The 55,851-nt window shown below is 67.4% G+C and carries 50 protein-coding genes (1 of these 50 only partly in view); 19 read left to right on the forward strand and 31 right to left on the reverse strand.

Translation table 11 applies throughout. The features are described from left to right. Positions 1-48 precede the first annotated feature (48 nt). Both AC3ANU_RS06285 and AC3ANU_RS06290 read left to right on the forward strand, forming a co-directional pair. Positions 49-774, forward strand: a complete 726-nt coding sequence (locus AC3ANU_RS06285) for a tyrosine-protein phosphatase (RefSeq protein ID WP_488315654.1) — start codon at positions 49-51, stop codon at positions 772-774. A 90-nt stretch (positions 775-864) separates the two neighbouring features. Further along, positions 865-3,030 carry a S1 family peptidase gene (locus AC3ANU_RS06290; protein WP_488315655.1) on the forward strand — a complete coding sequence of 722 codons (2,166 nt, stop codon included), beginning with the start codon at positions 865-867 and terminating at the stop codon, positions 3,028-3,030. 69 nt (positions 3,031-3,099) lie between these two features. On the opposite strand, the gene AC3ANU_RS06295 is transcribed toward AC3ANU_RS06290, so the two are convergent. Next, positions 3,100-3,807: a DUF4397 domain-containing protein gene (locus AC3ANU_RS06295; RefSeq protein WP_488315656.1), complete on the reverse strand. Its 708-nt coding sequence runs from the start codon at positions 3,805-3,807 to the stop codon at positions 3,100-3,102. 103 nt (positions 3,808-3,910) lie between these two features. Beyond that, positions 3,911-4,354 carry a PaaI family thioesterase gene (locus AC3ANU_RS06300; RefSeq protein ID WP_488315657.1) on the reverse strand — a complete coding sequence of 148 codons (444 nt, stop codon included), beginning with the start codon at positions 4,352-4,354 and terminating at the stop codon, positions 3,911-3,913. Positions 4,355-4,498: 144 nt separating this feature from the next. Between AC3ANU_RS06300 and paaZ the strand changes: the two genes are divergently transcribed. Both paaZ and AC3ANU_RS06310 read left to right on the forward strand, forming a co-directional pair. Continuing rightward, positions 4,499-6,610 (forward strand): phenylacetic acid degradation bifunctional protein PaaZ, encoded by a 2,112-nt coding sequence (gene paaZ / locus AC3ANU_RS06305; protein ID WP_018768860.1) that lies wholly within the window; start codon positions 4,499-4,501, stop codon positions 6,608-6,610. Positions 6,611-6,778: 168 nt separating this feature from the next. Beyond that, positions 6,779-7,186 carry a VOC family protein gene (locus tag AC3ANU_RS06310; RefSeq protein WP_056392696.1) on the forward strand — a complete coding sequence of 136 codons (408 nt, stop codon included), beginning with the start codon at positions 6,779-6,781 and terminating at the stop codon, positions 7,184-7,186. Between the two features lie 108 nt (positions 7,187-7,294). Here AC3ANU_RS06310 and AC3ANU_RS06315 read toward each other — a convergent pair whose 3' ends face one another. The 5 genes from AC3ANU_RS06315 to AC3ANU_RS06335 all read right to left on the reverse strand — a co-directional run bounded on the left by AC3ANU_RS06315 (position 7,295) and on the right by AC3ANU_RS06335 (position 11,402). After that, the gene (locus AC3ANU_RS06315) at positions 7,295-7,600 is read right to left on the reverse strand and encodes a hypothetical protein (RefSeq protein WP_018768858.1); all 306 of its coding nucleotides are present in this window, start codon (positions 7,598-7,600) and stop codon (positions 7,295-7,297) included. A gap of 13 nt (positions 7,601-7,613) precedes the next feature. Continuing rightward, positions 7,614-8,750: a S1C family serine protease gene (locus AC3ANU_RS06320; protein WP_488315658.1), complete on the reverse strand. Its 1,137-nt coding sequence runs from the start codon at positions 8,748-8,750 to the stop codon at positions 7,614-7,616. 101 nt (positions 8,751-8,851) lie between these two features. Continuing rightward, complete coding sequence (locus tag AC3ANU_RS06325) at positions 8,852-9,457, reverse strand: TetR/AcrR family transcriptional regulator (protein ID WP_134164094.1); 606 nt, start codon at positions 9,455-9,457, stop codon at positions 8,852-8,854. A 115-nt stretch (positions 9,458-9,572) separates the two neighbouring features. Continuing rightward, positions 9,573-10,925 carry a phenylacetate--CoA ligase PaaK gene (paaK, locus tag AC3ANU_RS06330; RefSeq protein ID WP_134164093.1) on the reverse strand — a complete coding sequence of 451 codons (1,353 nt, stop codon included), beginning with the start codon at positions 10,923-10,925 and terminating at the stop codon, positions 9,573-9,575. 6 nt (positions 10,926-10,931) lie between these two features. Further along, positions 10,932-11,402, reverse strand: coding sequence for a hotdog fold thioesterase (locus AC3ANU_RS06335; RefSeq protein ID WP_018768854.1), 471 nt, complete (start codon positions 11,400-11,402; stop codon positions 10,932-10,934). Positions 11,403-11,591: 189 nt separating this feature from the next. Here AC3ANU_RS06335 and pta point away from each other — a divergent pair, with 189 nt between their 5' ends. Then, entirely contained in the window at positions 11,592-13,718 is a 2,127-nt protein-coding gene (pta, locus tag AC3ANU_RS06340) for a phosphate acetyltransferase (protein WP_488315659.1), read from the forward strand. A gap of 78 nt (positions 13,719-13,796) precedes the next feature. Here pta and AC3ANU_RS06345 read toward each other — a convergent pair whose 3' ends face one another. After that, positions 13,797-15,128, reverse strand: coding sequence for an MFS transporter (locus AC3ANU_RS06345; protein WP_488315660.1), 1,332 nt, complete (start codon positions 15,126-15,128; stop codon positions 13,797-13,799). A 270-nt stretch (positions 15,129-15,398) separates the two neighbouring features. Between AC3ANU_RS06345 and AC3ANU_RS06350 the strand changes: the two genes are divergently transcribed. From AC3ANU_RS06350 to AC3ANU_RS06365, 4 genes are all read left to right on the forward strand, one after another. Continuing rightward, entirely contained in the window at positions 15,399-16,124 is a 726-nt protein-coding gene (locus AC3ANU_RS06350) for a GntR family transcriptional regulator (RefSeq protein ID WP_488315661.1), read from the forward strand. Positions 16,125-16,295: 171 nt separating this feature from the next. Further along, a complete protein-coding gene (locus AC3ANU_RS06355; RefSeq protein ID WP_018768850.1) occupies positions 16,296-17,645 on the forward strand; it encodes an L-fuconate dehydratase in 1,350 nt (449 codons plus the stop codon). Continuing rightward, positions 17,642-19,171 (forward strand): aldehyde dehydrogenase (NADP(+)), encoded by a 1,530-nt coding sequence (locus AC3ANU_RS06360; protein ID WP_488315662.1) that lies wholly within the window; start codon positions 17,642-17,644, stop codon positions 19,169-19,171. Before AC3ANU_RS06355 ends, AC3ANU_RS06360 begins: the two co-directional genes overlap by 4 nt. Then, on the forward strand, positions 19,168-20,367 hold the full coding sequence (locus AC3ANU_RS06365) for a fumarylacetoacetate hydrolase family protein (RefSeq protein ID WP_488315663.1): 1,200 nt from the start codon (positions 19,168-19,170) through the stop codon (positions 20,365-20,367). Before AC3ANU_RS06360 ends, AC3ANU_RS06365 begins: the two co-directional genes overlap by 4 nt. An 86-nt stretch (positions 20,368-20,453) precedes the next feature. Here the strand turns inward: AC3ANU_RS06365 and AC3ANU_RS06370 are convergent, their stop codons facing one another. After that, on the reverse strand, positions 20,454-20,744 hold the full coding sequence (locus AC3ANU_RS06370) for a hypothetical protein (RefSeq protein WP_018768847.1): 291 nt from the start codon (positions 20,742-20,744) through the stop codon (positions 20,454-20,456). Between the two features lie 111 nt (positions 20,745-20,855). On the opposite strand from AC3ANU_RS06370, the gene AC3ANU_RS06375 reads away from it, so the two are divergent. Then, positions 20,856-21,212: a VOC family protein gene (locus AC3ANU_RS06375; protein ID WP_488315664.1), complete on the forward strand. Its 357-nt coding sequence runs from the start codon at positions 20,856-20,858 to the stop codon at positions 21,210-21,212. Positions 21,213-21,267: 55 nt separating this feature from the next. Continuing rightward, entirely contained in the window at positions 21,268-22,431 is a 1,164-nt protein-coding gene (locus AC3ANU_RS06380) for an acetate kinase (RefSeq protein ID WP_488315665.1), read from the forward strand. Between the two features lie 40 nt (positions 22,432-22,471). On the opposite strand, the gene AC3ANU_RS06385 is transcribed toward AC3ANU_RS06380, so the two are convergent. Next, positions 22,472-23,587 (reverse strand): TRAP transporter substrate-binding protein, encoded by a 1,116-nt coding sequence (locus AC3ANU_RS06385; RefSeq protein ID WP_488315666.1) that lies wholly within the window; start codon positions 23,585-23,587, stop codon positions 22,472-22,474. Between the two features lie 160 nt (positions 23,588-23,747). Between AC3ANU_RS06385 and AC3ANU_RS06390 the strand changes: the two genes are divergently transcribed. Then, complete coding sequence (locus AC3ANU_RS06390; RefSeq protein WP_056392717.1) at positions 23,748-24,314, forward strand: GNAT family N-acetyltransferase; 567 nt, start codon at positions 23,748-23,750, stop codon at positions 24,312-24,314. Here AC3ANU_RS06390 and AC3ANU_RS06395 read toward each other — a convergent pair. Then, on the reverse strand, positions 24,311-25,507 hold the full coding sequence (locus AC3ANU_RS06395; RefSeq protein WP_488315667.1) for an NAD(P)/FAD-dependent oxidoreductase: 1,197 nt from the start codon (positions 25,505-25,507) through the stop codon (positions 24,311-24,313). The two genes, AC3ANU_RS06390 and AC3ANU_RS06395, sit on opposite strands and share 4 nt — an antisense overlap. 4 nt (positions 25,508-25,511) lie before the next feature. Then, positions 25,512-25,718 (reverse strand): hypervirulence associated TUDOR domain-containing protein, encoded by a 207-nt coding sequence (locus tag AC3ANU_RS06400; RefSeq protein WP_488315668.1) that lies wholly within the window; start codon positions 25,716-25,718, stop codon positions 25,512-25,514. A 162-nt stretch (positions 25,719-25,880) separates the two neighbouring features. On the opposite strand from AC3ANU_RS06400, the gene AC3ANU_RS06405 reads away from it, so the two are divergent. Further along, a complete protein-coding gene (locus AC3ANU_RS06405; protein WP_056392722.1) occupies positions 25,881-26,333 on the forward strand; it encodes an SRPBCC family protein in 453 nt (150 codons plus the stop codon). A 67-nt stretch (positions 26,334-26,400) separates the two neighbouring features. On the opposite strand, the gene AC3ANU_RS06410 is transcribed toward AC3ANU_RS06405, so the two are convergent. Beyond that, the gene (locus AC3ANU_RS06410) at positions 26,401-28,635 is read right to left on the reverse strand and encodes a S9 family peptidase (RefSeq protein ID WP_488315669.1); all 2,235 of its coding nucleotides are present in this window, start codon (positions 28,633-28,635) and stop codon (positions 26,401-26,403) included. Positions 28,636-28,782: 147 nt separating this feature from the next. Here AC3ANU_RS06410 and AC3ANU_RS06415 point away from each other — a divergent pair, with 147 nt between their 5' ends. The 3 genes from AC3ANU_RS06415 (at position 28,783) to AC3ANU_RS06425 (ending at position 31,955) form a co-directional block, all read left to right on the forward strand. Further along, complete coding sequence (locus AC3ANU_RS06415) at positions 28,783-29,349, forward strand: hypothetical protein (RefSeq protein ID WP_223992588.1); 567 nt, start codon at positions 28,783-28,785, stop codon at positions 29,347-29,349. Positions 29,350-29,362: 13 nt separating this feature from the next. After that, the gene (locus AC3ANU_RS06420; RefSeq protein ID WP_488315670.1) at positions 29,363-31,003 is read left to right on the forward strand and encodes an FAD-dependent monooxygenase; all 1,641 of its coding nucleotides are present in this window, start codon (positions 29,363-29,365) and stop codon (positions 31,001-31,003) included. Positions 31,004-31,532: 529 nt separating this feature from the next. Next, positions 31,533-31,955, forward strand: coding sequence for an Hsp20 family protein (locus AC3ANU_RS06425; protein WP_142071277.1), 423 nt, complete (start codon positions 31,533-31,535; stop codon positions 31,953-31,955). A gap of 177 nt (positions 31,956-32,132) precedes the next feature. Here AC3ANU_RS06425 and AC3ANU_RS06430 read toward each other — a convergent pair whose 3' ends face one another. From AC3ANU_RS06430 to AC3ANU_RS06465, 8 genes are all read right to left on the reverse strand, one after another. Beyond that, positions 32,133-33,080, reverse strand: a complete 948-nt coding sequence (locus AC3ANU_RS06430) for an NAD(P)H-hydrate dehydratase (RefSeq protein ID WP_488315949.1) — start codon at positions 33,078-33,080, stop codon at positions 32,133-32,135. Continuing rightward, positions 33,064-33,855 carry a histidine phosphatase family protein gene (locus AC3ANU_RS06435; RefSeq protein ID WP_223992584.1) on the reverse strand — a complete coding sequence of 264 codons (792 nt, stop codon included), beginning with the start codon at positions 33,853-33,855 and terminating at the stop codon, positions 33,064-33,066. The genes AC3ANU_RS06430 and AC3ANU_RS06435 overlap by 17 nt, the downstream gene beginning before the upstream one ends. Before the next feature lie 161 nt (positions 33,856-34,016). Beyond that, the gene (locus AC3ANU_RS06440; RefSeq protein WP_488315671.1) at positions 34,017-35,702 is read right to left on the reverse strand and encodes an alkaline phosphatase D family protein; all 1,686 of its coding nucleotides are present in this window, start codon (positions 35,700-35,702) and stop codon (positions 34,017-34,019) included. 219 nt (positions 35,703-35,921) lie between these two features. Then, positions 35,922-37,076: an LCP family protein gene (locus AC3ANU_RS06445; RefSeq protein ID WP_488315672.1), complete on the reverse strand. Its 1,155-nt coding sequence runs from the start codon at positions 37,074-37,076 to the stop codon at positions 35,922-35,924. Between the two features lie 133 nt (positions 37,077-37,209). Further along, complete coding sequence (locus tag AC3ANU_RS06450; RefSeq protein ID WP_488315673.1) at positions 37,210-37,902, reverse strand: arsenate reductase/protein-tyrosine-phosphatase family protein; 693 nt, start codon at positions 37,900-37,902, stop codon at positions 37,210-37,212. 141 nt (positions 37,903-38,043) lie between these two features. Beyond that, a complete protein-coding gene (locus tag AC3ANU_RS06455; RefSeq protein ID WP_488315674.1) occupies positions 38,044-38,676 on the reverse strand; it encodes a DUF305 domain-containing protein in 633 nt (210 codons plus the stop codon). Positions 38,677-38,729: 53 nt separating this feature from the next. Next, positions 38,730-39,209, reverse strand: a complete 480-nt coding sequence (locus AC3ANU_RS06460) for a hypothetical protein (protein WP_488315675.1) — start codon at positions 39,207-39,209, stop codon at positions 38,730-38,732. A gap of 32 nt (positions 39,210-39,241) precedes the next feature. Beyond that, positions 39,242-41,377, reverse strand: a complete 2,136-nt coding sequence (locus AC3ANU_RS06465) for a heavy metal translocating P-type ATPase (RefSeq protein ID WP_488315950.1) — start codon at positions 41,375-41,377, stop codon at positions 39,242-39,244. Between the two features lie 451 nt (positions 41,378-41,828). On the opposite strand from AC3ANU_RS06465, the gene AC3ANU_RS06470 reads away from it, so the two are divergent. Next, entirely contained in the window at positions 41,829-42,527 is a 699-nt protein-coding gene (locus AC3ANU_RS06470; protein ID WP_488315951.1) for a PAS and ANTAR domain-containing protein, read from the forward strand. Positions 42,528-42,610: 83 nt separating this feature from the next. Continuing rightward, complete coding sequence (nhaA, locus tag AC3ANU_RS06475; protein WP_478222958.1) at positions 42,611-43,963, forward strand: Na+/H+ antiporter NhaA; 1,353 nt, start codon at positions 42,611-42,613, stop codon at positions 43,961-43,963. A 14-nt stretch (positions 43,964-43,977) separates the two neighbouring features. Here the strand turns inward: nhaA and AC3ANU_RS06480 are convergent, their stop codons facing one another. From AC3ANU_RS06480 to AC3ANU_RS06515, 8 genes are all read right to left on the reverse strand, one after another. Continuing rightward, positions 43,978-44,238, reverse strand: a complete 261-nt coding sequence (locus tag AC3ANU_RS06480; RefSeq protein ID WP_018768825.1) for a hypothetical protein — start codon at positions 44,236-44,238, stop codon at positions 43,978-43,980. A 197-nt stretch (positions 44,239-44,435) separates the two neighbouring features. Then, on the reverse strand, positions 44,436-45,593 hold the full coding sequence (locus AC3ANU_RS06485; RefSeq protein WP_186447816.1) for an ABC transporter ATP-binding protein: 1,158 nt from the start codon (positions 45,591-45,593) through the stop codon (positions 44,436-44,438). Next, positions 45,590-47,179 carry an ABC transporter permease gene (locus AC3ANU_RS06490; protein ID WP_488315676.1) on the reverse strand — a complete coding sequence of 530 codons (1,590 nt, stop codon included), beginning with the start codon at positions 47,177-47,179 and terminating at the stop codon, positions 45,590-45,592. Before AC3ANU_RS06490 ends, AC3ANU_RS06485 begins: the two co-directional genes overlap by 4 nt. Positions 47,180-47,183: 4 nt before the next feature. Further along, a complete protein-coding gene (locus AC3ANU_RS06495) occupies positions 47,184-48,239 on the reverse strand; it encodes an iron ABC transporter substrate-binding protein (protein WP_018768822.1) in 1,056 nt (351 codons plus the stop codon). Between the two features lie 182 nt (positions 48,240-48,421). Next, positions 48,422-50,176, reverse strand: coding sequence for an aa3-type cytochrome oxidase subunit I (ctaD, locus tag AC3ANU_RS06500; RefSeq protein WP_186447817.1), 1,755 nt, complete (start codon positions 50,174-50,176; stop codon positions 48,422-48,424). A gap of 15 nt (positions 50,177-50,191) precedes the next feature. Then, positions 50,192-51,049 carry an aa3-type cytochrome oxidase subunit II gene (gene ctaC / locus AC3ANU_RS06505; RefSeq protein ID WP_018768820.1) on the reverse strand — a complete coding sequence of 286 codons (858 nt, stop codon included), beginning with the start codon at positions 51,047-51,049 and terminating at the stop codon, positions 50,192-50,194. Between the two features lie 159 nt (positions 51,050-51,208). Then, a complete protein-coding gene (locus AC3ANU_RS06510; protein WP_488315677.1) occupies positions 51,209-51,697 on the reverse strand; it encodes a hypothetical protein in 489 nt (162 codons plus the stop codon). A gap of 60 nt (positions 51,698-51,757) precedes the next feature. Continuing rightward, the gene (locus AC3ANU_RS06515; protein ID WP_134164075.1) at positions 51,758-52,480 is read right to left on the reverse strand and encodes a VIT1/CCC1 transporter family protein; all 723 of its coding nucleotides are present in this window, start codon (positions 52,478-52,480) and stop codon (positions 51,758-51,760) included. 199 nt (positions 52,481-52,679) lie between these two features. Between AC3ANU_RS06515 and AC3ANU_RS06520 the strand changes: the two genes are divergently transcribed. Further along, the gene (locus tag AC3ANU_RS06520; protein WP_488315678.1) at positions 52,680-53,825 is read left to right on the forward strand and encodes a carboxylate-amine ligase; all 1,146 of its coding nucleotides are present in this window, start codon (positions 52,680-52,682) and stop codon (positions 53,823-53,825) included. A gap of 23 nt (positions 53,826-53,848) precedes the next feature. On the opposite strand, the gene AC3ANU_RS06525 is transcribed toward AC3ANU_RS06520, so the two are convergent. Further along, positions 53,849-55,483, reverse strand: coding sequence for a phospholipase C (locus tag AC3ANU_RS06525; protein WP_056392752.1), 1,635 nt, complete (start codon positions 55,481-55,483; stop codon positions 53,849-53,851). A gap of 1 nt (position 55,484) precedes the next feature. After that, positions 55,485-55,851, reverse strand: the 3' portion of a protein-coding gene (locus tag AC3ANU_RS06530) for an alkaline phosphatase family protein (protein ID WP_488315679.1). 836 nt of this gene lie beyond the right edge of the window; only the last 367 of its 1,203 coding nucleotides appear in the window; its start codon lies off the right edge, out of view; the stop codon is at positions 55,485-55,487.

The raw sequence follows: 55,851 nt of genomic DNA on the forward strand, positions 1-55,851 counted from the left end.
GTGACCTTTTGTGCTGCAGCATTCAGGAGCTTGTGGTTAGCTGTGCGGATGAGTGAGCGTGGCAGGCCCATGGACTGGGACGGAGCTGTCATCGCGTGGCACGTTTCCGGGGGCATCTACCGGATGGGCCGGCGTGAATGGCTGACCGGGGCGGGATGGAAGCAGGTGTTCGACGACGGCGTCCGCACGGTGGTGGATCTCCGTAACACCGCGGAGGGGCGGCGCCGGGACAACGACCCGGTGGTGCCGGAGGAGGCGTGGACGGGGATCGACATGGTGCAGGCACCCACGGAGGATCCGGATGACCCGCGCTTCACCGCGATTACCGGACCCTACCTGAATGATCCCGCGCATTACGCCGCGAACGCCCGTTTTTTCCCCGAGAAGCTGGTGGGCGTCTTCCGGAGCATCGCCCTGGCCGCGCCCAAGGGGAACGTCCTGCTGCATTGTGCCGCAGGCCGGGACCGCAGCGGGCTGGTGGCCGCCATGGTCCAGGACCTCGCGGGGGACTCCGACGACGCGATCGCCGAACGGTACCGGCGGGCTGCCCGCGGCATCAACGAGCGCTACCGCACGCACGGTCCGCCGCACAGCCGGGAACGCTGCCTGCCCGAATCGGAACTGGCTCCGCTGCTGGAGCAACGCGGGCTGGCGGTGGTCGCGTTTGTCCGCGGCCTGGACACCCGGAGCTATTTGCTGGCGAACGGATTGAGCCCTGCGGAATTGGATGCCGCTTCCGGCCTTGCACGCCAAAAGGATACTCTTGTGACTTGAGTGACAGGTGTGGTTGCTGTGACCTGTGCGACCGCGCCGTCATCCCAGCGCGTGTATACGCAGATGCGGACGAGCGGAACGGCGATCCCAATGAAAAGAATTACTGCCACAGGAACGGTAGCCGGCGTGGCACTGGCCTTGGGCCTCGCTGCCGGGCCCGCTGCGGCCTTCCCGGCACCCGCCGGCTCCGAAAACCCGTCGCCGGCTCCGGGAACCTCCGCAGGGACGTTCACGTCTTCCGGTACAACACCAGGCGCGGGCACAACCACCCTGTCAGAGGCAGCGCTGGACGATGCGGTGCAGCGGGACCTCAAGCTGACTCCCCAGCAGTTCGAGGCCGCGGGCGAGTTGGGTGCGCAGGCGGCTGCCGCGGCTGTTCAGTTGCGCCAGGTCCCGGGCTACGCAGGAATCCGGATCGACGGCCGCACCATCATCGTGACCGGATCCGGCGATGCGCTTGGGAGGGCGGTTGCCGCCCTTGCCGGCAATACATTCCCCATGTTGCTCGAAGCACCCGCGGCGGAGCCGCCCACGGCGGCGCCGGCTCCCTCACACTCGACGGCTGCGGACGGCTCCAGGGCACAACTGGCAGTGAACACGGAGCAGCTGTTCCAGGCATACCTCCGCGACGTCGGCCCGCAGGGTTTGCAGGCCGTCATGTCCGCGGGGGGAAAATTCGTGATCCGAACCGGCGGAATCAACACGCCGGAGGCGCTTTCCGCCGTTTCCCCCGCAGCCGGGGCAGACGCAGCCGGCAAGAGCACCGGCAAGGTTTCCCCTGAACAGTTCGTGTCCCGTTACGCCAACGTGGAGCTCGACGGCGGGACTCCGCTGAAGCCCGAGGCGGACGTTCCCGGCGGCATTGGATACCAGACGGACATCGGCTTCGTCTGTTCCACAGGCTTCTCGGCATTCGACCCCGCCGGGCTTCCCACCGTCCTGACTGCCGGCCACTGCGCATCGGATGGTGCCGCCAAGACAGCAACCCTGGAATTCCAGGGGGTACCGGCCGGGCCCCTGGGAAAGTTCGGCTTCAGCCAGTTCGGTGGCCCGGGCAACTCACCGGTTCTTGATCCCAGTACGCCTTCAGGCCCTGATTACAACGCCATCACAGACCCCGGGAATGTCGGAACGGACATATCTGTCATCCAGTCACTAAGACAGGACATCGATCCGCTTCCTGCTGCCAGTACCTGGGGCGACCCTTCAGCGCCCGGGCCGGACGTGAAGATCGTTGGTTCGGCGGACCCGGTGGTTGGGATGCCTGTTTGCCGGTCCGGCAGATCCTCAGGCTGGTCCTGCGGAACCGTCGACGCAGTGGGGATCTTCCTGGTGCCAGGACCTGACTATAAGAAGAACGCCAACGACATCCGGGCCTTTGATGGCTTTCTGTCCTACGGAGTACAGTCCAGCGGCGGCGACTCCGGCGGACCATACCTCAGTGGGAACTACGCCCTGGGCACTCACTCCGCGGGGGATACGCCGGATGCGAATGGCAATGTGGTGCAGAATTTTGCTGTCGCAGCAACCCTGCGGGACAGCCTGGCTGTGCTGCCCGGCTACCAGCTGGAAGTGTTCCTCAACAAGCCTGCCATCACGGCACCAGCGCCCGGCGAAACCTACAAGCCCGGCCAGGTCCTTTCCGGCCAGGTTCCTGCCGCGCCCGCTTCGGCCGTCGCTGCCGGGTCCAGCGTCAGGATCACAATCCAAGGGAAGGACCCGTTCGACGTGCCCGTGGACGCGGCCGGAAAGTGGAGTTTCCCGGCTCCGCAGGGTGCGGACACGCTACGGTTCACCGCTGAGACGGTCAATGGGTTCAGCCGGTCCGGGGTCAGCAGTTTCGAGTTCGTGGCCGCCACAACGGGACCGCCGACTCCAACGCCAAGCCCGACGCCGACTGCGCCGACAGCAACGCCGACGCCCACTGCGCCGACAGCGAGCAATCCAGCGCCAAACAGCCCTGCCCCTGCTCCAACCACACCTGCTCCCATCGCCCCTGCCCCCGCCGACCCGTCGCCTGCCCTGCCGACTGAAACTCCCGCCGTCGTACCTCCGCCGGCGGCCAGCCCGACTCCCAGCGCACCACCTGCGGACCTTGCCAACACCGGTGGACACGATGATCGTGGCGCCGGCGGCCTGGCCAGCACCGGAGCGTCCGGATTGATTACCGCAGCGGCCTGGGCGGCGGGAGCCCTCGCCGTCGGAATCCTGCTCATGGTCCTTGTCCGCCGGCGGAACAGGCGTGCATCACGGTAACCGGACCCGGGCAGGGCCCCGCCAGGGGGCCTGCCCGCAGCCATAGCGCTGTGGATGGTAACTGCGTGGTTAGTCGTGCTCGTCGCACTTCTCCTTGCCGCCAACCACCTGGACGGCCAGTTTCAAGGTGTTGTCGGCCAGGCTTCCCCACGCGTAGACGATGGTGTTCTTCCCGGCTTCGACGGTGATGTCCGCTGGGCCGATCACGGGATCGGTTGTTCCGGCCGCGGCTACCGCTGCTGAAATGGTCCCGGCCTTCAGCTTCAGGGTGGCCTCGTCCGGGTTGCGGAGGTCCTCGATCACTGCCGATCCGCCGGCCAGCACATCCACGGCGGGGGCTGCGGCCACGTGCCGGACCGTCAGCTTGCCCTTCTCGTCGTTGCGGGGCGCCTTGGTGTCGTTCGTGAACAGCGATGCGGTGGGTGCCCCATCAGCGCTGAGGTGCGCCACGGCAGTGTAGTTGCGGCCCTCGTCGAGTTCCACGTCGACCGGCCCGATCACCGGGTTCTCCGCACTGGTGGCATCCGATGCCGTGATGGCGATCCGGTAGTCACCGGCAGCCAATTCCAGCGGGCCGGCCAGGGTCCCTGGTGTGAAGTCATCGAGGGTGAGCTCGCCGTTCACCCACACGTCGACGGTCAGGCCGGGAACTCCGTGCAGGACGGACAGCAGGGCGGGATCGTCATGGTGGTGCCGGCCGCCTGCCTGGGCGGGGGCGGCGAAGGCCAGCGAAGCGGCAAGGGAAAGCGCTCCAGCGGCGTAGGTCATTTTGCGCATGTCGAACTCCTTGAGGGAAGCCCGGTAGCCGGGCAGAGGATGCTTACGCGCTTACTACCGCCGCAACACCGTCCCTGGATGCACGGCCCGGCATCTTTTTAAGTCAGCTTTTTCTTTTCATCAGCAGGTTGGTGATGCGCAGGGTGCACAGCCGCTGGCCCGCCTCGTTGGTGATCAGCACCTCGTGCGTGGCCAGGGTGCCGCCCAGGTGGATGGGGGTGGCGGTGATGGTGATCTGGCCTTCGCGTGCGGAGCGGTGGTGGGTGGCGGAAACGTCCACGCCCACCGCCGTCTTGCCCATGGTGCTGGCGTGGATGACGGCAGCCCAGGATCCCACGGCCTCGCCCACGGCAAGGGAGGCGCCGCCGTGCAGCAGTCCGAAGGATTGCCTGTTGCCCTCCACCGGCATGGTGGCCACCACGCGTTCAACGGACTCCTCCAGGATCTTCACGCCCATCTTTTCGTCCAGCTCGCCGAGCGTGATCTTCCACAGCTCTTGCGCATCGGGCTGGTTCCCGGCAGCATCCATGGGGGTTGGGGCGCTCATACGTTCTCCTTTGGGTGGCCGAATTCAGTCCCGGCCTTCTAGTGTGCAGCACGGCACTTCATGTATGGTGAATATATTACCGAACGGACGGTCAGTAATGACCCGTCCTGTTTGCCTGCCCCCTTGTTGGAAGGACCGTCAACGATGACCACCACCGCCACAGCTCCCCAGGCCACGGTCGACACCGTGGAGACAGTGCCCAGCTTCATCATGGATGCATGGTGGACGCCCGACGCCGGGTCGTCGGCTTCGGCAGTCCCCGTCCGTGATGCGAGCACCGGGGAGATCCTGGCGAAGGTGAGCACGGAGGGCCTGGACCTGGCCGCCGTCGTGGACTACGGCCGCACCACCGGCCAGGCCGAACTGGGCAAGCTGACCTTCCACCAGCGGGCGCTCAAGCTCAAGGAGCTGGCGCAGTACCTGCACGCCCGGCGCGAACACTTCTACACCTTCTCGGCACAGACCGGTGCCACCAAGGTGGACTCCATGATCGACATCGACGGCGGCATCGGCGTCCTCTTCACGTTCGGGTCCAAGGGCCGGCGCGAGCTCCCCAATTCCCAGGTGGTGGTGGACGGGCCCATGGAGGTGCTGTCCAAGGACGGGTCCTTCGCCGGCGAGCACATCTACACCCGGATCCCCGGCGTGGCCGTGCAGATCAACGCGTTCAACTTCCCGGTCTGGGGCATGCTGGAGAAGTTCGCGCCCGCCTTCATCGCCGGCGTGCCCACCATCGTCAAGCCCGCCACGCCTACCGGCTACGTGGCCGCCGCCGTGGTCAAGGCCATCGTCGAGTCGAACATCCTGCCCAAGGGCTCGCTGCAGCTGGTCTCCGGTTCGGTCCGCGGGCTGCTGGACGTCCTGGACTACCGCGACCTGGTGGCCTTCACCGGCTCCGCGTCCACCGCACTGTCCCTGAAGTCCCACCCCAACGTGGTCCAGGGCGGCGTCCGCTTCACCTCGGAAACCGACTCCCTCAATGCCGCCATCCTTGGCCCCGACGCGGTGGAGGGCACGCCGGAATTCGACGCCTTCGTCAAGTCCGTGGTCACCGAGATGACGGCCAAGGCCGGGCAGAAGTGCACGGCCATCCGGCGCGCCATCGTGCCCCAGGAACTCGTTCCGGCCGTCTCCGCCGCCATCGGCAAGCGCATCGCCGAGCGCGTCGTCCTCGGTGACCCCCGCGCTGACGGCGTCACCATGGGCGCCCTCGCCTCCGTGGAGCAGCTGAACGATGTGCGTGCGGCCGTGCAGTCCATGCTCGACGCCGGCGGTGAGCTTGCGTACGGAACGCTGGATTCGCCGTCGGTCACCTCAGCCGACGGAACCACCGGTGTGGTGGAGGGCGGGGCATTCATGGCGCCCGTCCTGTTGAACTGGCAGGACCCGGAAGCGGAGGAAGTCCACTCGCTGGAGGCCTTCGGTCCCGTTTCGTCCGTGATCGGGTACAAGGACATTGCCGACGCCGTCCGCCTGGCCGCCCGCGGCAGCGGCTCCCTGGTTGCATCGGTATGCACCAATGATCCTGACGTGGCTCGGGAACTGGTCACGGGAATCGCAGCGCACCACGGACGTGTCCTGATGCTCAACCGCGAGGACGCCCGCAGCTCCACCGGGCACGGTTCGCCCGTGCCGCACCTGGTGCACGGCGGTCCCGGCCGCGCCGGCGGCGGCGAGGAACTGGGCGGCATCCGCTCGGTGATGCACCACATGCAGCGCACCGCCATCCAGGGTTCGCCGAACATGCTCACCGCCGTCACCGGTGTGTGGCACACGGGCGCGGACCGCAACTTCACGGTGGAAACCGAGGGGACGCACCCGTTCCGGAAGTCCCTGGAGACGCTGCGGATCGGTGATGCCGTCCGCTCGGACCTGCGGCAGGTCACCCTCGAGGACATCACTGCTTTCGCCAACTCCACGGGCGACACGTTCTACGCGCACACCAACCGGGAAGCCGCCGAAGCCAACCCGTTCTTCCCGGGCATCGTGGCCCACGGCTACCTGCTCCTCGCCTGGGGAGCCGGACTGTTCGTCGAGCCCGCCCCGGGCCCGGTCCTGGCCAACTACGGGCTGGAAAACTGCCGCTTCACCACCCCCGTGGCCGCAGGTGATTCGATCCGGGTGACCCTGACCGCCAAGAAGATCACTCCCCGTGAAACGGACGAATACGGCGAGGTGGCCTGGGACGCCGTGCTCACCAACCAGAACGACGAGATCGTGGCCACTTACGACGTCCTCACCCTCGTGGAGAAGTAACCTCCAACGCCCCATCACCTGCTGCGGGTTTTTCCCCAACGCCCCATCACCTTCCGTCAGGGGGTGGTGGGGCGTTTTGGGTTTTGGTGCGGGAGGTGGTGGGGCGTTTGGGGGAGGGTCTTTTCCGGCATCCCGGGCGTAAGATTCTTCCCGTAGGAGGTGGCCCACATGAACCTTAAACTGAGCACAGCCACAACCATCCTGCCCGTCGATGATGCAGCCCGCGCCCGCAGTTTCTACACAGAAAAGCTCGGGCTCCCGCACCGCGGCAAGGCGGACGACGGAAGCGAATTACTCGGCACCGACGGCGGCCCCCTGCTGCAGCTGATGCCGGTCGCGGACGGCAAGCACTCCGATCACACTGCGCTGAGCTTTGAGGTCCCGGACATCGAGGCAACTGTCAGGGACATGGAAGCCAAGGGTGTGGTGTTCCAGGACTATGACCTGCCTACGCTGCGGACGGAGAACCACATCTGCACCACGGACTCGGAGAAGTGCGCCTGGTTCATGGACACGGAGCACAACATCCTGTGCGTCCACCAGAACCTCGGCAGCGCCCTCGAGTACCAGGTCTAGGCGAGTACCAGGTCCAGGCGCGGCAGCTGCAGGCAAGCCCAAACTGAAGCAGCAGAGGTGTCCCGGTCGGATCGGGGCACCCCTGCTGCTTGTCTTGGTTCGCCGGCGTCAGCTTTCGGCGCCGCCGTGCAGGCTGTCGTCGCTGCTGTCATCCTCGCGGCCGGTGCCGTGGCCGTCCTCGCTGCGGTCGGAGAGGTCCATGTTGCCGCGGGCCTCGTCCATGGTGGGGCCGCCGGAGGGAATGCTGTAGGTGTCCGGGCGGACGCCGTGCGACTGTTCCTCGATCAGGGCCTGCTCCTCGCTGAAGCGGATCACGTTGGCCTCGTCGCCGGCGTCGCCGGGAACGTCCTCGCGCATTTTTGAGGGGTCCGGGATGATGAATCCTGCGTCGGGCTCTTCCTTGGGGTGGCTCATATTCTTTTCCTTCCTATCGGGTGGTTGTGCTGGCAGGCCGGTCGCTCAGGTCCACCTTGATATCCAAACTTTGATCGCCGCGCTTGACCTTGAAGCCTACGGTGTCCCCTGGGTTGCGCTTGCGCAGCTCCGCCAGGAGCTTCTCCGGGGTGGTCAGCTCCACGCCCTCCATGGACTGCAGGACGTCGCCCGGCCGGATCCCCGCGCGCCCGGCAGGACCGTCACCGTCGGCAGCGAGCACCACGACGCCGGCCCCTTCCTGGATTCCCAGCTGGTCCGCAATCTGGGCCGTCAGCTCGCCGGGCGTCAGCCCCAGGTAGGCGTGTTTTGCGGTGCCGTTGGCCAGCAGTTCTTCGGCGACGTCCACGGCGGTGGCGGCGGGAATCGCGAAGCCCAGTGACACCGCGCCGGCTGACGGCGGGATGTAGGCCTCGCTGATCCCGATCACCTCGCCGCGCATGTTGATCACGGCGCCGCCGGAGTTGCCGGGGCTGATGGGCGCGTCCGTCTGGATGAGGTCCACCAGGGAGAGGCTGTTGGACGCGGAGCCCGGGATGGAGCGGTGGAGTCCGGAGATGATGCCGGCGGTGGCCGTGTTTTCAAAGCCGAGGGGTGAGCCCAGGACCAGGGCGCCTTCGCCCACCTTGGGCAGGTTGCTTTGATAGGTGGGCTTCGGCAGGCCGGTGCGTTTGGCCTGCACCAGCGCAAGGTCCGTCACCGCGTCGCTGGCTTTCACTGTTCCTTCCACCCGCTGACCGTCCGCGAACCCCACCTCAACCTTGGTGGCGCCGCGGATCACGTGCTCGTTGGTCAGGATTAGGCCGTCGGGCGAGTACACCACCCCGCTGCCCAGGCCGCCCTCCGTGAAGATGGTGACAACCGACGGCGACAGGTTTTCCACGAGTTGCGGCAGGTTTCCGGCCGCTGTCCCGGAGTTGCCGCCGTCCGTCCCGGCCGAACCGGAGGTGGAGGGAGCGGGCGTGGAGTTGGCGGAGGCCGACGGCGACGCCTGGCTTGGGGAGGTGCCGCTGGGGGCCGGGGGGCTTGGCGTACCGGTGCAGCCGCTGAGTGCCAAGGCGGCCGCCAGGGCGCCGCCGGCAAGCACTGTCCGGGGGCGCCGCGAACGCCGTGGATCTGTGGCCTGGCCCATCGGTACCTCCCTGCGGATGCTGGTTTTCTACCACCGTAGCCGGGGAGCAGGAAAATACCAAGCACACTTATTATTGATGTCTGGGCCGGCCCGGCTGCTGCCTATGCGTCAGCATGCAGGCCGTCGAACGCCATGGTGATGACGTCGTCAGCCAGCCGCTGCGGGGACAGGGAGCCGCCGGGCTTGTACCACTCGACGATGGAGTTGATCATGCCGAACAGGAGCCGTGAGACGGTCCGCGGGTCGATGTCCTGGCGGAGCGAGCCTTCGTCGCGCGCGGCGGAGATCAGGGCCGCCACCTTGTGGTCGAAGGTGCGCCGGCGTTCCAGCGCATCCCGTTCGATGTCCGTATTCCCGCGGAGGCGCAGGAGCAGCGTGACGAAGGGCAGGCGGTCCACCAGCACCGCCACGGTCTGCCGCAGCACAAACTCCAGCCGCGCGTCTGCTGCCCCGGAGGTAGCCTGGGGCTGCTCCAGGATGGCCTCGAGGCCTCCCAGGGCGTGGTCCAGGGCAAGCTTGAGGAGGTCGCCCTTGGACGGTACGTGGTGGTAGATCGCAGACTTGGAGATGCCCAGGTTCTCGGCCAGGATGCCCATGGAGGTGGCATCGTACCCGTGGCGGTTGAATACGTCGACGGCAATCAGCAGCACCGACTGCTGGTCATACCCGGGCCGGCCGCGCTTTGCAGGAGCATCTGTGGAAGACATACCCGCCATTTTCTCATGAACGTTCGGTAATCGGCCGGAGCCTGGCCGCCGGGTCCAGCAGCGCTGGACCCGGCGGCCGTCTAAGCGGCCCCGGCCGACCGTGGAGAACTGACTCCTAGCCCTTTGGGCGCAGGTCGTAGATCCGGCGCAGCTTGCCGTTGGACCGCTCCAGCGACCCCGGCTCCACCACGTCCACCGTGCACGAAGAACCCACGTGGATCTTGATCTGCTCCTTCAAGGTGCGTGCCGCCGTCGTGCCCTGTTCAATGCTCACCGCGTCGCGGCGCTCGATGCGCACGGTCAGCTGGTCCATCCGCTGGCCTTCGGGGCGGGTGAGTTCGAGCTGGAAGTGCGGGCTGAGCTCAGGGATCCGCAGGGCGATTTCCTCGATCTGGGACGGGAAGAGGTTCACGCCGCGCAGGATGATCATGTCGTCGCTGCGGCCGGTGATGCGGCCCATCCGGCGGTGCGCTGGGCGGGCCGTGCCGGGCAGCAGGCGGGTGAGGTCCTTGGTCCGGTAGCGGATGATGGGCAGCGCTTCCTTGGTGAGGGACGTGAACACCAGCTCGCCGTGTTCGCCGTCGCGCAGGACGTTCTCCTTGCCCGCCACCGGGTTGAAGGGGTCGATGATTTCGGGGCGGAAGTGGTCCTCCCAGATGTGGCTGCCGTCCTGGGTCTCCACGGCCTCGCCGGCCACGCCCGGGCCCATGACCTCGGACAGCCCGTAGATGTCGCATGCCTTGAGGTTCATGGTGACCTCAAGTTCATGCCGCATCTCCTCGGTCCACGGCTCGGCGCCCAGCACCGCATACTTCAGCGATGTGGAGGCGGGATCGATGCCCATGTGGGCCATGGCGTCGGCGATGGTGAGCAGGTACGTGGGCGTGGCCAGGATGGCGTCCGGCTTGAAGTCCTGGATCAGCTGGATCTGGCGTTCGGTCTGGCCGCCGGAGATGGGGATGACGGTGCAGCCCAGGGCTTCGGCCCCGGCGTGGGCGCCCAGGCCGCCGGTGAACAGGCCGTAGCCGTAGGCGTTGTGGACCTTCATGCCCGGGCGGATGCCGGAGGCGCGGAAGCTGCGGGCCACGAGCTTCGCCCAGTCTGCCAGGTCCTGCTTGGTGTAGCCCACCACGGTGGGGCGGCCCGTGGTGCCCGAGCTCGCGTGGACGCGGGCCACTTCGTGCTGCGGTACCGCGAACATGCCGAACGGGTACTCCTCGCGCAGGTCGTCCTTGGTGGTGAACGGGAAGTTGCCCAGGTCGCTCAGTTCACGCAGGTCGTTGGGGTGGATGCCGGCGTCGTCGAACTTGCGCTTGTACAGCGGCACGCGCTCGTAGGCGTAGGCCACCGTGTGCTGCAGGCGGCTGAGCTGGAGGGCCTCGAGCTCATCGCGGGAGATGGTTTCCTCGCGGTCCAGGCCGGGGTCGATGCCGGCAGCGGCGGGGGTTTCGGGGGCATGCAGGGTCATGGTTTCCTACTTCTTGGGAATGGTGCGGCTGCGTCCGCGGAACTCGGCGATGAGCTCGCCCGGGGAACTGGGTTGGGTTTCGGAAGCCGGCGCGGCGGCGTCGGCCGCGAAGATCTGGATGTCGTACAGTCCGCTTCGCCCGGCACTGGAGCGGCGGTCTGCGACGGCGGTCAACACCTGGCCGCGGAAGGCGGGCTTGAGGAAGTTGATGTCGACGCCGGAGGCCACGGTGATGGTGCCTTCCTCGCCGGGTGCAGGGTGGATGGGGTTGCACGCGAGGGCGAAGGCGGTGTCCCCGAACGCGAAGATCATTCCGCCGTGGGCCATCCCGAAACCGTTGAGCATTTCCTGCCGGAGGGTCATCCGGATGGTCGCATGGCCGTCGCTGAGGGCGAGGACCTGGATTCCCATCCATTCGGAGGCGTAGTCGTTTTCCAGGATGGGGTGGGTGGCCCCGGAAAGTGTTGCTTCAGCCATGCGTCATTGCCTCCAGCTTTATTTACCGAATGTTCATTAGGTAATCCCATGAGGGGGTCCGGTGTCAAGGGCAGCGTGCGTTGGCCGGGAGGGCATCCGGGGTGGAATGCCCGACGGCGGCGCGCGCCACGGGGCTTGAAGTGCAAGGATGGGAGGACCTGCACCAGCAAGAACAGCAAAGGGCGGACCATGGCCAAAGGCATCTACGTCAGCGCAACCACCCCCGGCTCGGGCAAGTCCCTGGTAGCCCTGGGCCTGGCGGACACCCTGCACCGGCACGCGGACCGGATCGGCTTCTTCAAGCCCGTGGTCCACGGCCCCTCGGCAGCCGAGGACCCCATGGTGGCGCTGATGAAGTCCCGGTTCGCCCTGGACGATGACCGGTGCCGCGGCGGCCTGACCTACGGGGAGGTCCGCACGCTGCTCGCGGAGGGAAACCGGGCCGAGATCGACGCCAGGTGCGTGGAGATCTTCGCCGACATCGCCCGCCTCTGCGACGTGGTGATCGTCGAAGGCACAGACCTGGTGGGCCAGGACTCCGCCGTCGAGTTCGACCTCAATGCCCGGCTTGCCAACAACCTGGCCACGCCCGTGGTGGCTGTTGTGGGCGCCAAGGGGCGGACCGTTCCGGAGACCGCTGCCGCCGTCGAAGTGGCGCGCAAGGAACTTGCCGCGGAAAAGTGCTCGCTCCTGGCCATCATGGTCAACCGGGCAAACGCCGATGACCTGGATGCCATTGCGGCAGCCCTGAAGCCCGGTGCCTCCGGCCGGCCCGTGTACATCCTGCCGGAACTGGAGGAGATCGCCCGGCCCACCACCGGGGAGGTGGCCATGGCGCTGGGCGTGCGGCAGATCGCCGGCACGCCGGACATGGAACGCGACGTCAGGGACATCAAGGTGGCTGCCATGAATGTGGGCAACTTCCTGAACGTGCTGGATGAAGGCGCCCTGGTGATCGTGCCGGGGGACCGGGCGGACGTGATGGTGGCCTGCCTGGCATCCTCCTTCTCACCCGAGTTCCCTGTGGCGTCGGCGCTCATCCTCACCGGCGGCCTGGCCCCGGATGCCAACATCTACCCGCTCCTGGCGCAGGCACCGTTCCCGGTGTTCGCCACCGGAGATGACACCTACCAGACCGCCCGCCGGGTCTCCGAGGTCCGCAGCGAGATCTGGTCCGGGCACCGGCGCAAGGTGGCCTCCGCCCTGGGGCTCTGGTCCCGGCGGGTGGATGAAGCCGAACTGGTGGAACGCCTCCACCTGCCCAGGCCCGAGCGGATGACCCCGCTGCGGTTCCTGCACGACCTCATCGAGCGGGCCCGGTCGCAGCGCCGCCACGTGGTCCTGCCGGAGGGAACCGATGTCAGGATCCTGCGCGCAGCCGAAATCCTGCACCGCCGTGACGTCTGCGACCTGACGCTGCTGGGCCCCGAATCTGCCGTCCGGGAACTGGCCGCCGCGAACGGCATCGACCTCACCGGGATCAACGTCACTGACCCTGCCACCTCCGAGCTTCGGCTCACGTTCGCGGAGAAGTACGCCGAACTGCGGGCGCACAAGGGCGTGGACCTGCCCAAGGCGCTGGAGATCATGCAGGACGTGAGCTACTTCGGCACCATGATGGTCCAGCTGGGCGTGGTGGACGGGATGGTCTCCGGCGCGGCGCACACCACGGCGCACACCATCCGCCCGGCCCTGGAGTTCGTGAAGACCCGGCCGGGCGTGAAGATCGTGTCCTCGGTGTTCCTGATGCTCATGCCGGACCGCGTGCTGGTCTACGGCGACTGCGCGGTGAACCCGGACCCCAACGTGGAGCAGCTGGCGGACATTGCCCTGGCCTCGGCCGAGACCGCCGCCCAGTTCGGCGTGGAGCCGCGGGTTGCCATGCTCTCCTACTCCACCGGAGGCTCAGGGTCGGGTGAGGCGGTGGACGAGGTGCGGCAGGCCACCGAGCTGGTCCGCCGGCGCCGCCCGGACCTCGCCGTGGAGGGCCCCATCCAGTACGACGCCGCCGTGGATGCCTCCATTGCCGCGTCCAAGATGCCCGGCTCCTCGGTGGCGGGGCAGGCCACGGTGTTCATCTTCCCGGACCTGAACACCGGCAACAACACGTACAAGGCGGTGCAGCAGAGCTCGGGTGCCGTTGCCGTGGGCCCCGTCCTGCAGGGGCTGCGGAAGCCGGTCAACGACCTCTCCCGCGGCTGCACGGTGGAAGACATCGTGAACACCGTGGCCATCACCGCCATCCAGGCGCAAAGTGCTGCGAAAGCCCAGGTGCAGGAACAGGCGCAGGTCTCCGCAGAGGCACCGGCCTCCTAGGGCACCACGCAGAAAACGTACGACGCCGGCACTTTGGTAAGTGCCGGCGTCGTACTTTTGCCTGGCGGCTGGGAAGGCCTAGGCGGCTGCCTTGACCTTCAGCGGCTCGATCTTGCCAATGACGAACAGGTAGTTGGCTGCGCCAATGAGGGAGATCGCGCCGATGACGGCCAGCGGCGCCACGAAGGATCCGGTCTGGTCCACCAGCACGCCGATCAGGATCGGCGTGAAGATGCCGGCCAGGTTGGAGGCGAAGTTCTGCAGGCCGCCGATGGAGCCGACGTGCCGTGAACTTGGGGCAACGTCCGCCGGCAGGGACCAGATTCCGGTTGCCGCCACGGTGAGGCTGGAGTAGGCGACGGACAGGAGGGCAAGGGCCATCCAGGCTTCCGGGACCAGTGCGGCAAACATGATGACGGAGCCGCCTGCCAGGCCGCCGGCGATGGCCGTTTTGCGGACCTTGCTGACCGGGGACCCGGCGCGCACGGCACGGTCGGCCAGGTAGCCACCCAGCCAGCCGAACAGGACGGCGCAGATGCCGGGGATGGCGCCGAAGAAGCCGAGCTTGAGGAGGTCGAAGCCGCGTTCCTTGACCAGGTAGCTGGGGAAGAACGTGATGAAGAAATAGATGGCGCTGTTCAGGCAGAAGAAGCCGAACATCATGCTCAGGATGGGGCGGTACTTGAAGAGCGAACGCCAGGGGAGTTTGGCCGCGCTTTCGTCGTCGCTTGCCGCGCCGCGGGCGCCGCCGTCCTGGATGTAGCTGACTTCGGCGGCGTTGGCGCCGGCGTGCTCCTCCGGGCCGCGGTAGTACTTCCACCACACGGCGGCCCAGATGATTCCAAGGACACCGATGATGATGAACACCGCGTGCCAGGAGGTGAAGGCGACGATCAGGGTGACGATCGGCAGGGCGATGACGGCCCCGACGCGCGAGCCGGAGTCCCAGATGCTGGTGGCGAAGGCGCGTTCGCGGACCGGGAACCAGGTGGCCACCACCTTGGCGGCTGTGCTGGGCGCCGGGCTTTCACCCACGCCGAGGAGGAAGCGCGCCGCGAAGAGGGACCAGAAACTGGATGCGGCGGCGGTGACCATGGTGAAGACGGACCACCACACGGCGGCCAGTGAGAACGAGCGGCGCGGGCCTACCTTGTCCACGTACCAGCCCGCTGCGAGCTGGAAGAAGTCGTAGGCCCAAAAGAAGGCGGCAAAGATCAGGCCCTGTTGGGTGGCGCTGAGTTCAAAGTCCTTGCCCATGAAGGGCAGTGCGACGCTGAGGCTGGAACGGTCCAGGTAGTTGATGCTGAGGCCTATGAAGGCAAGCCAGATGATCACCCAGCGTTTGCGGGTCATCAGGCGGGGCTGCCGGGCTGGAGTGCCAAGGGTTGTTTTACTTCCGAGCGTAGTCATGCGGTCTCCTTCGACATATACATGGCTTCGGGTGCGGTGCGCGCGGGCGGGAGGGGGAGACGCGGAAGATATCTGCGCCAAAATCATATAGGAATCGGGTTAATCATATAGATTTTGTGATCCAGATCAAGTGTTGCTTTTGGAAAGCCTGCGGAGAAGCTGCCGGCGGCGGGTGGCTTATGATTCCCCCAGCAGCTTCACTCCAACCGGCGCCCGTGCAACCGGGTGCCCCGGTTCAACCCGGTCCACTCCAGTTCAAGAGGTAATTGCGTGCCCCCACGTCAACCATCCGAAGGTCCGCGCGGCAAAGCAGCCGTTCCCGACGTCTACACGGCCATGCGCGCCTCCATCCTGGACGGCGGGATTGCGCCGGGCACCCGCATCAACATTGATGCCGTGGCCCGCAGCCTTGGCGTCTCGCAGACCCCGGTCCGTGAGGTGCTCCAGCGGCTCGAGGGCGACAACCTGGTGGTGTACAACCCCGGCCGCGGCTACAGCACCACCCCGCTCCTGGGCCTGCCGGAACTGCGCTCGCTGTTCGAGTTCAGGCTCCTGGTGGAGCCCTGGGCGGCGCGGGCGGCGGCGGTGGACCGCCTTGCCAATCCGGCCGCCGCGCTGGAAAAGGAGCTGGCGGGCTTCCGGGGCACCATGAAGCGCAGCAAGGACCTGAGGCAGGATCTGGTGGCGCACGACACCCGCTTTCATGACACCATCCTGGCCGCCTCCGGAAATCCTGTGGTCCGGCACGCCTTTGCCCAGACGCACTGCCACCTGCACACCTTCCGGCTCTACCCGGCAGATGTGGACGGCGCCATCACGGTGGCTGAGCATACGGCCGTGCGTGAGGCGATCGAAGCCTGCGATCCGGAGCGGGCCGAGGCGGCCATGACCACCCATATCCGCAACTCCTTCGACAGGTTTGCCCAGGCCTTCGAAGGTGAACTTGCCCCCCTGGAGGACAGCGGCCCGCCGCGCAGGCGGATCATCACCGGCTAGCCCAGTGCGGCGCAGCCCCGGCCCCGCAGGCCGGGGCTTTTGTGTGCCCGGGCAAGCGAATGCCTGCCGGGCAGGTCTTGACCTGGATCACATGTCCTATATGATTTTAGAAATTCGTATAGGAATCGAATCTTTCCCCTCCCAGCAGTCGTAAACCGAAAGTTGAGTTCCATGCCTTCCATCACGTCCATCAAGACCCAGGACGTTCGTTTCCCCACATCCCTCGAACTTGACGGTTCCGATGCGGTCAACGTCGACCCTGACTACTCCGCCGCCTACGTTGTCATCCGCACCGACGCGGGCGATGAGGGCCACGGCTTCATCTTCAGTTGCGGCCGCGGCAATGAAATCCTCACGTCCGCGATTGACGCCTACGCACGCCTCCTGGTGGGCCGCGACATCGACGAGCTGATTTATGACCTGGGCGGCGCGTCCAGGCTCCTGGTCCACGACTCCCAGCTCCGCTGGCTGGGACCCGAGAAGGGCGTGACCCAGATGGCCTGCGGCGCCCTGGTCAGCGCTTTGTGGGACATCCGTGCCCGCCGCGAAAACAAGCCGTTGTGGCTCCTCCTTGCCGAAATGACACCGGAGGAACTGGTCAGCGTGGTGGACTTCACCCACATCCGCGACGCCCTCAGCCCCGAGGAAGCCCTGGAGATCCTCCGCGCCGGCCAGGAAGGCAAAGCCCAGCGCATCGAGTCGCTCCGGAACAACGGGTTCCCCGCCTACACCACCTCCCCGGGCTGGCTGGGCTACAGCGACGAGAAACTGGTCCGGCTGAGCAAGGAGGCGGCCGCGGAAGGCTTCTCCATGATCAAGCTCAAGGTGGGCGGCGACATCAACGATGACCGCAGGCGCATGGCCCTGGCCCGTGAGGCGGTGGGCGCCCTGCCCATCGCCATTGACGCCAACCAGCGCTGGGAAGTCTCCGAGGCCATCGAGTGGGTCAACCAGCTGGCCGAATTCAACCCCTACTGGATCGAAGAGCCCACCAGCACGGATGACATCCTGGGCCACGCCGACATCCGCAAGGGTGTCACCCCCGTACGGGTGGCCACCGGAGAGGCCGTGGCGAGCCGGATCGTCTTCAAGCAGCTCCTCCAGGCCGGCGCCATCGACGTCCTGCAGCTGGACTCCACCCGTGTGGCCGGCGTCAACGAGAACATCGCCATCCTGCTGCTGGCAGCCAAGTTCGGGGTCCCCGTCTGCCCGCACGCCGGGGGAGTGGGCCTGTGCGAGCTGGTCCAGCACTTCTCCTTCTTCGACTACGCCGTGGTGGGCCGCAGCCAGGAAAACCGCATGATCGAATTCGTGGACCACCTGCACGAGCACTTTGCCGAACCCGTCCGGATCATCGACGGCCGCTATGCCGCCCCGGCACTGCCCGGCACGGGCGCCGAGATGCTCACCGCCTCCCGCGCCCGCTGGGAATTCCCCAACGGCGCAGGCTGGCAGGAAGTGGGCAACCGGGCCGCCGTCACCGGCGGATCCCTGGCCGCGGCGGCAGGAGCCGGCCGATGACCGCGGCTCCCCACGCAACGGCCGTCCTCGCCGGACCCACCACCGCAGGGGAGCTCGACGCCGCCGTCGGCGCCGCCCACCGTGCCTTCGAACAGGCCCGTTTGGCGGACCCGCACCGGCGCGCCGGCTGGCTTGAAGCCATTGCCGCCGGCCTGGAGCAGGACGCTGCGGGACTTGTGCAGACCGCCGTGGCCGAAACACACCTCGGGACGGCCAGGCTGGAAGGGGAACTGAAGCGCACCGTGTTCCAGCTGCGGCTCTTCGCGGCGGAAATCCGCCTAGGGGAGCACTTCGACGCCACCATCGACCACGCCGACTCCAACTGGCCCATGGGCCCGCGCCCGGACCTTCGGCGCTACAACGTCCCGCTCGGCGGCGTGGGCGTCTTCGGCGCCTCCAACTTCCCCTTTGCGTTCAGCGTGATGGGCGGGGACAGCGCGTCGGCCCTGGCGGCCGGCTGCGCAGTCGTCCACAAAGCCCACGACGCCCACGCCGGGCTTGCGGCCCGGACCGCGCGGACCGTGATCGATGCGCTGGAAGGTGCAGGTGCGCCGTCGGGCCTGTTCTCCATGGTGACCGGGCGGCAGGCAGGCGAGGCGCTGGTGGACCACCCCCAGGTGAAAGCCATCGGTTTCACCGGCTCCACCGCGGGCGGCCGCGCCCTGCTCGACCGCATCGCTGCCCGCCCGGAGCCCATTCCGTTCTTCGGTGAACTGGGCGGCATCAACGCCGTCTTCGTCACGGGCAGGGCCTGGGCCGCGCGGCGGGCGGACATCCTCGCCGGCTATGCTGCCTCGTTCACCCTGGGCATGGGCCAGTTCTGCACCAAGCCCGGGCTGCTGTTCGTCCCCGCGGGGCAGGCCGATGACGTTCGCCGCGAACTGGCGCAGGCCCTGGCAGGTTTCACGCCCGCCCGGCTGCTCAGCCCCCGCCTGCACGACGGGTACAGCGATGCCGTCAGCCGGCTCCGGGACACCGACGGCGTGGACGTCCTGGTGGAAGGCGACTTTGCCGAGGAGCCGGCCCCCACCGTCCTGCTCACCACTGCCGACGAGGTCCGGAAGAATCCGGAGCTGCTCCGCCAGGAGATGTTCGGGCCGGCCAGCCTGGTGGTCGCGTACGACGACGAATCCGGGTTGCCGGACCTGGCCGGGCTGCTGGAAGGGCAGCTGACCACAACGCTCCAGGCGGAAGCGGACGACGACGTCGCCGCGCTCGCTGCCCGGCTGGCGGACATCAGCGGCCGGGTCCTGTGGAACGGCTGGCCCACGGGAGTTACCGTCAGCTACGCCCAGCACCACGGCGGGCCATACCCCGCCACCACCTCGGCCACCACGTCGGTGGGCACGGCGGCGGTCCGCCGGTTCCTGCGGCCGGTGGCATACCAGGACTTTCCCGCGGACCGGCTGCCCGAACCCCTGCAGGACAGCAATCCCTGGCAGGTTCCGCAAAGGGTGGATGGCGTCTGGCAGCGCCCATCCGCCGCCGCAGCCGGGGTTGTGGCCACCCAGGAGGACAAGCAATGAACGCCACAGGCCCGGAAGACGTCCACGCCATACTCCCCGAGGACGCGGACCAGGCCCTGCTGATCGGGCGGGTCTGGGATGTGGAGAGCGGGGGACCACGCGTTGTGGCCGTCAGCGGGGGCAGCGTCTTTGACCTGCACCGCCTGGCCGGAACGGTCGCGGATCTCCTGGAGCTGCCCGATCCCGCTGCCGCCGTCCGCTCAGCCCTGGCAGATCCCGGCCTGGCGGAACCGCGTTGGGACACGGCCGGCGTCGTCAAGGCGTCCCTGGAGGGTGACAGCACCCGGACCCGGTTGCTGGCCCCCGTGGACCTCCAGGTCATCAAGGCCTGCGGCGTCACGTTCGTGGACAGCATGATCGAGCGCGTCATCGAGGAGCGCTGCGCCGGCGACGCTGGACGCGCGGCCGGGGTCCGGGAACTGGTGGGCCGCGCCCTGGGTGGAAGCATTTCCGCCCTGCGGCCGGGATCGCCGGAAGCCGCCGAAGCCAAACGCGTCCTGATCTCCGAAGGCCTGTGGTCGCAGTACCTGGAAGTGGGGATCGGTCCGGACCCGGAAGTCTTCACCAAGGCCCCGGTCCTCTCCTCGGTAGGCCTGGGCGCGGGCATCGGCATCCCGGCCTTCTCGTCCTGGAACAACCCGGAGCCGGAGCTGGTCCTGATCGCCACCTCCGGCGGCACAGTGGTGGGTGCGACGCTCGGCAACGACGTGAACCTGCGTGATGTTGAGGGCAGGAGCGCGCTGCTGCTGGGCAAGGCCAAGGACAACAACGCCTCCAGCGCGCTGGGACCGCTGATCCGGCTGTTCGACGGCCAATTCACCCTGGATACGCTGCGCGGCGAGGAGATCCTGCTGCGCGTCGAAGGCCCGGACGGCTACCTGCTGGAGGGCCGGAACAGCGTGTCCCGGATCAGCAGGCCCTTCGAGGAGCTCGTGGCGGCGACGCACGGGAAGCACCATCAGTACCCGGACGGATTCGCACTGTTCACGGGGACCCTGTTTGCGCCCACACAGGACCGCGACGTGCCCGGACAGGGCTTCACCCACAAACACGGTGACCGGGTGACCATCCGCAGCCGGCACCTGGGTGCCCTGATCAACCGGGTGGGGCCCTGTGAGGAACTGCCGGAGTGGTCATTCGGCCTGCGCCGGCTGTTCTCATACCTGGCCGCGCAGCAGCAGGAGGCGCGGGCCTAGCTGTGGTGCAACAACGTACGACGCCGGCACTTTGGTGAGTGCCGGCGTCGTACGTTGTTCATGGGGTGCTTTGGTGCCTGCGGTGCTTAGCTGTTGTCCGGCTTGGCCAGGCTCTCCTGATCCTCTTCCTTGGCAGGCTCGTCGGAGAGGCCCTGCGGGGTGAGGTCCAGGTCCTCCCGGTTCTCGGGCGCCTCCGGCGCTTCCCCGGTCTCTGCGGCCTTGAGGTTGCCGGTGTCGTCCAGGGCCGGATTGGCGCCCTCCACTCCCGTGGGATCACCCTTGCCGCCGGATCCCGTTCCGGCGTTAAGCGGGGCGGTGCTGCTGGATCCCGTGTTGGTGGGGTCGTTCTCGTCGATCGAATTGGGCTCGTTCGTCATGGAATTGTCCTCTCGGCGTGGTCCAGCCTTGTCCGCCGACCATAGGCACAGCGGGGCCTGATCCGCAAGGAAGGGCCCGACCCGATGTTCCCCTCGGCTAGCATCGCTGGCATGCCCGGTACAGCCATCACCACTGCCTTCATCCCTGTCCGCAACCCACGCGCCGCCGCCGACTGGTACCGCCGGTTTCTTGGACTCAGCGTCGCGGAGGCGAACACCTTCTCAGCAGTCCTCACCGCTGCGGGAACCGCGTCCGTCACGCTGATGGGCCCGGACAGCGGCATCAAGGCCGCCCCCGGGCTGGCGTGGGCAACCTGCAATTTCATGGTGGACGACCTGACTGGAACGCATGCCGTGCTGGCGGAAAGCGGTGTTCCGGTCGGTGCCATCGAAGGGTCTCCGGAGGTATGCCTCTTCTTCACGGCGCAGGACCCGGACGGCAACACGCTGCTGCTCACCGACCGATAGCGGCTCAACCTATAGTGGGGGTTGAACTGCAGACGCCAGGCTGAGGAGGCCCCGCATGCTCGTGCTCGTCATCAACTCCGGTTCGTCCTCCCTGAAGTACCAGGTCCGTGACGTGGCCGCCGGAACGGTCCTCACCGAGGGGCTGATCGAGAGGATCGGCATGGGCAACGGCGGCGGCGGGGACGGCGAGATCGAGGGCCCGCGGGACCACGCGGAGGCGCTGGAGCAGGTGGACGCGGCCATCCACCGGGAACTGGGCGGCCTTGAGCTCGGTGCGGTGGGGCACCGGGTGGTCCACGGCGGCGAGCGGTTCGCCGAACCCGTCCTGGTGGACAACGAGATCACCCGCGCCATCGAACGCCTCAACCCGCTGGCGCCGCTGCACAACCCCGCCAACGTGCTGGGCATCCGAGCCATCACCAAAAAGTGGCCCAAAATGCCGCAGGTGGCCGTGTTCGACACCGCCTTCCACCGCACCCTGCCCGAGCACGCGTGGCGCTACGCCGTCCCGGACGAGCTGTACACCAACCACGGCATCCGCCGCTACGGCTTCCACGGGACCTCCCATGAGTACGTGGCGCGCCGGTCGGCCGCCCTGCTGGACCTTCCCGCTGAGGAGTTCGACGGCGTCATCGCGCACCTGGGCAACGGTGCCTCCGTGACCGCCATCCGCGGCGGGAAGTCGGTGGACACCTCCATGGGCTTCACCCCGCTGGAGGGCCTGGTCATGGGCACCCGCTCCGGCGACCTTGACCCTTCCATCCTGGTGTTCCTTGGCCGCGCCGGCTGGACGCCCGAGGACATCGATACCATGCTCAACCGGGAATCGGGGCTGAAGGGCCTGGCCGGCAACAACGACATGCGCTCGGTAGTGGAAGCCTCTGAGTCCGGGAACGAAAAAGCCACGATGGCGCTCGCGGTGGCATCCTACCGGCTGGCCAAATACATCGGCGGCTACCATGTGGCCGTCGGTGGGGCCAAGGCTCTGGTGTTCACCGCGGGGATCGGCGAGAACTCCTCCCAGTTCCGGGCGCAGGTGGCGGACCGGCTGTGCGCCCTGGGCATCGAGCTCGACGGCGGCCTGAACTCCCAGCGGTCCAAGGAACCGCGCGTCATTTCCACGCCCTCGTCCGCGATTCCCGTCCTGGTGGTCCCCACGGATGAGGAACGCGCCATCGCAGAGGCAACAGCCGCCGTCGTCGGTTCAGCTGCTCCCTGATTTTCCCTGACGGCAGGGTACGACCGGGGAGCAGCAGGCCTCAGTAAGTGTCGAAGTCGCAGGGTTCCACCGCGGGCTCGGCCGGGGTTCTTGCAGCCAGGTCACGGAGCCGCGCAATGAGTCTCCTGGTTTCCGCGTCCTGTTCGAGGACGGCGTAAACCGGGGCCGCCGCATCCCGGAAGGCGGTGAGGTCCTGGTCTGTTGCCATAACCACTTTGCCGCCGCCCTCGCAGTACCGACGCGCCTCGTCCGCGAGCGGTGAGAGGAGTGAGGAGGCCCAATCCCTGGTTGAGTCCGCCGCCTCCTGGAGAATTCGCTGTTCTTCCGCACTGAGGGCGGTCCTGGCTTTGTCGTTTATCACCAGGGTGCTGATCTTTGAGTGCACTACAAGGTTTCCGGTGGCGATGGCGCGCCCTGTCCTGGTCTTCGCGCCCGGCAAATTGGAGGCGTAGGCCATTGATGATTCCGCGCCGCCTACCGTTCCGGCCTCAACTCCGTCACCGAATTCCCGGTCAGCCAGGTCCCGAGGCAACGCGCCAAGCGCCTCAAGGACTGCGTAGTTCGTTCCGGATAGGGGTGCCCTGATCACCATCCCCTGGATGTCCGCCAACCTGAGGATGGGCGAGGCGAAGGAGAACAGTATCCGCTGGCCCTCGGGAAGCAGCGCCAGCCCTGTGACGCCCACATCCTTGAGGCCGGCCAGCATCCCTTGCCCATACTCCGGTTTCACCACTTCCCTGGTCATGGCGCTGGATGTCACCAGGAAGGGAGCGGAGAGGGCACGGAAAGACAGTATCCCCTCGGTGTCCCAGGCCCGGGCCGGCACCACAGCCATCTCCAGGTCCCCGCTCATCACCCGGTGGGCCACGGCCTGGTCCCAGGCTCCGGCCCCATCACCTGCGGCCTTGAGGACCGGTTCAATGACCAGGCTCCCGTGGGAACGGTCCTCAACCTGCCGGACAAATTCTTCGATCTGGCCGCGGGTGGGTACGTTCGCATCGTCCTGCGTCGCGATGCGGAGCACTTTGGCAGTGCGGGCTGCCGTGGTCGCCGGCTGGGTGGGATCCTCAGTGGAGTCGTTATAGGTGCACGACACGGTGGCCAGCAGCATGCCGACCGCCAGAGCGGCTGCCCAAAGCTTCGCCGGCTTCTCCATCGAAACTACTTTCCAAGGGATGGGACATCCACAACACGGGCGCCAGCAGGCCGTAGGCGAACCGTACTCCCCGGAGGTTCGCCGGAGCAAGAGCAGACCCGCCCCGCGAAGGTGCCGGCCGCCGTCGTTCTTCACCGGACCTTTGGCGTAGCCTCGATCCATGCCTGACATTTCCCTGCCGATCCGCACCGAACGGCTGGTACTCCGCCGTTTTGACGGCGGTGACCTTGAGGCCTTCCACGCCTACCACTCGTTGCCGGAGACCGCCCGGTTCCTGCCCGGCCCGGCCAAGAGCTACACCCAGTCGATGGAGCGGGTGGGCCGGTACGCCAACTTTGCCTTCGAGAAGGAGGGCGACTGGGTGGCCCTCGCCATCGAGGCAGCGAATGAGCCCGGGCTGCAGGGGGAGGTGGTGCTCAAATGGCTGCCGGGACTCGGCCAGGGCGAAGTCGGGTGGACACTGGCGCCCGGAGCACGCGGCAAGGGTTACGGCACGGAGGCCGCCCGGGCCATGCTCCAGCTGGGCTTCGGGGAACTGGGCATGCACCGGATTGAAGCCCGGCTGGATGAACTCAATGTGGCGTCGGCGTCAGTGTGCGGCCGGCTGGGCATGCGGCTGGAGGCGCGGCACATCGACAAGTGGCATTACAAGGGCCAGTGGGCCACCGAGCTCATCTATGCCATCCTGGCCGATGAATGGCGCATCGGTTCCGGCGGTGAGCTTTAGGCCCGGCCCTTGAGGATCAGGTTCCAGTAGATCTTCGGGAACAGGTCCCGGTCCACAACCCATGACAACTTGCTTTCGTTCCAGGTGGGCACCCGCGGAAGGGTGGGCATGGGGCGGTAACGGTCATCGAACTCGGCGAACACCACCGTGTCCCGTGACACCGTGAACGGGCACACCGAGTAGCCGTTGTACTTCGCCGGCAGCCGCTTGCCTTTCCGGGCTGCCACCAGGTTCTTGGCCACCACTTTGGTCTGCTTGCGCAGCGCCCCGCCGGATTTGGAGTTAGTGGTGCCTGCGGCATCGCCCAGGGACCACACATTGGGGTAGCGGAGGTGCCGAAGGGTCTGCCGGTCCACCTCCACGAAGCCGCCCGTGTCACCGGCGGCCGGCAGGTCCGTGGCCTTGAGCCAGTCCGGGGCCGACTGCGGCGGGACGGCGTTGAGGACGTCGTAGTGCAGGTCCTCCACGGTACCGGCGGCAAGATCCCGGATGGTGGCTGTCTGGCCTGCAGCATCCACGCCAACCAATTCGCTGTTGGTCCGCAGTTCGATGCCGTACTCCGCAATCTTGCGGTCCAGTTCGCGGTCCACCTCCGGAACCCCGAACACGGTGGGGTAAGGCTGGACCATCACCACGCGGATCCGGTCCAGGAGGCCCTGTTCCCGCCAGTAGTCGCAGGCCAGGTACATGGGTTTCTGGGCAGCGCCGCCGCACTTGATGGGGCCCGCCGGCATGGTGAAAACGGCGGTGCCGGACGTCATGCTGCGGAGCAGCGTCCAGGCCTTGGACGCCAGTTCGAACTCGTAGTGGGAGGCGCCGGAGGGCGAGTGCACGGCCTCGGCCAGGCCCGGTACCGCGTCCCAGTCGTACTGCAGCCCGGGGCACACCACCAGCTGCCCGTAGGCCACGGTGGAACCGGACGCCAGGGTGACCGTGTTGGCGGCGGCGTCAATGCCCGCGGCGGCGTCATGGATCCACGTCACGCCCTGGGGCGTCACGGATTCCTGCGAGCGGATGGCTTCCTGCGCCTGGGCGCGGCCTCCTGCGATATGCGAAAAGAGCGGCTGGTAGAGGTGATGGTCCTTGGGCTCGATCACAGCCACGTCCTTGACCCCGTACCGCTGCAGCCGGGCCGCCAGGGAGATGCCGGCGTTTCCGCCGCCGATGATGACTACCTCGTGCTGGGCAGCCACGGCGCTACTTCTTCTCGGTCAGCGCGGATGCCTTGTGCGCCGCCCGCGCACCCATCTTGTCCGACTCCACCACATACTGAGGTTCGTCCTCACTGGCGCGGTGCGTGTTGCCGTCGAGTTCAAAGTCGCTGGTCTTTTTTTCGACGATTTTGCCGTGCGTCTTGCCCTGCGAAGTGTTCCACTCCACGTGCGTTCCCTTGCTCAATGACATGCCTGCTCCTCTGGGATCCCTGCGGAAAACAAGTGCCCCCCAATAGTAAGCATGGTTAGCTTATGGGCGCATTGACAGGGAAGCGGAGCCGGTCCAAGCTGGCGCTGCGCCTACCTGCCAACCGAACCGCGTCGGCACCAGGTGTCGGTCCAGGAGGATCCGATGCCAGTTGTAGAAGAATCCGTTGTCATCGCCCGGCCGCCGCAGGAAGTCTTCGATTTCCTGTCGAAGTTCGACAACATCGCCGTCTACGATTCCTCGGTCACCACCTCTGAGCAGGTGGGGACCGGTCCGGTCGCGGAGGGAACCCGGGGGAGGGGAACAAGCAAAGTGATGGGACGGCGGTTCGACTGGACCGTCGAAGTGGTGGAGTTCGATCCGCCCAGGCGGATGGTGTCCCGCTCCGTTGAAGGAAAGTTGAACTTCACGGTGACGTTCACATTGGAACCGGCTGATGGCGGCACCCGCGTCACCCAGCGGATCGATGCCGAGTCCGGCCTGGGCGGCATCTTCGGCAAGATCGCAGATCCTCTCGTGGAGCGCGCCCAGGGACGGACCGTCCGCGCCAACCTTGAAACACTCGCCGAATGGCTGGTGGAGCACCCGCAAACCTGAGCCCTGCCTGCTGCCCCGAGGGCGAAGGAAAGCGTACGACGGCGGGACGCGCCCGCCGTCGTACGTTTCAGTCCTGCTTCAGGCCGGCTCCGGGCAGCAGTTCTGTTGCGCCCAGGGAATCGGCGATGAAGGCGTAGTCCCAGGCCCTCTCGCGCCACTGCACGTACCGTCCGGACGCGCCGCCGTGGCCACCGTCCATCTCGATCTTCATCACGATAGGTTCGGACCCCGTGGTCTTGTTCCGCAGTTCCTGCACCCACTTGGCCGGCTCCACGTACAGGACCCGGGTGTCGTTGAAGGACGTCACCGCGGCGATCTTGGGGTAGGCCACCGCCCGCACGTTTTCGTAGGGGGAGTAGGACTTCATGTAGGCGTAGGCCAGCGGGTCCGTGATGGGATTGCCCCATTCCTCCCACTCCAGCGCGGACAACGGCAGGTCCGGATCCAGGATGCTGGTGAGCGGGTCCACGAACGGCACCTGCGCCACGATGGCGGCGTACTTCTCCGGTGCCATGTTGGCCACGGCACCCATCAGGAGTCCGCCGGCCGAACCGCCCAGGGCGGCGATGCGGGAGGGATCCACCCAACCCGAGTCCGCCAGCCAGTCGGTGGCGTCCACGAAGTCGGTGAAGGTGTTCTTCTTGGTGAGCTTCTTGCCGTCCTCGTACCAGTGCCGGCCCAGCTCGCCGCCGCCGCGGATGTGGGCGATCACGAACACCACACCGCGGTCCAGCAGGGACAGCCGTGCTACTCCGAAGCCGGGGTCCATGCTCATCTCGTAGGAGCCGTACCCGTACACCAGGCCGGCCGCCGTCGAATCCTGTTTGACGGCCTTGTGCCGCAGGACCGACAGCGGGATGCGCGTGCCGTCACCTGCGGTGGCCCATTCCCGGGTGGCCACGTAATCGCTTCCGTCATAGCCACCCAGCACGGGGCTCTCCTTGCGGAGCAGCAGTTCGCCGGTGGGCTGCTCCGGGGTGGGCAGGACGAAGTCGTAAATCCGGGACGGCGTGAAGTAGGACGTGTAGCCCAGCCGGATCACGGGTGCCTCGTAGTCCGAACCGCCCACCCCCGCCGTGTACAGCTCCTCGTCGAACGCCGGCTCCACCGGCGCCTGCTGCGCAGGCGTGCCCAGCCCGGCCAGCCCCATCACCTGGACGCGCTCGATGGTGTCCTTGCGGATGGACACGACCAGGTGCGTGGCGGTGACACCGGCGCCGTTGACGCGGACGTCGCCGGAATGTTCCACGACGGTCTGCCAGGTCTGTTCTGCCAGCGGCTTGTGGAGTTCTTCCGCGTCAGCCAGGGAGACCATGGAGTTGATGGCGCCGTGGTTGTGCGTGAGCAGGATTTTCTCGGTTTTCCCGTCGGGGCCGTCGAGCAGGAAGGGCTCGGCCTCATACAGGATGTGTTCATCCCGCGAGATCACCGTGCTGACGGTCCCGGTGGGGTCGTCGAAACGGAGCAGCCGGGTTTCGCTGTACTCCGAGCATCCAATGCCCAGCACCAGGTAGCGCCGGTCCGCCGAGAGCTCGAAGCCCAGCCACATGGCGGGGTCGTCCTCCTGGTACACCACAACGTCGTCGGCCACGGGTGTGCCCAGGACGTGCGCCTTCACCTGATACGGGCGCCAGGACTCGTCCACCACTGTGTAGAAGATGCGGGTGCCGTCCGGGGAGAACGCCACGCCGTAGAAGATGTTTTCGATGGAATCCGGCAGCAGTTCACCGGTGCGGAGGTCCTTGATCCGGAGGGTGAAGCGTTCGTCTCCGGAGTTGTCCACTGCGTAGGCATAGAGGGTGCCGTCAACCGTGACGGCGGTGCCGCCTATGGAGAAGAACGGCTTGCCTTCGGCTTCCACGTTGCCGTCCACCAGGATTTCCTCGCCGGGGATCTGCAGGCCGGGTTCCACGGCGGGCGGAGTCCAGTCCGCCACTTTGTCTCCGGTGTCCTGCGCCTTGACCCGGCAGTGGATGCCGTATTCCTTGCCCTCCGCGGAGCGGCTGAAGTACCACCAGCCGTCCTTGCGGTGTGGAACGGAGAGGTCTGTTTCCTGGGTGCGGCCCTTGATCTCCTGGAAGATGGCCTCGCGGAGCGGCTCCTGGTGCGCGGTGACGGCTTCCTGGTACGCGTTTTCGGCCCGCAGGTGCTCCACGACCTCCGGCGATTCCTTGTCCCGCAGCCACTCGTAGTTGTCCACGAACGTCTCCCCGTGGTGGGTGCGTTCGGTGGGGATCTTCTTGGCAACCGGGGGCGCCGGGGTGGCAGTGCCGGTGGAATCCTGCAGGGAGGTGGAGGTCATGGATTCAATATATAGACCAGCCCGGACAAGTCGGCAGGCCGTTCGCTACCGGGGGAGAAGGGACGCCCCGAATGGGGCGAAAGACTCTGGGATCCTGCCCGCGGTTCCCGGCACCCTGAAAGGGTCCCGCAGGGAAAAGGAGAAACCATGACCCCCGAATCCGGACCGGCTCCCCGCGCCAAAGCATGGCTGGCGGTGACCCGCTGCATGGGAACGTCGTGCGTGATGCTGGTCCGCAGGCAGGTGCATCTTCCCAAGGAAAACGTGGGCCGGGTGCTGCGCTTCGCTGACGGCAGCACCTCGCGGGTCTACCGGGAGACCGCCGTCGACCGGCAGCCCGGTGAGCCCTGCATCCTGGTGGTGGCCTTCACGCTGCGCCTGGTCCGGGGCCGGATGCACCGCCTTTTCGAGGCGGAAAGCCTGCTGAACACCCCGCTCTTCGTCGGGTTCCCGGGCTTTGTTTCCAAGCTGTGGTGCGCCCACGACACCTTCGGTGCCTACCGCGGCCTGTACGAATGGGACGGTGCCGAGCGGGCGCGAAGCTACGCGGCGGCCCTCTGGCGGGTCCTGGAACTGGTCAGCGTCCCCGGGTCCATCAGCTACAAAGTGGTTCCCGGGCTGCGCCGCGACGAGGTGCTCGCAAACCCCGCCCGGATGCAGGAAGCAGCAGCCACCCAGGACCACGCCTGGTGGCGGCTTCTCGGCCAGGCATGACGGCCGGGCGGGTATGGCAGTCAGGCAACGCACGACGGCGGACACCGACCTTCTGGTGGTAGGCGCGGGTCCCGCCGGGCTCACCACGGCCCTCCAGGCGCACGCCCACGGAGCCACGGTCCGGGTGGTGGACCGGCGCGAACACCGTGTCCGGCCGTCCCGGGCGATGATGCTGCATGCACGGGCACTGGAGGGCCTTCGCCCGCTGGGCGTGACCGACGCGTTGCTGGACCGGGCCGACACCACGCCCCTGGCACGCATCCACTTCGGCCGGCGCGTGGTCGAAGCCCGGTTGGGCCACGCGGACCTCCCGGATACCGCCTTTCCGCACCTGACCCTGGTCCGGCAGGCCGACGTCGAGGACGTGCTCTGGCAGGCACTGCAGGCCAGGGGCGTGCCGGTGGACTGGGGCGTGGAGTTCTGCGGACTGGGACCGGAGGGCACCCTGGATACCGGCGGTGGCCCGGGGCCTGGCCTGGTGCTTGCGGAGCTTCGCGACGCCGGGGGCGGAGCCGGCGGCCACGCTTCCCGGTTCCTTGCCGGATGCGACGGGCAGTCCAGCACGGTCCGCGGCTTCACCGGCGCGCAGTGGCGGGGTGCCCCGTACCGGGTGGAGGCGGTCCTGGCGGACCTGGAGCTTGATGGCGCCCTGGACCCTGGCCTGCTGCACGTGGCCGTCGGGACCGGGGGACTGGCCTTCCTCTTCGCGCTGGGCGAGGGCGCCACCTGGCGGATGCTGGCCACCCGGCAGGCGCTGCCGCAATCCACAGCCGGCTTCGGCCAGCTGGGTCCGCCCGTTCCGCCGGATGAAGTGGCCCGCCTGATGGGGGAGTCGGGACTGGGTGCTGCGGTCCGGGACGTGCGCTGGTCGGCCCAAGTCCCGCTTCAACACCGCCTGGCCAGTACGTTCGGAAACACTCCGCTCTTCCTCGCCGGCGACGCCGCGCACGCCCACTCGCCTGCGGGCGGGCAGGGCATGAACAACGGCATCCTGGACGCGCTCAACCTCGGGTGGAAGCTCGGTTTCGCCTCGACGGCAGGCGGGCCGCTCCCGGAACTGCTGGCAACCTATGGGCACGAGCGGCGGCTCGCGGCCCGGCGCGTGCTGGCGCTGACGCACGTCATCTTCTTCGGCGAAGCCTCGCCGCACCCGGTGGCCCGCCTGGCCCGGAGCCTCCTGCCCGTCTTCGCTCCGGTCCTGCCGGTGCTGCTCCGCCGGCAGTGGCTCACCTCCCAGGGCATCAGGCTGTTGTCCCAGCCATTCGTTCGCTACCGGAACAGTGCCATCTCCCGGGACGGCACGCCGCGCGCCGCCGGGTGGCCGAGGCCCGGCGAGCGGCTGCCGGATGCGCCCGTGACGGTCGGCGGGCGGGCGGCCCGCCTACACGAACTGACCGCCGTGCCCGGCGTCCACCTTTTGCTGGAACGCGACGCCGGCCCTGGTGCCTTTGGCGGTAGCCCCACCTTGCGGTCACGGACGGGACCCGGTCCCCTGCTCCATGTCCACCGCCTCGACAGCCACCCGGGCCGGGGCGTTGTGGCGGTCCGCCCGGACGGATACGTCGGTTTCCGCTGTGGGGAGGCAGGCTCCGCCCAGCTGCGCGGCTGGCTGCGGCTGGTCGGCGCCGTCCCGGACCAATCAGCGCTGTACTAAACGGCGCCGGACTGGAGGGTAGTTGCCGGCGGGCCGCAGGCGTATTCTGTTCAGTTCAAGGCACATCCGCCCAGCGTGAGAGGGGAAGTTCCATGACCATCCCGCCAGTGCACGAACCCGAGCCGTTTCCGCCCGAACCCGGTCCGGAGCCCACATCGCCGGATCCCACCCAGCCGCGCCCGCCCGGCCCGCCGTCTCCCAATCCGTTCCCCGCGCCGGCGCCCCCAGGCCCGCTGCCCGTCCCGGATCCAGGGCCCGCACCGCTGCGTCCGGACCCCACCAGGGACTGACCGGAGAAGACAGGACCTAGTCCGGAAGGGGCCTCTTGCACAGCAGGAGCTGTGCAAGAGGCCCCTTCCGTGTGCCCGGGTAAAAGGCCGAAATCCGAAGCCTGCAGGACCGAAAAATTCTTCAGGAATCGGCACCCAAACCTCTTGCGGACCTGCTTCCACGGTGCTAAAAAATCTATGTCAGCGAATATAGATCGACTGACGTGGATGTTGGATCAACTCTCACGAGGAGGGAAGCCATGTTGATGCGAACCGATCCGTTCCGCGAGCTGGACAGGCTAACCCAGCAAGTCCTCGGAACCACTGCACGTCCGGCGGCGATGCCGATGGATGCATGGCGCGAGGACCAGGAATTCGTCGTGGCCTTTGATTTGCCGGGTGTCACGGCGGACTCGGTGGACCTGGATGTCGAACGGAACGTCCTGACGGTGCGGGCGGAGCGTCCCGATCCCGCTGGCAAGGATACCGAGCTGATTGCCGCTGAGCGGCCGCGCGGCGTCTTCAGTCGCCAGCTGATTCTTGGCGACACCTTGGACACAGAGAATGTGAAGGCCAGCTATGACGCCGGTGTCCTGACGCTGCGGATCCCGGTCGCCGAAAAGGCCAAGCCGCGCAAGATCGAAATCGAAACAAAGGGGGAAAAGCAGGAAATCGCTGCCTAGACCTGAAGAACCGGGAGGCGGCCATATCTGTTGACTGCCTTTTTGGGGCGAATCGCCATTCTGTGCACGCCACAGCGCCAAACAGCGCAACGGCAGCGTAGGCCCTGACCTCCCGACACGGCGGCCCCCGGCTTTGGCCGGGGGCCGTCCGCATGTCCGGGCGGTCCACGTCAAGGGTCAGGTGCCCAGTTCCAGCATCAGCGCCGGCAGTTCGTCGGCAAGTTCACGGGCCAGGAACCCCAACGGGCCCAGCCTGCTGGCCAGCCTGTCTGCCGCGGCTGCGTGCAGGTGGGTACCCCAACAGGCTGCCTGCGCGCTGCTGGTTCCCCGGGCACGGACCCCGGAAATGGCCCCGGCCAGCACGTCCCCGCTGCCGGAGGTGCCCAGTCCGCCGTACCCCGTGGTGATCTTCCACAGGTCCGGCTCGTCGGGGTTCAGCCCTGGCGGCTGGGTGATCAGCCCCTGGCAGCTGACTACGGCGTCGAACCGTTCGGAGATTTCGGCCAGGTCCTTCTCGAGATCATCCGCGTCCCGCCCCAGCAGGATGCCGGCCTCCGTGGGATTCGGTGTGAGGATGAGGCGGCCGCGCCACGGGTCCAGCCGGTCCTCCAGGTGTACCAGCGCGGCCAGCGCGTAGGCATCGAGGACGACGGCGGCGCCTTGCCTGCTGCCGGCGCCACCACCGGGGTTGCCGCCACCGCCGTGGCCGCCGCCGGCCTCGCGCTTAAGCAACGCCTCCAGCAGTTCACCGGCAAGGTCGGGGTCGTCCAGGCCGGGCCCCACCAGGAGGGCATCCGCCTGGTCCACGTAGGAGTGGATGCTGTCCAGTTCCGGTTTGACCGAGCCGCCGGCAGTCTCCGGCAGGCCGATGGAACCGCACTCGGGCAGCGCCACCCCCAGCTGGACGGCCACCGACCCGGCAACGGCCAGGGTCAGCTTTCCGGCGCCCGCGCGCAGCGCTGCGGTGCCGGCCAGCAGGGCGGCGCCGGGGGTGGCCCGGGCACCGCCCACCACCAGCACTGAGCCACGGGAATACTTGTCCGCGCCCGGTGCCGGCAGCGGCCAGTCCCGCAGGAGCGACGGCGTCACCAGGGTGGCGCCGGAGGATTCACCGCGGCCGGACACTGGTGTCTCCGGCATGCTCGGTGACGGTGACGCCCTGCTCGGCCAGGTGGTCGGCCACGTTGAAGCTCTCCAGCGTCCACGGCCCAACGCCGGAGGGGCGGACGAACCGGGTCACCGAGGCGTTGAGGATGGCCTCCGTGGCTGCCAGGTCCAGCAGTTCCTTCTCGCTCAGCCCCTCCAGCACGTACCGGAACAGCATGATCACGGCGTCGTGGCACACCAGCATCACCCGCTGGCCGGTGCCCAGGCCGTTCAGCTCTGCCAGTACGGACCGCAGCCGCAGCGCCACGTCCGCCCAGGATTCCCCTCCCGGCGGCCGGTAATACAGTTTTCCCAGCCAATCCCTGCGTTCGGATTCCTCGGGGTAGCGGCTCTCCACGCCCAGCCGCGTGAGCCGGTCCAGGATGCCGAGTTCGCGGTCGCGGAGCCGCTCGTCCGTGCGCACCTGCAGCGGCCAGCCGGCTGTTTCCACCGCAATTTCAGCGGTCTGGCGGGCACGGGCATAGGGGGAGGACACCACGGCGTCAGGGCGGAACTCCCCGGCGGTCCGGCCCAGGGCGATACCCAGCGCCTTGGCCTGTTCCCTCCCGGTTGCCGACAGGTCCACGTCCGCATCACGGGCCGGAACCTCGATGACCTCCACTCCGGCCGCACGGGCCTCGGTGGCCGCCACGTTGCCCTCGCTCTCGCCGTGCCGGACCAGGAGCAGCTCCACGGCCCCGGCCTGCTGGACGGCCTCCGTCAGGCCGTCGTCGTTTGCTGATTCACCCTTCAAGAAACCACCCCGTCCTCGCCGTGCCCGAAATGCCGTGCCGATTGCAGGAACACTACCAACGGCGTACCCAGGGGGCGGCGGAAAATAACGGCCGACGGCGGCCGCGCACCATGGGTGCGCGGCCGCCGTCGGCGCAGCAACAGTGCCGCGGGGACCCGAAGCTACGGCTCCGGCGTCAGGACCTTGGAGAACACCGTGGCTCCGTTGGCGTTGCGAAGGCTCACGGTGAAGCTGTTGTCCGCATCCAACTGGACGTGCCCGAAGAACTGGTTTTCGCCGCCGCGCGGGGACTCCCCGGCAAAGCGCCCTGCCTTCGAGAACACCACCTCGGGCCCGAACGTGCCGTCCATCGTGTTGGGGCCGAATGATCCCGCGGCGATGGGCCCGGCCACGAACTCCCAGAACGGATCGAAGCCGGTGAAGGCTGCCCGTTCGGGGGAGTAGTGGTGGGCGGCGCAGTAGTGCACATCGGCGGTGAGCCACACCGTGTTCTTCACGCCGTTGCGCTTGAAGGCGCTCAACACCGCGGCAATTTCCAGCTCACGGCCCAACGGGGCGCCGGCGTCGCGGTTGGACAGGCTCTCCTGGTTGACCGGGCCGTCCGGCACCACGATGCCCAGCGGCAGGTCCGCGGCGATCACCTTCCAGGTCGCCTTTGACTTCGAAACTTCGCGGATCAGCCAGTCCACCTGCTCCTGGCCCAGGATGGAGGTGGCGTAAGGCTCCTTGCCGTCCGTGTTGGGCGATTTGAAGGTGCGCATGTCCAGGCAGAAGACGTCCAGCTGCGGTCCGCGGCTGATTTTCCGGTAGATCCGGGCGGGCTGGTACTGGCCGGCGTCGTCGAACGTTCCCGGGCGCCAGACGGCCGAGCTGTCCGCGATGGGCATGTTTTCCTGCCATGCCTGCCGGCCGCGGGCAGCCAGGGTGTTGACGTCCCGCACCGTGTATCGGGAGTCATCGATGATCTGGCCGGGGTACCAGTTGTTGTGGGTCTCGTGGTCGTCCCACTGGGCGATCACGGGGACGTCAGCGAACATGGCCCGCATGTTGGCGTCCATGGAGTTGTACCGGTGCCGGCCGCGGAACTCGGTGAGCGTTTCGGCCACCTTGGAGACCTCCTCTGTCACCAGGTTCCGCCACACCTGGCCGTCCTTTTCCACCACGCTTTCGGCGATGGGCCCGTCGGCGTAAATTGTGTCGCCGGAGTGGATGAAGAAGTCCGGGCGGGTCTGGTGCATGGCCAGGTAGCCGCGCATCCCGCCGATCTCCTCGTTGATGCCCCACCCCTGGCCAGCGGTGTCGCCGGTCCACACAAAGCTTTGCGCAGACGACGCCGGGACGTCGCCGCCGCTGCTGGTGCCACCGGTGCGGCCCGTGCCGTTGATCGTTCCGGCGTCCGGCGCCGTGCGGAAGCTGCCGCGGACCGTCTCGCCGGCCGCCCCGCCGTCGTCCTCGAAGCTGATTTCCAGTGCGAAGCGGGTGTTGGACGGCAGGTTTCCCGCATGGATCTTGGCGGTGAAATCGGACGCCTGGGTGGCCCGGGGCCCGCGGAGCACCCGCTCAAAGGCGCCGCGCCCGCGCAGGACCTGGCCGCCGTCGTCCACGGCCCGCAGGACTGCCGTCATCCGGCCTGCGCCGGACGCGCGGGACCACAGAACGGCTGAATCGGAGGTGACGTCGCCGGTGGCGATGCCGCTGGGCAGGGTCAGGCGGTTGCGGACCAGCGCAACGCCTGACGGTGTGGTGCCTGCCTGGGCAGCGGCCGGGACGGATGCGAGCGCGGCGGCCAGGACCGACCCCTTGACGACGGTGCGGCGTGAAACGGTGGCGCGGGAGTTCTCAGTCATGCCCTCAGGTTCGCTCCGGCGGGCGCACAGACTCTGTCCCGCCGGTGAACCCCGGGTAAGCCGCTGCTGAACAAGGCGTGGCGGCCGCGTCCGGAGCGTATTGCCGCAGTGGCGACGCGCAAATTCCGCTGCGACGCCCAAAGTCATCGGCGCACCCCAAATATCGCCGCGCCAGGGAATATGCGCGTCGCCAGTGAATAAGCGTGTCGCTGGCGTGCCCTAAGGCCTCGCGAAGTCGCCGATCCGGCCCTCCCGAAGTGCCGCCCCCACGGCCGCGATGCCTCCGTAGTCCGGAAACAGTACGGATTGCCCGGCAACGAATCCGGAGCCCGCCGTCGGAAGCGTCATGGTGCCAATGGCGTTCACATCAAGGTTGCGCAGGCTGTAGGCCAGGATCGCTGCCTGGACGGGATCGAATCCCTTGTCCACCGTGAGGCAGCAGGAGGCAAAGTCGACCAGCGACCGCACGGCGTTGACGTCGTTCAGGGCACCGCCCCCGGTGAGGCGGGCCAGGATGGCGCGGAGCATGATCTGCTGGTCGCGGACCCGTTGGAAGTCGCCGTCGGAGAATGCGTAGCGCTCGCGGGAAAATTCCAGGGCGGCTTGTCCGTCCAGGTGGTTCATGCCCTGGGTGAAGACGTGCTGGGTTTCGATCGAGGACTGGAAGGACATCGGCACATTGACGTCGATGCCGCCCAGGCCGTCCACCAGGAGCTTGAACCCGCCGAAGTCGAGCATCAGGGTGTGGTCGATGGTAATTCCCAGCAGCTGCTGCACCGTGGCGGTTTGCAGGTCGATCCCGCCATACTGGAGCGCGGAATTGATCTTGGCGCTGCCGAAGCCGGGGATGTCCACCCAGTTGTCGCGGTTGATGGAGACGAGGTAGAGGTTCCGGCGGTCGGCAGGGACATGGACCACCATCAGGGTGTCCGCCCTCTGGTCTGAGGGTTCCCCGGTGGCGGCAGTGTGGGCGGCGGCGTCGCGTGCGGGAGTGTCACGGATGTCGCTGCCGATGACGAGGATGTTCATCGGGGCGGCGGGCAGGTCCGGGATCGGGGCAGGCGGCGGTGGGGGAGCAGGAGCGGGCGGGGGAGTTTCAGAGGGGGTCGGGGTGGGCGTGGGCGTCGGCGTCGGGCTGGGCGACTCGGTTTGGGTGGCTGCAGGCTGTGCTTGCTGGCCGGAGCGGCTCAGGCTGAAGACCGCGACTCCGGCAGCCACCACAAGTGCCAGCACCACCAGGGCGGCGACCCAGCGGCGGCGGCCCAGAGCCGCCAGCCAGGCCGGCCGGTGGGAACCGGAGGAACCCGGCGGCAGGGAACCGGAGTTCCCGGAGTTACCGGGCCCGGATGGATCAGAACCGCCTGGGATGCTCATGACGCCTCCACCTCATTGTGTTTGGTGGGTTCAGTGTGCGTCGGGCAGGCCCCGGTTGGCTACAAGGTTATCCAAACTGTCACCTGCGAAGGTTCCATCCGGTTCGGCGTCGAGCTGCGGTAACGCTGTTCCACTAGGGCGACTGGGGCGCGGTCCCGGGGACCGGGGCGTTGAGGCGGGCATGGCGCAGGATGGAGACAATGGCGGGGGCCAGCTGGTCCTCCATCTCCCGGTACACCTCCGGCGCGCGGCGGTACGGGTCCACGATGTCGTTGTCTGCGGAGTCGGCGGGGAGCGAAAGGTGGCGCACCCCGGCGGCCCGTGCCGGCAAGCCGCGCCACAAGGCGGCGTTGGCAGCCAGCCGGGCGTCGCCGTCGGACGCGTCGCCGCCCGGAAGCGCACCTGGGGAAGATTCGACGGCGGCCCGTTGGGCGTCTGTCCCGGAGGCCCGCTGGGCCAGGACATCAAGCATCCGGGCGAACTCGCGGATGGTGAACGTCCGCTTGAGCAGGGAGGCATCAAGCTGCAGGACCTCGCCGCGGTGCCCGGACGTCATGGTGAGCACCAGGTCAACGCCCCGCAGGATCCCGGGCGTGAGCTGCCGTGCCGCGAACCCTTCGGGATCACCGCCAAAGGTCCGCACGATGTCCGCGGAAATGGGCTGCATGGGTTCGCCCACCATGGCACGGGTTCCGGCGCTGGACACCTGGAAACCGCCCGGCACCACCTGGTCGAGTCCAGCCTGCAGCAGCCGTTCGGCCACCGGCGAGCGGCAGATGTTGCCGGTGCAGACGGTGAGGATTCGTACTGGTGCGGAAGTGTCCAAGGAGATGTCTCTTTTCCCAGCTGCTGGCGGATCCGGTCCGGACCCGTGCCTTTCAACTTAACACGCAACGGCGCGGCGGCGGGCTCCCGGGCCGGGCGCCGCCGCCGCGCCGCGGGAGTTCCCGGCGGGCGGAAATGCCGCTTACAACGTGGCCTGCAGCTGCTTCATCTGCGTGATCTCCGCCTGCTGCGCGTCCACGATGTCGTGGCCCAGCTTCACGGCGTCCGGGAATTTGCCGGCGCTGATCTCCTGCTGGGCCATGTCGATGGCGCCCTCATGGTGGCCGATCATCTGCTCGAGGAGCAGCCGCGCGGCCTCGGTACCGGTGGCAGACTTCAGCTTCTCGATGCCGTCGTCGTCCACCATGCCGGTCATGCCGTGTCCGGAGTGGTCGCTCATCATGGTGGGCACGTTCCACCCGCTGAGCCAGCCGGTCATCTGCGCGATCTCCGGTGCCTGCGCCGCCTTGATCTTGGTGGCGAGCGCGGTCACCTCTGCGGGCATGTCCGGCTTGGCCAGGATGATGCCGCTCATCTCCACCGCCTGGGCGTGGTGCGGGATCATCATCTGGGCAAACATGATGTCCGCCTGGTTATGGTCGGCGTTGGCGCTGGGCATGGTGCCGGCGCTTGGCATCGTGCTGGACATGGGGTTGGAGCTGCCGTGGTCCATGGGCATGCCGTTGCCGGAGCCGGCATTGGCCGCGCATCCTGCCAGGCCGAGGGAAGCCGCCAGGGCAGCAGCAATGGACAGGGTTTTGATAGTGGTGTTCATGGGTCCTTCAGGGATGTAGTGGAACTGGGCCGGGGTACAGGGCGCAGTCCGGTTTACGTCCGGCTGATGGAGAGGTCGCACGGTGATGGGCTGGGCGGCAGGTACCCGTAGGAAGAGCCTGGGTTGCCGGCCGCCGGCAGCAACGGAAGGACGGCAAGGGTTGCCTGCGGCGGGAGGACCGTCACGGGGCCGCCGGGGACCGACGGCACGCAGGGCGCCCCCGACTCCTGCGCCCCCGGGCAGGAGTTGCCGCAGGTGCCCGGCGCCAGGGCCGGCGGGTCGGTGGAAGCCGGGCCGGCCGCGTGGCCGGCGTGGCCGGGATGGTCCCCAACCGCGGAATGCACGACGGCGGCGGCCCCAGTCGGTGCCGCGGGGGCGGCCGCGCTGTGCGTATCCATGCCCTGGGCAACAGGCCCGTGCGAAGCATGCCCGGCGGTCAGCACGTGCATGCCCAGCAGCCCGGCGATGACGGCCAGGGTGGCGGCCAGCAGCCAGGCTGCGCGGAGGAAGGACGCCACGGCGCGGGTGGTCATGGCTGTCCCTCCTTCCGATCTGTCCATGCTGTTCAACGTACCTCAGACGGGTTCAGTTTCAGGCGCCGGAGCAGCTGGGCGTTCAGGGCCACCACGATGGTGGACGCGGACATCATCACAGCCCCGGCAGCCGGGGACAGAACCACCCCGGCGAACGCCAGGACGCCCGCGGCCAGCGGCACGGACAGGATGTTGTAGCCCGTGGCCCACACCAGGTTCTCCCACATCTTGCGGTAGCTGGCCCGGGACAGGTCCACCATGGACAGCACTGCGCGCGGATCGTTCCCCGCCAGCACCACGCCCGCCGATTCCATGGCGACGTCGGTTCCGGCGCCAATGGCGATGCCCACCTCCGCGCGTGCCAGCGCCGGCGAGTCGTTGACGCCGTCGCCCACCATGGCCACCTTCAGCCCGCGGCCCTGCAGCTCGGCCACCTTCTTGTCCTTGTCCGCGGGCAGGACCTCGGCGAACACTTCGTCAATGCCCAGGTCCGCCGCCACGGCCTGCGCCACCTGGTGCGCATCACCGGTGACCATGGCCACCTTGACGCCCCTCCGCTGCAGGGCGGACACAGCCTGCCGCGACTCCGGCCGCACCGCGTCCTCCATGCTCACGGCACCCAGGACCGCGCCGCCGTCGACAACGTGGAGCACGGCGGCTCCGCGGTCCATCCACGCCCGGGTGCTTGAGGCCAGGGCCTCGGGTTCGACGACGCCGAGCTCGCGCAGGAGCGCAGGCCCGCCCACGTGCACGGTGCGGCCGTCCACGCTGGCCCGGACGCCCCGGCCCGGCAGCGAGGTGAAACCGGTGGCTTGGGGCAGTGGCAGGCTCCGGGCCCTGGCGGCGCGGACGATGGCCCGCGCCACGGGGTGCTCGCTGTCCGACTCGACGGCGGCGGCGAGGGCCAGCACGGCGTCCGCCTCGACGCCGCCGGCCACGGCAACGTCCTTCAGCTCCGGCTCACCGGTGGTCAGCGTGCCGGTCTTGTCGAACAGGACCACGTCGATGGTGCGCATCCGTTCAAGCGCCATCCGGTTCTTGATCAGCACCCCGGCCCGGGCCGCCTGCTCCGTGGAAATGGCGATCACCAGGGGTATCGCCAGACCCAGAGCGTGCGGGCAGGCGATGACCAGGACGGTGACGGTGCGGGTGACGGCGTCTGGAACGCTTCCCAGCAGTGTCCAGGCGATGAAGGTCAGGACACCGGCGCCGGCGGCGAAGTAGAAGAGGAAGGCCGCTGCGCGGTCTGCCAGTGCCTGGGCACGCGACGACGACGCCTGCGCCTCTTCCACCAGCCGCTGGATCCCGGCCAGGGCGGTCTGGTCGCCCACGGCGGTGACGCGCACCCGGACACTGCTGTCCGTGGCCACGGTTCCGGCCACCACCGGGTCGCCGGCGCCGCGTGCCACGGTTTTGGATTCCCCCGTGATCATGGACTCGTCGAACTCAGCCTGCCCGTCCACCACGGTTCCGTCCGCGGGCATGCGGGCGCCGGGGCGGACCAGGACCAGGTCGCCGGTCTTGAGGTGGGAAACGGGGACGGTTTCCGTGCCGCTGTCCGTAATGCGTTCGGCCTCGTCCGGCAGCAGAGCCGCGAGGGCATCCAGGGCGCCCTGCGCCGACCCGAGGGCACGCATCTCGATCCAGTGGCCCAGCAGCATGATGGCCACCAGCAGCGCCAGCTCCCACCAGAAGTCCAGGTCGAAGCCGCCGATGCGCAGGCTGGTGACCCAGGAAGCGGCAAAGGCCACCGTGATGGCCATGCCGATCAGCAGCATCATTCCCGGAGCGCGGTCCTTGAGCTCCTGCAGGCCGCCTTTGAGGAACGGCTGGCCGCCGTACAGGAAGATGACGGTGCCCAGGACCGGCGGGATCCAGGCGGAACCGGGGAACTCGGGCGGCATGTAGCCCAAAAGGTCGCCCATCATGGGGCTGAAATAGACCACCGGAACGGCCAGGACCAGCGTCAGCCAGAACCGGTCCTTGAACATGGCTGTGCTGTGCCCGGCGTGCTGGCCGTGCGTGTGGACGGTATGGTCGTCGTCGCTGTGGCCGCCGTGTTGTCCATGCCCGGCGCCGTGCGCCGGCGGCTGGGTCAGGGTTCCGCTGGGTGGCTGGTGATGGTCGTGCGGGCCGCCCTGGTGCTGCATGTCGTGATGGTCCTGCATCATTCCTCCTTCGAGGAAGCCGCTGCCAAGCGATCGGAATTTCCGACGGCGGCAGGGCGCTTTTGTGCCTCAGGCGCGGGCAGGGTGGTGGCCGGTTCCGCGGCGCCGGCAGGGGCGCAGCAGCTGCAGCCGGAGGAGGCGAGGGGGAGCTCGGGGCGGTTCCCGGTGTTCATGTCAGTTCCAATCCGTTGAGGGAATCAAGGGGCGCTGGGGTTGAACGGCTGTGAAGGCCGGTGTGGGCACCAGCCGGGACATACCACTTCACTGACAACACCACCAATATACCCCCTAGGGGTATAAGTGGCAAGGGTCCCTACTCTATGTGTCCGCTGCATCCATAGGGCATCCCGCCCTACCTTCCGGCGCGCGGGGCGACCATACTGGGAGTAGTGACGAGAGCCCGCTCCCATAGGGGGGGGGGCTGGCCGGTGTGCGGGAGGGTGGACCTGTGATGGAGCTCAGCAACCTATACACGTATTCGAGTGCGCTCAGAGACAGTGAAAGCGATGCGGGCATCTTCAGGGTGGAGATGGGGCCTGCAGGCCCAACCTTCCACTGGTCGGACGGGATGTTCCGGCTGCACGGCTACCAGCGCGGCGATGTTGTCCCCAGCATGGAACTGATCTTGTCCCACAAGCACCCGGATGACCGGGAGCGGTGCGAGGAGATCCTGGCGCAGGTATCGACCACCGGCGGGTTCTTCTGCATGTACCACCGGATCGTCGATGCCCGCGGCCGGACCAGGCGTGTGCTCACCTCCGGCGAGGCGATCCTGGCCGCTGATGGAACGCTGGCGGCGTTCGAAGGCGTGACGGTGGACCTCAGCCGGACGCTGCAGCGCGAAACTGAAGAGGCGACGCGCGAGGCCGTGGTGGGTGCCACCGCAACCCGCACGTTGATCGACCAGGCCAGGGGCATCCTCATGGGGCAGCTGAAGCTCGGCTCCGACGACGCCTTCCAGATGCTGGTCAGCACCAGCAGCCACCGCAACGTCAAGCTGGTGGTGGTGGCAGCGGAGTTGGTGCAGCTGGCCAACTCCCCGGAGGCGCGAACTTACCTCGACCGGGCCGTGCGGGCCATCCAGTTGAACGGCCGGGCAGAACGCATGAACGGCCGGGCAGACCGCACTGGAGGCCGCCGCGCCGGGTAGCCGGTACCCGGTAGGATATGGGGAGGTGCGCCGGGAAGTCTGGTCGGCATGGATTTGCCGAACCCGGATTTAAGGACGCCTTCATGACCTCCACCCCGCCCACGCCCAGCAGGAACAAGTTTTTCGGCTCCACCGTCTTCGCCCGCGGCAGCTACGCCGAAGCCCTGCGCATCGGGGAGATCCTCCGCAAGGAAACCGTGGGTGGAGCCCTCCTGGTCCTGGCTGCCGTGATTGCCCTCATCTGGGCCAACTCCCCGGCGTCGGACAGCTACTTTGCCCTCCGGGATCTCAGGGTGGGCTATGGGCCGTGGCACCTGGACCTGAGCCTGGGGGCCTGGGCAGCGGACGGGCTGCTGGCCATCTTCTTCTTCCTCGTGGGCCTGGAACTCAAACGCGAATTCGTTGCCGGCGACCTGCGGCAAGTCAGCAAGTCCATCGTGCCCGTGGCGGCCGCCGTGGGCGGCGTGGCTGTCCCGGCGGTGATTTACGCCGTCGTCAACCTCGCCAGCCCGGAAACGCTGCGCGGCTGGGCCATCCCCACCGCAACGGACATTGCCTTTGCCGTGGCGGTCCTGGCCATCATCGGATCCCACCTCCCCAGCGCCCTGCGGATCTTCCTGCTGACGCTGGCCGTGGTGGATGACCTGATTGCCATCACCATCATCGCGTTCTTCTACTCCAGCGACATCCAGGCCGCGCCGCTGCTCCTGGCCCTCATCCCGCTGGCCGTCTACACCTTCCTGGCCCAGAAGTACCGCCGGTTCTTCGGCCGCCACGCAGTTGCAGCCTGGCTGATCCTGCTGCCGCTGGGTGCCGCGACCTGGGCGCTGGTGCACGCCTCCGGAATCCACGCCACCGTGGCCGGGGTACTCCTGGGCTTCGCCATTCCCGTGATCCGGTCCCGGGCCTCCGGCGGCCCGGAGGCAGGGCCCGGACTGGCCGAGATCTTCGAGCACCGGTTTCGTCCGATTTCCGCCGGCGTGGCCGTTCCCATCTTCGCGTTCTTCTCCGCCGGCGTGGCCGTTGGCGGGTGGGAGGGCCTGGGCTCGGCCCTGACGGACCCGGTGGCGCTGGGTATCATCCTGGGCCTGGTCCTGGGCAAGCCGGTGGGCATCATGGGCACCACGTGGATCCTGACCAAGGCCACCAGGGCCAGCCTGGACAGCTCCTTCAAATGGATCGATGTGTTTGGCGTGGCGCTGCTCGCAGGGATCGGGTTCACCGTGTCCCTGCTGGTGGCGGAGCTCAGCTTCGGCCATGGCAGCCTCCATGACGACCACGCCAAGGTGGGCATCCTGGCTGCGTCACTGATCGCCGCGCTGCTGGCCACGGCTGTGCTGCGGACCCGGAACCGGCAGTACCGGGTCGCCGAAGAGCTTGAGAGGGTGGATTCGGACCACGACGGCGTCCCGGACGTCTACCAGGAACGCACCTGACCCTTCGCCGGGCTTCAGGCGGGGGCGAGTGGTTTTGCCTGGGTCTTGGCTGATACCTGGGTTCCCGTTTCGGCGGGGGCTTCCACGTGGCGGATCTCCAGGGCCTCGGGGTCCAGCAGCTTGCGGGTGCCGGTGCGGGCGTCCAGGATCCAGAAGAGTTCCAGGTGCGGGACGACGTCCGTCACCCGTCCCTTGTGGAAGAGCCTGCCGCGGTGCCATGCCTCAATCTGGTCCCCGATGCGGAGCTGGGCGGTACGTACTCCTTGTGCCTCCATGTGGGCTGCCTCCTGCTGTTGTATCCCCGTAAGCACAGCTTGCCCTGACGAGGTTGCCGGAGTGTTTCCGCCCGGTGTTTTTTCTGTGTCAGCAGGGGCGGGCGCACCGATCAGAAGCTTGTTCGTCCATCTGTGCCCTGTAGCTTCGGATGGGCGGACAAGCTTCTGATACGCAGCTGAGCGCGGCAGGCCGGAGCTCAGTCCTCGATCGGGAACGCGACGGCTTCGCCCACAACCCGCAGGCACAGCTCCATGCCGGGCCGCGCGATCGACGCGTTCCAGTGCCGGATGGTGATCACTTCGCCGCCGCCGGGGTAGCGGTGGTCGGCGTGCTCTGCCACTTCCTGGGGCACGTTCAGCTTCAGCCGCACCGTGGTTTCGGGCCCGAAGTAGTCGGTGTCCACCACCACGCCGCGGATGGGGCCGTCTTCGGCGATGCGGATCTGTTCCGGCCGCAGCATCAGCTGCACCCGTCCCTGCGCCGGCGGCCTGCGCACCGGGATGCCGCCCAGGGAACAGGTGGCCAGGGACCCTTCCAGCCAGGCGTCCAGGATGACGGCGTCGCCCAGGAATTCAGCGGTGGCGCGGTCTGCGGGGCGGGTGTACACCACAAAGGGGTTGCCGATCTGGGCCAGCTTGCCGCCGCGCATCACGGCCACTTGGTCGGCGAAGGAGAGGGCCTCGGCCTGGTCGTGCGTGACCAGGATGGTGGTGACGCCGGCCTCGGCCAGCACCTTGGCCACGGCGCGGCGGGTGGCCACGCGGAGCCCGGCATCCAGGGCGGAGAAGGGCTCGTCCAGGAGCATCAGCTCCGGTTCACGGGCCAGCGCCCGGGCCAGGGCAACCCGCTGCTGCTGGCCGCCGGAGAGCTGGTGCGGCCGGCGCTTGGCCATGGCGGCATCCAGGGACACCATTTCCAGGAGTTCGGCAACGCGTGCTGCCACGGCCCGCCTGCCGCCTTCAAGCTTTGCCGCATCAAGGCCGAAGGCAACGTTCTGGCCAACGGTGAGGTGCGGGAACAGGGCACCGTCCTGCGCCACGTAGCCGATCTGGCGCTTGTGCGCCGGCAGCCAAGCGCCCTCACCCGCCACCAGGGTCCCGTTCAGCGAGATGCTGCCGGTGTCCGGATGCTCAAACCCGGCGATCAGGCGCAGGAGCGTGGTCTTGCCGGAGCCTGACGGTCCCACGATGGCGGTGGTTCCGCCCTTGGCCACGGACAGGTTGACGCCCCTCAGGACCGCCTGCGATCCGAAGTTCTTGGTGACGTCCGTGATCTGCAGGTGGCTGTTGGTGGTTGCGGCCACGGAGGGTGCCACCCGCGGCTCGGGCAGCCTGCGGGTCGATGGTGCTGTCACTGTCCGGCTACTTTCTTGGACTGTTGGAAGAGGAGATAGGTCATGGGTGCGGAAAGCAGGATCATCAGCAGGGCATAGGGTGCGGCGCCGGCGTAGTCGATTTCGCTGCTCTTGCTCCAGAACTCGGTGGCCAGGGTCCGGGTGCCGTTGGGGGACAGGAGCAGCGTGGCGGTGAGTTCGTTGGCGATGGCCAGGAACACCAGGGCAGCCCCGCCCGCGGCGGCCGGAGCCGTGAGCCGCAGGGTGACACGGATGAAGGCCAGCAGCGGCGGCTTGCCCAGCGCCTGTGCCGCCTCGTCGAGTTCCTTGGGCGCCTGTGCCAGGCCGGCCCGGAGGTTCACCAGGGCCCGCGGAAGGAACAGGAGAACATATGCGGCCACCAGCACTCCCGCCGTCTGGTAGATCCCCGGTACCAAGCGGATGCTGACTGTGACGAAGGCCAGGGCCACCACGATGCCGGGCATGGAGCTGGTGACATAGTTGGACAGTTCCAGGGACTTGCTGAACCAGCCGGGCCTCCGGACCGCGAGGTAGGCCATGGGGAAGGCGACCACGATGGTGGCTGCGGCGCCGAGGAGCCCGTACCAGAACGTGGCAAGGAGTGCGGGGAGGAATTCGGTGGCGGTCCAGGCCTCGGCCCCGCCGGCCAGGATCCACTTCAGCACGTAGAACAGCGGGAGGCCGAACGCCAGGGCGGTCAGCGCCAGCAGGAAGAGCTGGGCGGGGACGTGGTAGGCATGCAGGGGGAGCCGCAGGGCCTTGGCCTGCACGCCTGAACCGATCCTCGCGTAGCGTGCCGTGCCGCGGCCGCGGACTTCGGCCACCAGCAGCAGCAGGCAGAAGAACACCAGCACGCTGGCCAGCATGTTCCCGGCGGCGCCGTTGAACGTGGACCGGTACTGGGTCATGATCGCGGTGGTGAAGGTGTCGAAGCGGATCATCGCGAAGGCGCCGTATTCGGCCAGCAGGTGCAGCCCCACCAGCAGCGCGCCGCCCGTCAGTGCGATCCGCAGCTGGGGGAGCACCACCCGGAAGAAGGCCCGCCAGGCGCCCAGTCCCAGCGCGGCGGCCGACTGCTCTATGGCCGGGTCCAGCCGGCTCAGGGTGGCTGCCGCCGGAATGTAGACCAGCGGGAAGTAGGAGAGGGTGGAAATCAGGATCCCCGAGCCCAGGCCGCCCAGCGACGGGATGGCCGACACCCAGGCGTAGCTGTTCACGAACGCCGGGACGGCCAGCGGCGCGGCCAGCAGGACTGCCCAGATTCGGTGGCCGCGCAGTTTGGTCCGTTCCACCAGCCATGCCCCTGCCACGCCAAGCAGCAGGCACAGCGGGATGGTGGCAGCCATCAGGAGCAGGGTGTTCAGCAGCAGTTCGCCCACCCGGGGCCGCAGGATGAGGCCGACGGCGGTGTCCCACCCGGTTGCCACCGTCATGTAGGCCACGTACCCCAGCGGGATGAGGGAGAAGAGGGCGATCAGCACCGCCACGACGGACACCGCGGAAACGCCGAAAGGCGGGCGGGGGCGTGTGCCCCGGCCCGCCGTCGTCGTGCTCCGCCGTGGGGGAGCCGATAGATCGGAGGTCACGGAATTACAGTAGTCCTGCCTGGGTCATCAGATCGCTGACCTTCTGGGAGTTGAGTTTCGCAGCGTCCACCTTGGGGGCCTGCAGGTCCTTGATGGGAACCAGCTTGTCGTTGGCAGGCACATCAGAGCCGATGGCGTACTCGAAGGACGTGCCGTTCTTCAGGACTTCCTGCCCCTTCTTGCCGGTGATGAACTTCAGGAAGGCCTGCGCGGCTGCAGCGTTCTTGGACGACTTGAGCACGCCGCCGCCGGAGACGGACAGGAAGGCGCCCGGGTCCTCATTCTTGAAGTAGTAAGGCGTGACGTTGTTGGAGTTCTCGCCGGTCTTGGCCTGGTCGCCGTAGTAGTAGTAGTGGTAGATCAGCGCGGCATCCACTTCACCGGCGTTCACTGCCTTCATGGCCGTGCTGTTGCCCTTGTACGCCTTGGAGTTGTCCTTCATGGCCTTGAGCCAGTCCTCGGTGGCGGACTCGCCCTTCAGTTCCAGCAGTGCGGAGACAATGGCCTGGAAGTCCGCGCCGGTGGGCGACGCAGCCCAGCGGCCCTTCCATTCGGGCTTGGCCAGGTCAAGCATGGACTTGGGCAGCTGGTCCTCGGTGAGCTTGGTCTTGTTGTAGACCAGGACGGTGGAGCGTGCGGCGATGCCCGTCCACTTCCCGGTGGAGGGGGTGAATTCGGAGGGGACCTGGGCCAGGGTGTCCTTGTTGACGTCGGCGAACAGGCCGGCGTTCTCCACCTGGGTCATGGCGGGGGAGTTTTCGGTGAGGAACACGTCCGCGGGGGACGCCTGGCCTTCCTGGATGATCTGGTTGGACATCTCCGTGTCATCGCCCTGCCGGAGGGTCACCTTGATGCCGGTTTCGGCCGTGAAGGCATCCACCCATTCCTTGGTGAGGCTCTCGTGCTGGGCGTTGTACACCGTAATCCCGCCCGCGGCGGCGCCGCCGGAAGCGGAAGACGAGCCGTTGCCGGCGGGGGTGGCGCCGCCGCAGGCGGTCAGGCCAAGAGCGGCGGTGGCGGCGAGTGCGATGCCGGCCAGCGCGCTGTTGCGGATCTTCATTGAGGCTGCTTTCGGTGGGGAAAAAGTCTGCTTGAACCTAAGTCCTGATGGGCGCCGGTAAACGGTGCCTATGTCAGGAAACTGTAGGGTAGGCAAACCTAAGCTCCAAGCCGGAAAGCGCTTTAAGTGATGAGGTTCACATCAATTACGCAAACAAGGCGTGACGTAATTCTGATGGTCCGCTAGGTGTTCGGGTTGGGGTCGTGGACGTCGTGCTCCCCGATGTCCGCGGCACCCAGGAGGCTCTCCCCGGGGGCGTTTTCGGACGGGTGGAGCCGGACGCTCAGCTCCGGGTGGTGCAGGTCCAGGGCGGGACGTTCCGAACGGATCCGGGGCAGCGAGGTGAAGTTGTGCCGCGGCGGCGGGCAGGAGGTGGCCCACTCCAGCGAAGCGCCGAAGCCCCAGGGATCGTCCACGGTGACCTTCTTGCCGGCGCGCCAGGTGATGTAGACGTTCCAGAAGAACGGGATGAGGGACGCGCCCAGGAGATACGACCCGATGGTGGAGAACTGGTTCATTCCGGTGAAGTTGTCCTCCGGCATGTAGTCCGCGTACCGGCGGGGCATGCCCAGGACACCCAGCCAGTGCTGGATGAGGAACGTGGCGTGGAAGCCCAGGAACAGCATCCAGAAGTGGATCTTGCCCAGGCGCTCGTTGAGCATGGTGCCGGTGAACTTGGGCCACCAGAAGTAGAACCCGGCGAACATGGCGAACACCACCGTGCCGAACACCACGTAGTGGAAGTGCGCCACTACGAAGTAGGTGTCCGAGACGTGGAAGTCCATGGGCGGCGAGGCCAGGATAATCCCGGTGAGGCCGCCGAACAGGAACGTGGCCAGGAACCCCATGCTCCAGAGCATCGGCGTTTCGAAGGTCAGCGACCCGCCCCACATGGTGCCGATCCAGTTGAAGAACTTCACGCCGGTGGGCACCGCGATGAGCATGGTCATGAAGGCGAAGAACGGCAGGAAGATCGCGCCGGTGACGTACATGTGGTGGGCCCACACCGTCACGGACAGGGCTGCGATGGCGATGGTGGCGTACACGATGCCCTTGTAGCCAAACAGGGGTTTGCGGCTGAAGACCGGGAAGATCTCCGACACGATGCCGAAGAACGGCAGCGCAATGATGTACACCTCCGGGTGGCCGAAGAACCAGAACAGGTGCTGCCAGAGGATGGCGCCGCCGTTGGCCGGGTCGAAGATGTGGGCCCCGAACTTGCGGTCCGCGCCAAGCGCGAACAGGGCGGCGGCCAGCGGCGGGAACGCCATGAGCACCAGGATGGCGGTGACGAGGGTGTTCCAGGTGAAGATGGGCATCCGCCACATGGTGAGCCCCGGGGCGCGCATGCAGATGATGGTGGTGATGAAGTTGACGGAGCCCAGGATGGTGCCGAAGCCGGACAGTGCCAGGCCGAAGACCCACAGGTCCCCGCCGATGCCCGGGGTGAACGTCGTGTTCGACAGCGGCGCATAGGCGAACCAGCCGAAGGACGCTGCGCCCTGCGGGGTGATGAAGCCGGACACCGCGATGGTGGAGCCGAACAGGAAGAACCAGAAGGCCAGCGCGTTCAGGCGCGGGAAGGCCACGTCAGGGGCGCCGATCTGCAGCGGCATGATCACGTTGGCGAACCCGGCAAACAGCGGGGTGGCGAACATCAGCAGCATGATGGTGCCGTGCATGGTGAACAGCTGGTTGTACTGTTCCTTGGTCTGCAGGATCTGCATGCCGGGCTCGAACAATTCGGCACGGATCAGCAGGGCCATCACGCCCCCGGCGCAGAAGAACACGAAGGACGAGATCAGGTACATGTACCCGATGGTCTTGTGGTCGGTGGAGGTGATCCAGTTGACGATGATGGTGCCTTTGGAGCGCCGGACCACTGCCGGTGCGGCCGTGGCTGCGGTTCCGCCCATTCTTTGGCCTGTGGTGGTCATGTTCGGTGCCCTCCTTTACTGTGCTGCGTCCGGGGCCTGCGGTGACGGGGCCGACATCGGTGCCCTGTTGTAGTCGGCGCCCAGGTTGCCCGTGTTGCCCTTGGCCTTCAGGTCCGCGATGTGGCTGTCATACTCCTGCTGGCTGACCACCCGGACCTTGAAGAGCATCTCGGAGTGGTACTCGCCGCAGAGTTCGGCGCACTTGCCCATGTATTCGCCCACGCGGTTGGGGGTGATGTTGATGTAGGGGTTGTACTGTTCGTGGCCCGGATACAGGTCGCGTTTCTGCAGGAAATCCACCACCCAGAAGGAATGCTGCACGTCGCGCGACTGCAGGTGCAGTTCCACTTTCTTGCCCACCGGCAGGTAGAGGGTGGGCAGCCGGTCCGGGGTGCCCCAGTCGCCGGTCAGGTGGGCCTGCTGTCCGGCGTCCTCGTGGACCTGTTCCTTGACATAGTTGAAATCCCAGGACCACTGCTTGCCGAAGACGTCGATCACCACGTCCGGGTTGGGGTAGCGTGCATCGATGGCCCGCTGTTCCCGGTCCGTGAAGACGAACAGGACGCCGATGACGATCAGCGGGATGGCCAGGTAGAACACTTCCAGCGGAAGGTTATAGCTCAATTGCGCGGGGAACCCTACGGTGTTCTTCCGGCGCCGGTAGGCAACGATGACCCAGATCATCAGTCCCCAGGTGATGATGCCCACCACCAGTGCAGCGATCCAGGAGTTGACCCACAGGTCCGTGATCAGCGCGGTGTTGTTGGTGGTGTCACGGTTCCCGGGCAGGAAGCCGCGGGACACTTCGGCGGAGCAGGAGGCCAGCAGCGGCAACACACCAAGGCCAGCGCCCAGTCCTGCCAGGCGCCGCATGCTTTGGTTTTTGAATGGTTTCCTACCCACCTGTGGTCCCTCCGGCATGCTCCAGAAGCCCAACTGCATGAGCCCACTGCTGGCCCCGGGACCAGCAGTTGTGTGCCCCACCCTACGCCGGGGCGGATGCTGATGGGAAGAGGTTTTCGGGTGGCTGCGCTAGCGGCTGCCGGCCCAAACGGACACTGCTCCCGAATGGCCGGTCACGATGCTTTGGTACACCAGGAACAGTCCCGCCAGTACGCCCAGCACCGAGGTGGCGGGGAGCAGCCAGCCGGACTCCAGGAGCCCGCGGAGACCGTGGAAAGCGGGTCGGCGTGTCAGGAGCGTAGGGAAGGCTGCGGTGATCTGGGCACCCACGGCCACCAGGAACAACACTGTGACGTAGCGGAGGAAACTCCCCTGGTGGGCGTGCTCCTCAACCAGTTGTGACGCGCCCCTGGCCTTTTCCAGCTGTTCCCCCGCTTCGGCGGTAAGGACGGACAGCGGAACCAGCAGCAGTGCCAGGACTCCCATGGGCCAGGCCAGGTAACGCCTGGTGCGCCGGAGCAGGGCGAAAACCACTGCCGAGACCCCGGCCAGCGGAGCCAGGACCACCACGCCGTGGATCAACAGAATATGGGCCGGAAGGCCGGCGATCTCCAGCACGGGAAACTCCTGATCAGTAGCGGGCAGCGGAATGTGGGAAGTGGCTGGGTTCGAGAAGGGCTAGGCGATGCCGGTGGTGCCCAGGAGGCTTCCCACTGCGAACGTGAAGGCCATGGCAAGCGCCCCGCCAACCACCAGCCGGATGGTGGCTTTGCGCTTGGAGCTGCCGCCGATTTTGGCGCTGACGGTGCCGGTCAGCGCGAGCGCCAGGATGACGGCGACGAACGTGACCGGGATGCGCGCCCCTTCGGGCGGGAAGATGATGGCCAGCATAGGCAGCACGGCGCCGACGGTGAACGCGATGGCGGAGGCGAAGGCTGCGTGCCAGGGGCTGACCACTTCCTCTTCGTCAATGTTCAGTTCGGCAGACAGGTGTGCCTTCAGTGCGTCCTTTGCCGTCAATTCTTCGGCAACTGTCCGGGCCGTGGCTTCGCTGAGTCCCTTTGCCTGGTAGATGTGCGCAAGCTCTGCCAGTTCGCCGTCGGGATCGTCCCTGAGCTCCTGGCGTTCCTTTTCGATCAGTGCCCGCTGGCTGTCGCTTTGGCTGCTCACGGAAACGTATTCGCCCAACGCCATGGACACGGCGCCGCCCACCACCGCCGCGGTGCCTGCCACCAGGATTGGCGCGAGGTCGTTGGTCACCCCGGCCACGCCCACCACAGTTGCCGCCACGGAGACGATGCCGTCGTTCGCGCCCAGGACACCGGCCCGCAGCCAGTTCAGGCGGGATGCCACGCTGCTGTCGTGCGGTTCGTTGCGGCTCAGCTTGAGAGTTTCAGACATGCTGGCAGTAAAGCACTGCAGGGACCCCTCTGCCACGAAGGTTTGCATCCCCTAACCACACGGGCATGCCTGGTGCAGACCCTGTACCAACTGCAATCCTGGGCGTACCTTAAAACAAATAAGTTTACTTACTAGTCCTGAAAAGCAGGATCCAGGCCTGGGCGCTCCAAGAGCAGGCAACGGGAGGAGGACGACGGCGATGGACACCTACGGCAATGACGGCAATGGAGGCGCGGGCGCAGGCAGGCGAACGTTCGGCGTCGAGGAGGAGCTGCTCCTGGTGGACCCCGCAAACGGGGAAGCCGTGCCGATGGCCGGAGCACTCCTGAACCTGTACGTCCGCCCCCTGCAGGCCGGAGCCGGGCCCGTCCTGGCCGCTGAGTTCCAGCAGGAAATGATCGAGGTGGTCACCCCGCCCCACGCCACCCTGGCACGGCTGGAACAGGACATCATTGCCGGGCGGGGTATCGCCCGGCAGGCGGCAGGGGACATCGGCGTCAGGGTGGCCGCGTTGGGCACCTCGCCGCTCCCGGCCGACCCGCATCCCGTACAGCTCCGGAGATTCAGGGCAATGACGGAGGAATACGGGCTGACCGCCAGGGAACAGCTCACCTGCGGGTGCCACATCCACGTTTCGGTGGAGTCGCCGGAGGAAGCCGTGGCCGTGCTGGACCGGATGCGTATCTGGCTGCCGGTGCTTATCGCGCTCAGCGCCAACTCACCGTTCTGGCACGGCCAGGACAGCGGCTACGCCAGCTACCGCTCCCAGGTCTGGAACCGCTGGCCCTCGGCCGGTCCGCTGGACATCCTGGGGACCCCGGACGCCTACCACCAGCTGGTGCACGACATGGTGAGCACCGGCGTCGCCCTGGACGAGGGCATGGTCTACTTCGATGCCCGCCTCTCGCGGCACTACCCCACAGTAGAGATCCGCGTGGCCGACGTGTGCCTGCGGCCGGAGAACACCGTCATGCTGGCGGGAATTGCCAGGGGCCTGGTGGAAACGTCCGCGCGGGAATGGCGCGAGGGCATCGGGCCGGTGTCGGCGCCCTCGGCGCTGCTTCGGCTGGCCGCCTGGAAAGCAAGCCGGTGGGGGCTGCGGGGAGAACTGCTGGACCCGCACACGCACCGCCCGGCGTCCGCGCTCGCCGTCGTGAATTCCCTGCTGAACCACATCCGTGGGGCGCTGGAAGACATGGGTGACCTGCCCCGGGTGGAGGCCCTGGTGGACGCGGTACTCAACACCGGCACCGGCGCCGTGCGGCAGATGGAGGTGCTGCACCGCACCGGCGACCTGGAGCAGGTAGTACAGGATGCGGCTGACTGCACTGCCGGCTCCTCCTAGGAGCCGCGTCCTGGACGCAGGCGTCAGTAGGTGGTGGCGTTGGGCAGGATCAATGGCGGCAGCGGTGTCTGGTTGAAGTCGAAGGCGTTGGCCAGATCGCCCAGTTGCGGGTTGTTCTCCCGGACCCCGGGGCGGTTGTCGGGCCGGCCGTCGGTGGCGGGGTCGATCCTTTCGCCGCCCAGGAAATCGTCCTCGATGAATTTGAAGTAGGCGTCCTGGCTGAGGATCTGATGGTCGATGTAGCCCTTCTTCGCGTAGGGGCTGATGACCATGGCGGGGACGCGCAGGCCGTAGCCGCTGTTGTCCACCGCAGGTGGCTGGACATGGTCATAGAACCCGCCCCAGTCGTCCCAGTTCAGGAAGATGGCGGTGCTGTCCCAGTCCGGACCGCTCATGATCGCGTTGACCAGCCCGGCAACATACTGCTGGCCGGTGCTGACCTTGGCCGGGGGATGTTCGCTGACCTCGTCGCTGGGTGCCACCCAACTGACGGCCGGCAGCCTGCCCTGCCTGGCGTCGTCGTAGAAACCGGCAAGCGGTTTGATGTTGCCTTGCTCGCCGTCCTCCTTGACCGTGTCGAAGTACGGCAGCGGATTCCACCGCCCCGGCGTTTCGGCATCCTGCTCAACGGGGGCGCACGTGGCGGCATCGTTGCGGCAGTCCGGCTCGGTGCCGCTGAAGACGTAGTAGGCCCACGGCACATTGTGTTTGTGGAGCAGGTAGGTCAGGTCGGTCCAGGCGTAATTGGGCTGTTTCAGGTTCTTGGCTGCTGCTGCCAGCTTCTCCTTCAGCGCGGCCGGGAATGGTGCTGCGTCGACGGCGGCCTTGCAGGTGGCGTAGGAATCGGTGCGTTTGCAGCTGGCCGTTGCCAGCTGCTGGGTTTGGACGGCAAGGTCGGGGCCACTGCCTGCCTCCCCGAGGGCGTCGCGGCAGGTCTGCAGGTCCTGGTCTGCCTGGCATTCGCCGATCAGGCTGTCATCGAACTCCGCCTTTTCAGGTTCATTGTCCAGGCCATCCAGTGCATCCACGCACGACGACGGCTCCCCGGGCTTCGTGCACTTGGCCGACCACTCGGACACCATGTAGAGGTGGGCCTGCAGGCTTCCGGCTGCGGCGGAGGTGAACATGTGGTCCTGAAGCACGAAATTGTCGGCGTATGTCCAGTAGGTTGGCAGCTGTTTTCGGTCGTGGTAGCCCATCACGTCGGTGCGCCTGGTCTTGTACGTGCAGTCGGTGGCGGTCGCCTCGCAATGGGCAATGCCCTTTTCCGCCTGGGCCACGAACCCGTCCATGGCACCGTTGTTGATGTCTGCCGCCGCGTCGGCCGGACTGTGCGGGCCGCCGTCGTTGCTGTCTGATGAATCGTAGAACGGCGCAACGCAACCTCCGCGCGCCGGGTCCGGCAGGCAAACGGCAGGCTTGCCGTCCTGCATGGGAATGCCGTCGGCACCCGGGTAGGTGCCGAAGTAGCTGTCGAAGGACCTGTTCTCCTGGGTAATGATCACCACGTGCTTGATCTTGGAGATCCCTCCGTTGGTTCCGGACGAGGTCCCGGGGCGCAGGGCAACGGGAACCACGACGGCGAGCAGCACCAGGGCCGCCACGGTCAAGGCGGCGGCCGGGACACCGGGCCGTCGTCCCTGCCCCGGGAAGCCCATCTTAGGAAGCCTGCCGGAAGACATCGCCGCCAAAGGCCTGCACGCCGGGGTCGCCGGCCATCCCGAGCCGCGGCAGGTGGAAGATGTCCTCCATGGTGGCCAGCAGGCTGTAGTGGTTGTACGGCTGGTCCGATGTGGCCCCTGCCGGGCTGAACGGGGACAGCACCAGGGCACCCACCTTACCGCCGGCTGCACCGCCTCCGGGGCTCCCGGCGTCTCCGGCGGACGGCCCGGCCGTGTCGCCCTCGGCCTCGTCGAACGTGATGACCAACACGCCGTCCTGCTTGTATGCGGGGGAGGACAGGATGGCCGGCACATGGGCCTTAAGCCACGAGTCCACGGCCCTCAGTCCGCCGCGGGTGCCGTCG

The organism is Arthrobacter sp. SDR-2R (genome assembly GCF_057747955.1).

What these genes read in the sequence shown, in the direction of transcription:
- AC3ANU_RS06285 (WP_488315654.1), top strand. Translation starts at nt 49, where the DNA reads ATGAGTGAGCGTGGCAGGCCCATGGACTGGGACGGAGCTGTCATCGCG.
- AC3ANU_RS06290 (WP_488315655.1), top strand. Translation starts at nt 865, where the DNA reads ATGAAAAGAATTACTGCCACAGGAACGGTAGCCGGCGTGGCACTGGCC.
- AC3ANU_RS06295 (WP_488315656.1), bottom strand. Translation starts at nt 3,807, where the DNA reads ATGCGCAAAATGACCTACGCCGCTGGAGCGCTTTCCCTTGCCGCTTCG.
- AC3ANU_RS06300 (WP_488315657.1), bottom strand. Translation starts at nt 4,354, where the DNA reads ATGAGCGCCCCAACCCCCATGGATGCTGCCGGGAACCAGCCCGATGCG.
- paaZ (WP_018768860.1), top strand. Translation starts at nt 4,499, where the DNA reads ATGACCACCACCGCCACAGCTCCCCAGGCCACGGTCGACACCGTGGAG.
- AC3ANU_RS06310 (WP_056392696.1), top strand. Translation starts at nt 6,779, where the DNA reads ATGAACCTTAAACTGAGCACAGCCACAACCATCCTGCCCGTCGATGAT.
- AC3ANU_RS06315 (WP_018768858.1), bottom strand. Translation starts at nt 7,600, where the DNA reads ATGAGCCACCCCAAGGAAGAGCCCGACGCAGGATTCATCATCCCGGAC.
- AC3ANU_RS06320 (WP_488315658.1), bottom strand. Translation starts at nt 8,750, where the DNA reads ATGGGCCAGGCCACAGATCCACGGCGTTCGCGGCGCCCCCGGACAGTG.
- AC3ANU_RS06325 (WP_134164094.1), bottom strand. Translation starts at nt 9,457, where the DNA reads ATGTCTTCCACAGATGCTCCTGCAAAGCGCGGCCGGCCCGGGTATGAC.
- paaK (WP_134164093.1), bottom strand. Translation starts at nt 10,925, where the DNA reads ATGACCCTGCATGCCCCCGAAACCCCCGCCGCTGCCGGCATCGACCCC.
- AC3ANU_RS06335 (WP_018768854.1), bottom strand. Translation starts at nt 11,402, where the DNA reads ATGGCTGAAGCAACACTTTCCGGGGCCACCCACCCCATCCTGGAAAAC.
- pta (WP_488315659.1), top strand. Translation starts at nt 11,592, where the DNA reads ATGGCCAAAGGCATCTACGTCAGCGCAACCACCCCCGGCTCGGGCAAG.
- AC3ANU_RS06345 (WP_488315660.1), bottom strand. Translation starts at nt 15,128, where the DNA reads ATGACTACGCTCGGAAGTAAAACAACCCTTGGCACTCCAGCCCGGCAG.
- AC3ANU_RS06355 (WP_018768850.1), top strand. Translation starts at nt 16,296, where the DNA reads ATGCCTTCCATCACGTCCATCAAGACCCAGGACGTTCGTTTCCCCACA.
- AC3ANU_RS06360 (WP_488315662.1), top strand. Translation starts at nt 17,642, where the DNA reads ATGACCGCGGCTCCCCACGCAACGGCCGTCCTCGCCGGACCCACCACC.
- AC3ANU_RS06365 (WP_488315663.1), top strand. Translation starts at nt 19,168, where the DNA reads ATGAACGCCACAGGCCCGGAAGACGTCCACGCCATACTCCCCGAGGAC.
- AC3ANU_RS06370 (WP_018768847.1), bottom strand. Translation starts at nt 20,744, where the DNA reads ATGACGAACGAGCCCAATTCGATCGACGAGAACGACCCCACCAACACG.
- AC3ANU_RS06375 (WP_488315664.1), top strand. Translation starts at nt 20,856, where the DNA reads ATGCCCGGTACAGCCATCACCACTGCCTTCATCCCTGTCCGCAACCCA.
- AC3ANU_RS06380 (WP_488315665.1), top strand. Translation starts at nt 21,268, where the DNA reads ATGCTCGTGCTCGTCATCAACTCCGGTTCGTCCTCCCTGAAGTACCAG.
- AC3ANU_RS06385 (WP_488315666.1), bottom strand. Translation starts at nt 23,587, where the DNA reads ATGGAGAAGCCGGCGAAGCTTTGGGCAGCCGCTCTGGCGGTCGGCATG.
- AC3ANU_RS06390 (WP_056392717.1), top strand. Translation starts at nt 23,748, where the DNA reads ATGCCTGACATTTCCCTGCCGATCCGCACCGAACGGCTGGTACTCCGC.
- AC3ANU_RS06400 (WP_488315668.1), bottom strand. Translation starts at nt 25,718, where the DNA reads ATGTCATTGAGCAAGGGAACGCACGTGGAGTGGAACACTTCGCAGGGC.
- AC3ANU_RS06405 (WP_056392722.1), top strand. Translation starts at nt 25,881, where the DNA reads ATGCCAGTTGTAGAAGAATCCGTTGTCATCGCCCGGCCGCCGCAGGAA.
- AC3ANU_RS06410 (WP_488315669.1), bottom strand. Translation starts at nt 28,635, where the DNA reads ATGACCTCCACCTCCCTGCAGGATTCCACCGGCACTGCCACCCCGGCG.
- AC3ANU_RS06415 (WP_223992588.1), top strand. Translation starts at nt 28,783, where the DNA reads ATGACCCCCGAATCCGGACCGGCTCCCCGCGCCAAAGCATGGCTGGCG.
- AC3ANU_RS06420 (WP_488315670.1), top strand. Translation starts at nt 29,363, where the DNA reads ATGGCAGTCAGGCAACGCACGACGGCGGACACCGACCTTCTGGTGGTA.
- AC3ANU_RS06425 (WP_142071277.1), top strand. Translation starts at nt 31,533, where the DNA reads ATGTTGATGCGAACCGATCCGTTCCGCGAGCTGGACAGGCTAACCCAG.
- AC3ANU_RS06440 (WP_488315671.1), bottom strand. Translation starts at nt 35,702, where the DNA reads ATGACTGAGAACTCCCGCGCCACCGTTTCACGCCGCACCGTCGTCAAG.
- AC3ANU_RS06445 (WP_488315672.1), bottom strand. Translation starts at nt 37,076, where the DNA reads ATGAGCATCCCAGGCGGTTCTGATCCATCCGGGCCCGGTAACTCCGGG.
- AC3ANU_RS06455 (WP_488315674.1), bottom strand. Translation starts at nt 38,676, where the DNA reads ATGAACACCACTATCAAAACCCTGTCCATTGCTGCTGCCCTGGCGGCT.
- AC3ANU_RS06460 (WP_488315675.1), bottom strand. Translation starts at nt 39,209, where the DNA reads ATGACCACCCGCGCCGTGGCGTCCTTCCTCCGCGCAGCCTGGCTGCTG.
- AC3ANU_RS06465 (WP_488315950.1), bottom strand. Translation starts at nt 41,377, where the DNA reads ATGCAGGACCATCACGACATGCAGCACCAGGGCGGCCCGCACGACCAT.
- AC3ANU_RS06470 (WP_488315951.1), top strand. Translation starts at nt 41,829, where the DNA reads ATGGAGCTCAGCAACCTATACACGTATTCGAGTGCGCTCAGAGACAGT.
- nhaA (WP_478222958.1), top strand. Translation starts at nt 42,611, where the DNA reads ATGACCTCCACCCCGCCCACGCCCAGCAGGAACAAGTTTTTCGGCTCC.
- AC3ANU_RS06480 (WP_018768825.1), bottom strand. Translation starts at nt 44,238, where the DNA reads ATGGAGGCACAAGGAGTACGTACCGCCCAGCTCCGCATCGGGGACCAG.
- AC3ANU_RS06495 (WP_018768822.1), bottom strand. Translation starts at nt 48,239, where the DNA reads ATGAAGATCCGCAACAGCGCGCTGGCCGGCATCGCACTCGCCGCCACC.
- ctaD (WP_186447817.1), bottom strand. Translation starts at nt 50,176, where the DNA reads ATGACCACCACAGGCCAAAGAATGGGCGGAACCGCAGCCACGGCCGCA.
- ctaC (WP_018768820.1), bottom strand. Translation starts at nt 51,049, where the DNA reads ATGCGGCGCCTGGCAGGACTGGGCGCTGGCCTTGGTGTGTTGCCGCTG.
- AC3ANU_RS06515 (WP_134164075.1), bottom strand. Translation starts at nt 52,480, where the DNA reads ATGTCTGAAACTCTCAAGCTGAGCCGCAACGAACCGCACGACAGCAGC.
- AC3ANU_RS06520 (WP_488315678.1), top strand. Translation starts at nt 52,680, where the DNA reads ATGGACACCTACGGCAATGACGGCAATGGAGGCGCGGGCGCAGGCAGG.
- AC3ANU_RS06525 (WP_056392752.1), bottom strand. Translation starts at nt 55,483, where the DNA reads ATGGGCTTCCCGGGGCAGGGACGACGGCCCGGTGTCCCGGCCGCCGCC.